Below are 47,797 nucleotides of genomic sequence, written 5' to 3' on the forward strand. Positions count from 1 at the left end.
GTACGGGTGGGGCGGGGGGGGGGGGGGGGGGGGGGGGGGGGGGGGGGGGGGCGGGGGGGGGGGGGGGGGGGGGGCGCGCCCCCCCCCCGCCACCGTCGGCCCCGGGCCGGCCGATCCCGGGCCGGATCTCGATTCAGTCGAACGCGGCGGCGAACATGCCCGGCTGGTAGGAGCCGCCCCGCTGATGCACGATCACGGCGAGGCGATTGGCCGCGTTGATCAGGGCGACCAGCGCGACCAGCGCGGCGACCTGATCGTCGTCGTAGTGCTTGCGCACCTCGGCCCAGGTCTCGTCGGACACGCCCTGGTAGGCGTCGGCGAGCCGGGTGCCCTCCTCGGTGAGCGCCAGCGCGGCCTGCTCGGCCTCGGTGAAGACGGTGGACTCGCGCCAGGCGGCGACCAGGTTGAGCCGGACCGCGCTCTCGCCGGCCGCTGCGGCCTCCTTGGTGTGCATGTCGATGCACCAGCCGCAGCCGTTGATCTGGCTGGCCCGCAGCGACACCAACTCCTGCGTGGCCCTGGGCAGCGGCGACTGCTGGATCACCAGGCCGGCGTTCGCGAACCGCTTGGCGAACTTCCCGGCGACCTCGTTGTCGAACAAGTTGAATCGGGCGTCCATGCTTCCGTCCTTCACTCCTGGAATTCGGTTGGACGAACACGAGATGCCGGCGTGCAGCGCCATGTGACGGCGCGGCCGGGGTGACGACTGCCACAACCGGAGGTGTCACAGAACGGCCCGGTCCGGCATCTAATGGGTGACGCAGTCGCGAGGAACAGGAGCCACCCATGGTGGGTACGCCGCAGACCGCCGCCGACGATCGCCCGGACCCGGCCACCGAGGCGTTCCTCGCCCACCGCAACCTGCTCTTCACCGTCGCGTACGAGATGCTCGGCTCGGCCGCCGACGCGGAGGATGTCCTCCAGGAGACCTGGCTGCGGTGGGCGGGCGTCGACCTGGGCACGGTCCGGGACCGGCGCGCCTACCTGGTCCGCATCACCACCCGCCAGGCACTCGTCCGACTGCGTACGCTCAGCCGCCGCAGGGAGTCCTACGTCGGCCCCTGGCTGCCCGAGCCGCTGCTCACCGCTCCGGACGTCGCCGAGGACGTCGCGCTGGCCGACAGCGTCTCGATGGCGATGCTGCTGGTGCTGGAGACGCTGGCACCAACCGAACGGGCGGTGTTCGTGCTGCGCGAGGTGTTCGACCTCGGTTACGACGAGATCGCCGAAGCCGTCGACAAGAACCCCGCCGCTGTCCGCCAGATCGCCCACCGGGCACGCGCACACGTCGCGGCGCGCCGGCCCCGCCGCGTCGTCTCCGCGGCCGAGACCCGGTACGCGCTCGACGCGTTCCAGCGGGCGGTCGAGACCGGCGACCTGCAGGGCCTGCTCGACATCCTCGCGCCGGACGTGGTCCTGCTCGGCGACGGTGGCGGCATCAAGCAGGCAGTCCCGCGGCCCATCCTCGGAGCCGACAAGGTGGCCCGCCTACTGGCCGGCGGGTGGGGCAAGGTCGCGGGCAGCACGTCGTGGCGGCCGGCACAGGTCAACGGCCACCCGGCGCTGATCGTCCAACTCAAGGGCGAGATGGACACGGTCCTGGCCGTGCGCATCGACGGCGGCCTCATCACCGGAATCTACGCCGTACGCAATCCCGAGAAGCTGTCGCACATGGAACGGGAGACCGTCCTGAGCCGGTGAGCCGGAATTCCCCATCCACCATGGACGCGATTCGATCCCGGTCCAGCTTGATATCGTGCCCCGTGCGTCCTTCCCTCTGGCTGTTCGCCGGTGGCGCGTTGGGTCTTGCGCAATCAGTAAGCGGAGCCCGCATCGTCCTTCGTGACGCGCTTGACGCGGAGGCGATGTACGGCGGCGGAATGGATGTCGTCCTGCTGCTGATGCTGGTGGTTACCTCGGTGACCGGCGCGGCCGTTCTGTTCGCCGCCGGTGGGCTGCTGGTGCGTCATCGGGTCAGGCCCGGCCGCGCCCTGCTTTATCTGTGGACCGGTCCGATCCTCGTCCGGTCGGCATATGGCGGCTTTCTCGTGAGCGCCCCGAACGACGGTGGCCCGTTTCCGGCCTGGGCTGTCGTAACAGAGGTCGTCGCCGGTCCAGCTCTGGTTCTGACGGTGATCGCAGCAACGTGGTTGCTGTCTTGCGGTCCAGCCGCACGCGGCGACTCCACGGCTTGCCAGCCTGGCCTCGGCCCCGGGCCGAGTTGCGCAGGCACGTGGAAGGCCTGATCGGCGAGTACGTGACGCACGTCCGTACCAGTGCGACCCGCAACCGCCCCGCACATCGAGAAGTCGGCATCCGGGCCACGGTGAGCACGGCAGTTCTCACGCGTGGATCTGAGCGAAAGCTCCCTATCTGGTTCACCAACTACGGATCAGATGCCCGGCCGCACCGCCTCGCGCAGGGCGACAGGTGGTCGGTGGGCAGCGCACACCGCGCGCCGCCGGGCAGTGGCCGGTCACAGAAGACCCAATGGCACACGCCCTGCTGGTCCTCGGCTGAGACGGTGACCCCGCCGGGCTCGACGCGGGCGCCGAGCCGGGCAACATGCTCTTGAGATGGCGCAACCGATTCACTAGGTTCGATTGATAGGCGCGATCAGGGACCGTTTCAAATCCGGGAGAGTGACCCCATCGCACACATCGAACTAGGGGTGGACGAGGCCGAGTTCCCGGGCATCCGCGGGCCGCTGAGCTTCCGGCCGGAGACCGGTCAACCGTTGCTGGAATTGGTCGAGGTGCTGCTGCGAGGGCCGCACCCGCTCACGCCCGGCGAACGGGAACTGATAGCCGCGTACGTCTCCGGCCGCAACGAGTGCACCTACTGCTGCTCGGCGCACTCGGCGTACGCGGCGGCGCAGCTCGACGAGGGAATGACCCTGGTCGACCAGGTGCGCGCCGACCTGGACAGCGCACCGGTCTCCGCGAAACTCCGTGCCCTGCTGCGCATCGCCGGGGCCGTCCAGTTCAGTGGGCGTGAGGTCACCCCCGAACTGGTCGAGGCCGCCCGAGTCGAGGGCGCCACCGACCTGGAGATCCACGACACGGTGCTGATCGCGGCGGCCTTCTGCATGTTCAACCGGTACGTCGACGGCCTCGGCACCCGACCGGCGGCTGACCCCGGGTGGTACGCGCAGGCGTCCGAGCGCATCGTCCACGCCGGCTACCGCCGGGTCCTCTGACGCCGAGCCGACCGGCGCCACCGGCCCGAACTGAGCTGGGTTCTGTTCATGCGCCGTCTGCGGGCGGTGATGCCCAGGTCACGCCGACGTCGCTCTCACGGCCGTCCTCGCGCGCCGAGTGGCCGTGAGGCTCATCCGGCGATGGGCCTAGAAGTCCGTGGTGAAGCGCAAGATCGGCATAGGCCGGGCGTGCTGGTCGGGACCACGGCCGGTGTGGTGCCCTATGCTCGGCAGATGGGCGGGGCGGCGGAGCAGATGCGGCAGTTCGGGCACGATGAGGTGCTTTCGCCGCTGGCCGCGATTCCAATCGAGTCGATCGAGCACGGAGAGGTGTTCACCCGCCGCTGGGTCGTTGACCTGGTCCTTGACCTGGCTGGCTACACCGCTGACCGTGACCTCGCCGAACTGGTCGCGATCGAGCCGGCCTGCGGAGGCGGCGCCTTCCTGGCTTCGATGTCAGCCCGAATCAGTTCCTCATGCCGCAAGCACGACCGGCCACTTCTCGACGCGAAGGACGCCCTACGCGCCTTCGACCTGTTGGAACCAAATGTGGCGGCCAGCAGGCGGCTGGTTCGGGACGTTCTGGTCGATGAAGGCTGGCCCCTTGATGAGGCGCGCGAAGTGGCGGCGGCGTGGGTGCGGCAGGGCGACTACCTCCTCGATGCCTACCTCGATGAGAGCGTCGACTTCGTGGTGGGCAACCCGCCGTACGTACGGCTGGAGGATGTGCCGGCCGATCGGATGCTGGCCTACCGCGCCGCGTGTTCCACCATGACCGGCCGGTCCGATCTCTATGTCGGCTTCTACGAGCGTGGACTGCGCTCCCTGAAACCGGGCGGGGTGCTTGCCTTCATCTGTGCCGACCGTTGGATGCGCAACCAGTACGGCCGGCATCTGCGGGAACTCATCGCCACCCACTACAGCGTCGACGTCACCCTGACGATGCATGACGTGGACGCGTTCGAGACGCAGGTTGCCGCATATCCCGCCGTTACCGTGCTGCGCCGCGCCCCGCAGGGCACCGCTGTCGTGGCGGACACCCGGCGGGCCTTCGGGCCACAGGACGCCCCGGACTTGCTCGAGTGGATCGCCAACGCAGAGTCCGAGCCTAGGGCGAACGAGCGGTACGAGATCGCCCGGCTGCCTCACTGGTTCGGTGGGGGAGGATCCTGGCCATCCGGGTCTCCCTCACGGCTCGCCCTGATCGAGACATTGAACGAGCGATTTCCTCCGTTGGAAGACGTAACAACCGGTACCCGGGTCGGCATCGGCGTGGCGACGGGCGCGGACAGCGTCTTCATCACCACGGGCGCAGATGTCGAGCCGCGGCGGCTGCTGCCGCTGTCGATGGTCCGTGATACGACATCCGGCACCCTTTCCTGGTCCGGTCACTACCTCGTCGACCCTTGGGACGCCGACGGGCAACTCGTGGACCTGGACGGCCTCCCACGCCTGCAGGCGTACTACCAGCGGCACGCTGCGGCCCTGAAGCGTCGCCACGTCGCCGGCAAGCGGCCGGCGCACTGGTACCGCACGATCGACAAGGTGGACCACTCCCTGGTCGACCGCCCGAAACTGCTTTTCCCGGACATGAAGACCACCATCCACCCCGTCTTGGACGAGGGTGGCTTCTATCCGCACCACAACCTGTATTACATCGTCTCCGATGCCTGGGACCTTCGTGTCCTAGGTGGACTGTTGCTTTCCCGTGTCGCGCAAGCATTCGTGGAGGCGTACGCCGTTAAGATGCGCGGTGGCACCCTTCGATTCCAAGCCCAGTACCTCCGCCGGATCCGCGTTCCGCGGCCCGAGACGATCCCGGCCGCCGAGCGCGCCGCGCTAGCCGCCGCATTCGACAGGCGGGATACGCAGGCGGCGACGAAGGCTGCCCTACGCGTGTACGGGATTTCGGATCTGGAGGCTTCGATCAATGGACCAACGTGCGTTCGAGGAGGCGGTGCGTAGCTCCTGGGTGGTTCGGGAGTCGCAGGCCGCAAAGAAACTGCTCTCGGGCAGGTCCGACACCGGAGGACGGGGCGCGGTCACCGGCGGTGCCCATCTCGACGCGCTGACCGAACTGCTGGCGAATGTTTTCCGCGACGCCGGATTTCCGTCGGACGACGTGCGTTGTAAGTCCGGAGTCGAGCTGCCCGGCTACTTCCGGCCGACCAAGCAGTGGGACTTGGTGGTGCTTCACGAGGGCGAACTCTTCGCGGCCATCGAGCTGAAGTCCCACGTCGGCCCCTCGTTCGGCAACAACTTCAACAACCGGAACGAAGAGGCGATCGGCAGCGCGGTCGACGTGTGGCATGCCTACGAGCACGGCTTGCTCGGGCCGCTGAGGCCATGGCTAGGTTACGTGCTCCTGCTCGAAGAAGCGGAGGGGTCGACCCGCACGGGGAGGCCCAGAAGCGGCATGTTGCCGGTCGACCCGGTCTTCGCGGACACCTCCTACCTGGATCGGTACGCAATTTTCTGCAAGCGCCTGATGGACGCTGGGCTCTACGACGCCACCTGCCTCGTCACGTCGTCGCGCGAGACGGACGCGCCGATTCGCCAGCCCGATCCGGAAATTGGCTTCGCTGCCTTTGTCGGTGCCATCACCGCCCGCATCGAGCAGGTCACCGTCCCACGCCAGAGACGCAACTAGTCCGTCGTCGGCTTCGCCGACGGTGCTCGTTGAGGCGATGCGGAGGAGACAGCGATGCAGAGTGACACCCATCCGGATTTGCTCCACTATGCCTACCGCGTCACGTGGTCGGCCCAGGACGACGAGTTCGCTGCCACCTGCGCCGGTTCCCGTCCCTCTCGTGGCTCGCCTCCTCCAAGACGGCTGCTCTGCAAGGACACCAAGAGTTATTGCGGGAAGTCATGGCCGACATGCGGGAGCAGGGCGAGCAGGCGCCGTAGCCGAGCCCTGACGCCTCGAGATCAGTCGACCGTGGGGAGCTTCGGGCCGAGGACGTCGTCGGCGTCGACGATCGTGTACGCGTACCCCTGCTCGGCGAGGAAGCGCTGCCGGTGGGCCGCGTACTCGGTGTCGATGGTGTCGCGGGAGACGACCGTGTAGAAGTGCGCCTGTCGCCCGTCGGCCTTGGGCCGCAGGACCCGGCCGAGCCGCTGCGCCTCCTCCTGCCGCGAGCCGAACGTGCCCGACACCTGGATCGCCACGGCCGCCTCGGGCAGGTCGATGGAAAAATTTCCCACTTTCGAAATCACCAGGGTGCGGATCTCGCCGGAGCGGAACGCGTCGAACAGCCGCTCCCGTTCCTTGTTGGTGGTGGAGCCCTGCACGATCGGCGCGTCCAGGTACTCGCCGAGCTGGTGGAGCTGGTCGATGTAGCCGCCGATGACGAGCACCTGGTCGTCCGGGTGCCGGTCGACAAGCGCCTTGACCACGGGCAGCTTGGTGCGGGCGGTGGCCGCCATCCGGTAGCGCTCCTCGGCCTCCGCCGTCGCGTACGACATGCGCTCCGCGTCGGTGAGCGTCACGCGTACCTCGGTGCACTCGGCCGGGGCGATCCAGCCCTGCTGCTCGATGTCCTTCCATGGCGCGTCGTACCGCTTCGGGCCGATCAGGCTGAACACGTCGCCCTCCCGGCCGTCCTCGCGTACCAGAGTCGCCGTGAGGCCCAGCCGGCGACGGGCCTGGAGGTCCGCGGTGAAGCGGAAGATCGGCGCGGGCAGCAGGTGCACCTCGTCGTAGACGACCAGGCCCCAGTCGCGGGCCCCGAACAGGTCCAGGTGGGTGAACGTGCCCTTCTTGCGCGAGGTGAGCACCTGGTACGTGGCGATGGTGACCGGGCGGATCTCCTTGCGCTCGCCCGAGTACTCGCCGATCTCCTCCTCGGTCAGCGACGTGCGCGCGATCAGCTCGCGCTTCCACTGCCGGCCCGCCACCGTGTTCGTGACGAGGATCAGGGTGGTCGCCTTCGCCTCGGCCATCGCCGCCGCCCCGACCAGCGTCTTGCCGGCGCCGCACGGCAGCACCACGACGCCCGACCCGCCGGCCCAGAACGCCTCCACGGCCTCCCGCTGGTACGACCGCAGCGTCCACGGCTTGCGGCCGTCCTTGCCGGCCTCGGCCAGCTCGATCGGGTGCGCCTCGCCGTCGACGTAGCCGGCCAGGTCCTCGGCCGGCCAGCCGAGCTTGAGCAGCGCCTGCTTGAGCCGGCCCCGCTCCGACGGGTGCACCGCGATCGTGTCGTCGTCGAGCTTCGCGCCGAGCATCCCGGCGAGCTTCTTGCTCTTCGCCACCTCGATCAGCACCAGCCGGTCCAGCGCCCGCAGGACGAGGCCGTGCGCCGGGTCGTTGGCGAGCTGGAGGCGGCCGTACCGGTCCATCGTCTCGGCCACGTCGACCAGCAGCCCGTGCGGCACGGGATAGCGGGAGTACTTGATCAGGGAGTCCACCACGCCCTCGGCGTCGTGGCCGGCGGCGCGCGCGTTCCACAGCCCGAGCGGGGTCAGCCGGTAGGTGTGCACGTGCTCCGGGGATCGCTCCAGCTCGGCGAAGGGCGCGATAGCCATCCGGCACGCCTGCGCATCCGGGTGGTCGATCTCCAGCAGCAGGGTCTTGTCCGACTGCACGATCAGGGGTCCACCGCTCACGCCAGTGCCTCTCCTCCACCTCGGGTCGCCGGCTGTCCGGGAGGCGACTGACCCGCCCGGGCCGACCCACCAGTGTTGCACGCAGCCGGGTGACCGCAGAAAAATCTGGTCACCAGGAGCAACCGGAGCGGTACTCGCAACGTCTAGCAAAGGGAACACCTGTCAGGGGAGGCAGCATGAAACACGTCCGGATCAGCAGCCGGCTGCTCGCCCTGGCAGTGGTCACGCTGGTCGGTGCCGGTGCGTGCACGTTCGATCCGCAGGCCGGTGGCGGTGGGGGCGGGGGACCCGTCGCGGCCGGGGCTGCGGAGCGGGTAACGGGGGCGAGCGGCGCGCCCGGGCCGGACCAGCGGGCGCAGCCGACCACGGCGCCGCCGAAGCCCAAGGTCAAGCCGACGCGGAGCACGCCGCAACCGACGCGCCCCACGGTGAGGCCGACGCGCCCCGCGACGAAGCCCACCGCGTCGCCGTCCGTCGCCGGGTGCCCGCAGGGCGAGCACCAGCGCGAGGTGGAGGCGTACCTCGCCCGGCTGGGCGGGTTCGGGCGGGTGACCGTCGACGGCCGGCAGTCCGCCGCCGACTGCGCCGCCATCAGGAAGTTCCAGAAGCGGTACGACATCCGCCCCGCCCACGGCCGCGCCGGGCCCACGACGTACGACGTGGCGAAGCGGCTCGCCACCACCGACACGGCGCGCTGCCGGGCCGGCTCGGGCACCACCTTCTGCATCGACCTGACCCGGCAGACCACCTGGGTCATGCGCAACGGCAAGGTGCTCGTGCAGCCGACCGTCACCCGCACGGGCATGCCCGGCTACCGCACCCCCGCCGGCACGTTCACGATCAACTACCGCAACGTCAAGGAGTGGTCCGACCCGTACGAGGTGTGGCTGCCGTACTGGCAGCACTTCACCCAGGGCATGGGCTTCCACCAGACCACGACCTACCTGCACGAGAAGTCGATCGGTTCGCACGGCTGCGTCAACCTGCTGCCCGGCGACGCCGTCCGCTACTGGGAGCTGGGCAAGGTCGGCAGCAAGGTGGTGCTGGTGGGGCGGCGCCCCGGCACCTGAGCCGCCCGGCCGCCCCACCCGAGGTCGCACAACTCGTCCGATCGGGGTTTTATCCCCTGTCACTCCCGCCACGGCGGTGTCACGCTGGATGCCAGGCGTCGAACCGGACGGGGAGGCTGGAGATGACGGTCGACCGTGAAGTGATACCGGAGCACAGTCCCGCGCCCGACCGGTCGCCCGTCGAGGAGGTCTCCACCGCCACCGTCGTCGCGTACGGGGTGGCGGCGGTGGTGCTCGTCGGCTGGTTCCTCTTCGGCTGGCTGGTGCTCGAACAGGGCTTCGTCGACTCGGTCGGCGAGTCGGCCGGCGCCGGGTTCACGCTGCTCCTGATCGTCTCCGTCGTCGGGACCGTACGCCGCAGCCGGCGCTGACCCGAACCGCTCAGTCCTCCAGCACCGCCGCCGTGATCCGGTGCAGGGCGAACGTGTGCAGCATCTCCGTCCGGTCGTCCTCGGCGCGCAGGTAGCCCGCGCCCATCGAGACCGGCCGGACGAGCCGGGACGCGGTCGCCCCGTGCGCGTCGACGTACCCGACCCAGACCCGCGCCCGGTCCCGGATCGCCTGCTGGAGCACCGCGAGGGCGTCGCTGTGGGACGGCACCGGCGCCGGTCCGGTACGCCCGACCCCGCTCCGGACCACGGCCGGCGCCCGTCGCGCGGCCCGGGCCGCCGCGTCGCCCCGCCGGATCTGCTCCACCACGCCGAGCAGGCGGGGCATGGCCAGCTTCGGTGTGGTCAGCGGGTCGAGCGTCCGGGTCGTCACCGGCACCCGGGCCGGCGCCCGCCGGGTCTTCGGGCGGGCGAGCACCGCCGACCCGCTCGCGTCCTCCGGCACCGGGGCGTACCCGGCGTCGCGCAGCACCATCAGCATCCGACCCACCTGGTACGGCGTCGACAGCACCGTCGGCGCCAGCCGGCGCAACGCCAGCGGCTCCAGCCGCCGGTCGGCGAGCACCTCGGTCAGCAGCGCCTCGTCGTCGCTGCGCACGTACGCCCCGGCGGAGCCGACGCGCAGCCCGCCGTGCTTGCGGGCCACGTCGTCCACCAGATACGTCAGCCCCTGCGGAACGGGGGTGCGGGACCGCCGGCGGAACAGGGTGTGCAGGTCGTCGGCCGAGTAGCCGGCGTCCAGGGCCCGTCGCACGCTGGCCGGGGTGACCCGGTGCACGCTGGCCCCGCCGGCCGACTCGTGCTCCGCCACCACCTCCAACTCGGCGGCCAGCGCCGGGTCGGGCGGGCCGGGCACCACGACGGTCAGGTCCGCCTGCACGAGGAAGTGGTCCACCGGGGCGGGCAGCAGCGCGTCCAGCGCGCGTACGGCGCTGGTCGGGTCGCCGCTCTCGGTGTCCGCCCGCAGCCCGAGCGGGTCGTCGCCGCCCCGCTCGTCGGCGGCGGTCACGTCGGCGAGCAGCAGCCGCCCGTACGAGGTGAGCGCCCCCAGCCCCGTCACGCCCAGCGTGGCCGCCTCGACCAGCACCTCCCGGTGCGCGGCCTCCCGTCCCCGGCTGCGCCGCGGCGCCCGCCAGTCGAGCAGGGCCAGCACCTCCTCGGGGGTGGGCCCGGTGGCCGGCTCCAGGTCGGCGAGGACCTCCAGCACGGCCCGTCGGGCGGCCGGCGCGCCGGCCCGCTCCGCCTCGGCGGAGAGCACCGTGATCGGCCGGTCCCGGTCGTCGCGCTGCCCGACCAGCCCGGCCTGCCGGGTCATGGTCAGCCAGGCCCGGGCGAGCTGCTCCCAGCGCTGCGCGAGCGTCCCCGCCCGCCACACCTCGTACCCGGCGGTGGGCAGGACCTGCTGGTCGGCGCCGTGCCGGGTGGTGGTGGCCCCGGGCAGGTCGACCTCGCCGACCAGCCCGCCCGCGTATGCCGCCTCCAGCAGCAGGGCCGCCGTCGACTCGTCCACCCCGACGCCCTTGGCGAGCCGGCGCAGGTCACGGACGCCCAGGCCGCCCGAGCGCAGCACCGGTGCCGGTTCGGCGGCGAGCTGCTCCAGCAGCGCCTCGGTGTGGCGTACCACCTCCATGGTCTGCCCGGCCCCGGCGGAGTCGGCGGCCTTCGGCTCGCGCGGCGCGGTGGCCACGGGCGGCGGGCTGCTGCGCAGCGGGCCGAGCGGGCCGCTGTCGCGGCGCAGCAGCAGGCCCACCTCGCGGGGCAGTTCGACGGTGCCCGTGGCGCCGGCCCGGCCGCCGGAGACCGGCACCAGCAGGTGGTGGTCAACGAGCCAGCGCACCGGCGAGCCGGTCGGCACGCCGCCGTTCGTCGGGTCCGGGGGCAGGTCGGCCTCCGCACCGAGCGGGGGCGCCTGCAACGCGCCCGCCGGCACGCTGCCGACCGGCGGTCCGGCGGCCAGCCGGTCCAGGATCGCCCGGGCCGAGGGCGGCGCGGCCAGCAGCGTCCGCCGCAGCTTCGCCGGGTCCGCGCAGAGCGCCGCCGCCCGCGGGCCGAGCTCCGCCGCCGGTCGACCCAGGCCCGCCGGGTACGGGGAGACCTCGTCGACGCTCGCCACCACGCGCAGGGCGCTCTCGGGGCCGTACAGCACGAAGAGCGCGCGCAGCCGGTTCACGGCGGCGCGGACGGTGGTGGGGGCGGGCGGCTGCGGCCCGGCGGTCGCCATGGCGAGCACCGCGTCGGTGGAGGTGGTCTGCTCGGCCGCGTCCCGGGTCAGCCGGGCGGCGTCGAGCATCAGCAGGGTGAACTGGTCCAGCGCGTCGAGGGCGCGGGCCACCGAGACCCGCGACTGGGCCCGGGTGGCGAGCGCGGAGACGTCGGCCGGCACGGGCACGACGAGGTCCGGCCGCAACTGGAGGAGGGCGGCGAGCGACTCGTCGGGAAGTGACCGCAGGTGGTCGGCGAGTGAGGTGGTCATCGTCGTTCCACGCTAGCCCGGCAGAGGGTCCTCCCGCCCCTCGGACGTCCGGCTGACCCGGGGTTGGGCGGGTACGTTCTCCCGCATGGCAGCGCTGACGGTCGGCTTCGACCTCGACATGACCCTGGTCGACTCGCGTCCCGGCATCGCCGACACGTTCCGGGCGTTGACGGCCCGCACGGGGGTGCACGTGGACGCGGCGGCCGCCGTGGCGCGGCTCGGCCCGCCGCTGCGTACGGAGATCGCCCGCTGGTTCCCGCCGGAGCAGGTCGACGAGGCCGTCCGGACGTACCGCGAGCTGTATCCGGCGTACGCGATCACACCCACCGTCCCGCTGCCCGGGGCGGTCGCCGCGATCGACGCGGTACGCGAACGCGGCGGACGGGTGCTGGTGGTCACCGCCAAGCAGGGCCGCCTGGCCCGGCTGCACCTCGACCACCTGGGCCTGGTGGTCGACGAGGTGGCCGGCGACCTGTTCGCGGAGGGGAAGGCGACCGCCCTGCGGCAGCACGGCGCGACCCACTACGTCGGCGACCACGTGGCCGACATGGTGGCGGCGGGGGCGGCGGGCGTACCCGGCATCGGGGTCGCCACGGGCCCGTGCACCGCCGACGAGCTGCGCGCGGCCGGGGCGGAGGTGGTGCTGGATGATCTCACCGGATTCCCGGCGGCGCTGGACGGCATGATCCGGCTAGCCTTGGAGCGGTAGACGTCTCAAGCTCAAGCGAAGCAGGGGTTCTCAGGTGCCGACGGGTCGAGTGAAGTGGTTTGACGCGGCCAAGGGATACGGATTTGTCACCAGTGACGAGGGTGGCGACGTGTTCCTTCCCAAGGGCGCGCTACCGACGGGTGTCACCGACCTCAAGGGCGGTCAGCGGATCGACTTCAGCGTGGTGGACAGCCGCCGGGGCGCGCAGGCGATGGGGGTCAAGCTGCTAGACGCCCCGCCGTCGATGGCGGAGCTGCGTCGCCGGCCGGCCGAGGAGCTGCACGGCCTCGTCGAGGACATGATCAAGGTGCTGGAGGCGAAGGTCCAGCCGGACCTTCGCCGGGGTCGCTTCCCCGACCGCAAGACGGCGCAGAAGATCGCTCAGCTGGTCCACGCGGTCGCCAACGAGCTGGAGGTCTGAGGCACCAGCCCGGCGTCGGCGGCCCGGCCGAGCAACGCCTCGACGGCGGCGAATCCCGCGTCCCCCAGGTCGGCGGTGAACTCGTTGACGTAGAGCCCGATGTGGCGGTCCACCACGTCGGGCTCCATCTCCTGGGCGTGGGCCAGCACGTACTCCCGGCTGGCGGCCGGATCGGCCCAGGCCTGGCGTACCGACTCGCGGATCCACCCGGCTGCGGCCTCCGGGTCGACCGCGCCGCGCCGGGCCAGGATGGCACCGAGGGGGATGGGCAGGCCGGTGTCGGCCTCCCACCACTCGCCGAGGTCGACCAGGGCGGTCAGGCCGTGCCGCGGGTAGGTGAACCGGGCCTCGTGGATGACCAGCCCGGCGTCGTACCGTCCGGCCGCGACGCCCGGCATGATCTCGTGGAACGGCACGACCTCGATCCGCGCCGGGGGCCGGTCGGCCGCCCAGAGCCGGAAGAGCAGGTACGCCGTCGTCCGGTCGCCCGGCACCGCCACCGTGGCGCCGCTCAGGTCGGCGCGCCCGGGACCACCGAGCCGGTCGGGCTGGAGCCGCCCGGGCCGGCCGAGGTCGTCGGGCTGGTCGAGCCGGTCGGGCCGGCCGAGGCCGTCGGGCCGGTCGGGGTGGTCGCCGCGGGTCAGCACCAGCGGGCCGCAGCCACGGCCCAGTGCGCCCCCACAGGGCAGCAGGTGGTAGTCGTCCAGCAGCCACGGCAGCGCCGCGTAGCTCACCTTAACCAGGTCGAACGCACCCCGCTCGGCGGCCGTGTTGGTGACGTCCACGTCGGCGTACGTGACGTCGACCGGCGGTGCGCCGGGCACGAGACCGTGTACCAGGGCGTGGAAGACGAACGTGTCGTTGGGGCAGGGCGAAACAGCCAGCGAGAGCGCCACACCCTCACCGTATCCCCGCCCCGGGTGGGTCGCCCGACCGTGGCAGGCTCGGTGTGACCTGGACCCACTGTCGCCGAGCCGACGGCCACCGCGCCAGGTGGGTTCCGCCCGCCCCTCCGCCCGCTCGTCCGCCCGCCCCTGCGCACGGACGGAACGTGCCCTGCGGACGGGAGCGCGTGTGCCGCGTTGCCGGCAGAACTCGTCCGGTAGCCCCTTTCGAGCTGATGTCGTAGACGATTCATCCCCGCCCGCTCGCCCGCGGCGGGTGGCTGTGAACCTCGGGTGTGACGGGACCCAGGCGGCACCCGTCGCGTGGCACGGGCGGCAGGCGGCTCCTGATGTCGTAGACGATTCAGCTCGACAGCGTCGGAGCAGGGTCCTCGTCCCCGGCCGACCGTCCTGGCCGGGCCGGGCCGTCCTGGCCGGGCCGTCCTGGCCGGTCGCCGAGCCGTGCGATGGTCGATCCGTTGATCGTCGACGTTGTCCACAAGTTTGTCCACAGGTGGCGGGTGGGTGTTGAAGACGTCGCGCCGCGCCGGGAAGCATGTTCTCGTGACAGAGCTGACGGAAGCCGTCGACCTTGGCGCAGCCCTGCGGGCCCTACGACGCCGAGCAGACCTGAGCCAGCGCGAACTGGCCGAGCGGTCCGGAGTGCCCCAGGCGACCCTGGCCCGGATCGAGTCGGGCCGGGCCACCGATCCACGGTTTCGCACGGTGGAGCGGCTCGTCCGGGCCGCCGGTGGTGAAGTGCCGATCCGTGTAAGCGGCACCGCCGCAACCGCCGGCACCGCTGGCACTGCTGGCACTGCCGGAGCCGCCGGAGCCGCCGTAACCTTCGGAGCCGCCGATCTGTCGCTGCCGGCGGTGCCGCATGACGCGCTGCGGGACGGAGCAGGGCGGCGCTACCCGGCGCACCTCGACGCCTGGGAGGTCAAGGAGCCGAAGGACTGGCCGGGCGCCTGGTGGGCGAACTGGTACAACCTGCCGCCGGCGCTCTGGCCGTTACCGGTACCGCCGGCCACGTACCAGCGGAATCGTCGATACCGGGATCGGCGCCGACGGGCCGAGGAGGTTCGGCGGACGGTACGGCTGCGGCGGGTGACGGGCGGCGGCCTGCCGGCGACGTCGTGGCGATTCGTGGCCGAGCTGCCGGGCGGCGGGCTGGTCGGTGAGCTGCGGGCACACGAGCGCAGCCCGCACCTGATCGACGGCGACGACCCGAGCGACGAGCGGGAGATCGTGCTCGACGGGGTTCTCGTCGCCGAGGACTGTCGACGGCTCGGCATCGGGCGCCGGTTGGTCGCGATGCTCGCCGCCGAGATGGACCGCGCGGGCATCCGTTCGGCCCACGCGATCGCCGAGGGCGGTGATGTCGACCTGCTGCTCGCCTGCGGATACCAGTTCAAGACGAGCCGGCCGTGGGCGCTGCGGTACGACCATCGGCCCGCGACGGGGAACCGACCGTCAGGGCAGGGCGGGTGAGGTCAGGGCCGTGGCGGCGGTGGTGAGGGCGGCGAGCGCCTCGCGCATGCGCCAGGCGTCGCGGTCGCGGGGGCCGATCGGGTTGGAGACGGTACGCAGCTCGACGAAGGGGACGCCGGCCTGCGCGGCGGCGACGGCCACGCCGTACCCCTCCATGGCCTCGGCGACCGCGTCGGGGTGACGCCGGCGCAGGGCGTCGGTGCTGGCGGCGCTGCCGGTCACCGTGCTGACGGTCAGCACCGCGCCCACCGTGGCCGTCGGCAGCGCGGACCGCAGGGCGGCCAGCAGGCCGGGGTCGGCGGCGAGCGCGATGCCCCCACCGAGCCACTCCGGGGGCATGCCCAGCTCGTCCACCGGGAGGAAGCCCGTCGGCGACTCGGCGCCCAGGTCGGCGGCGACGGACACGGCGCCCAGCACCGTCGCGCCGACCTCCGCCCGGCCGGCGAAGCCGCCCGCCACGCCCGCGCTGACCACGCCGCGGTACGGGCGCCCGGCCGCCTCGGCGAGCACCAGCAGTCGGGCGGTGGTGGCGGCGGCCACGGCGGGGCCGACCCCCACCGGCAGCACCGTCGTCGACGCACCCGTCAGGCCCGCGCGGACCGCCTCGGCCTCGGCGGGCACCGCCGTGACCACCAGCAGGCCCGTCACGGCAGGGGCCCCTGTGGCTCCCGCCGGGTCTCGTCGTCCGCCCCGCCCGGCCCGCCGACGGCCGACGACGGCCGGTAGATGTGGTACCCCGGCGGGGCCAGGGCCGGATCGTCCAGCGGCGAGCCGCCCTGCGCCGGGGCGGGCGAGACGGGCGCCACCCCGGTGTCGGGGCCGCCCCCTGCCTCGGCGCCTGCGCCGGCGCCCGGGTCGGCCGGGTCTTCCCCGTCACCTCCGCCGGTTCCGGTGCGCGCGCCGGCCGTGTCGCCTGTGCCGGTCCGGTCGTTCGTGCCGCTGCCGCTGCCGCTGCCGCTGCCGGTGTTGCTGCCGGGTTCGTCGGCCAGTTCGTCGTCGGCGAGCGGGCGACCGGCCAGCCGCTCGGCGCGCAGGCGGCTCGCCACCACCACGCCTCGGGCGGCGGCCAGCGTGCCGGCCCCGGCGGCGACCGCGATCCCGATCCGGCCGTCGAAGGGTACGAGCCCCAGCCCGCCCCCGGCGACGAACGCGAGCATCAGCACGGTCTCGGAGTGGGCGAACGAGCTGGCCCGCAGCCGCTCCGGGATGCGCTCCTGGATCGAGGCGTCCACGGTGAGCTTGGCGATGCCGCTCATCAGCGCGGTCACCAGGCAGAGCAGGGCGACCATCGGCAGCGAGAACTTCAACGCGGCGAGGATCGCCACCCCACCCACGATGATCATGCCGCTGGACTGGATCGCGACGGGTCGGTGGATGCGCAGGCGGGTGCCGATCGCGGTGGCGAGGAAGGTGCCCACGGCCAGCGCGGCGCCGACGAGGCCCAGCGCACCCTCGTCACCCAGGTCCCGGCCGAAGACGACGGTGGTCAGGTCGCCGGCCTTGATCGCGAAGGCCAGGAAGAGCAGCAGGAACCCGTACAGCCCGCGTAGCGTCGCGGCACCGATCAGGGTGGCGATCACGAGTCGGCCGGCCGGCCGTCCCCGGCCCAGCGGGCGGTCGCCGGTGCGCCGCCAGAGCGCACGCAGCGGCCGGGGCACCCGCTCCGGTGGCTCGGAGTCGGCCTTCGGCGGCAGGCGCAGGGAGATCACCATGCCGACCAGGAAGATGATCGAGGCGACCCGGAGCGGCCACTGCGGCCCGAACCAGAAGGCGGCCAGCCCGATCGGAGCGACCAGGGCGCCGGCCACCGTGCCGTAGACGCTGGCCCGGGCGCCCACCTGGGAGAGCCCCAGCCCCTCCGGCAGCAGCCGTGGGACGGCCGCCGAGCGGGCCACCCCGTACGCGCGGGAGAGCGCCAGCACGCCGAAGGCCGCCGGGTAGAGGCCGAAGCCGTGGATGTAGTCGGAGATCAGCCAGGCCAGGAAGGCGCGGCCGAGCATGGTGGCGGCCAGCGCGTACCGGCGGCCGTGGCGGAAGTGGTCGAGCAGCGGGCCCACCACCGGGGCGAGCATGGCGAACGGCACCATGGTCACCAGCAGGTAGAGGGCGACCTTGCTGCGTGCCTCGCCGAGCGGGACGTTGAAGAAGATCGTCCCGGCGAGGCCGATGGCGATCAGCGTGTCCCCGGCGCAGGAGACCGCGTGCAGGTCGAAGAGGCGGACCATGCCGACCTCGCCCCCGGCGCCCCGGGTGCGGGCCCGGCCCGCCCGCCGGGTCATCCAGCGGCCACTGCTGACCGAGCCACGGAACAGCAGGCGGACGGCCTTGATGCCGGTGCCGACGGTCCGCCCGAGTACGGACCGCCCGGAGCGGGAGAACAGCGGCATGCCCACCATCCTCACCCATTCAGTCCGTCCGTGCCGCACCACTGTCTCAGAACGTCGTCGGCGGGTGCCTGTCGGTCGGCCGTACGCATGGGGAACAATGGTTGGGTGACCAGGCCTGCCTCCGCCCGTGCTGCTCGTCTCGACCAGGTCTGCGCCGCCGCCGTCGAGGTGGCGCGTGACGCCATCACCGAGGTCGACCCCTCGGACATCGGCGACCACCTGCAGGCCGTCGCGGAGGGTGACCGACTCGTCACCCACTACTTCGAGTGCCGGCTCGCCGGCTACCGGGGCTGGCGGTGGGCGGTCACCGTCACCCGCGTGCCGCGCAGTCGGCACGTCACCGTCTGCGAGACGGTGCTGATCCCCGGCACGGACGCGATGCTCGCGCCCGGCTGGCTGCCGTGGCAGGAGCGGCTCAAGCCGGGCGACCTCGGCCCCGGCGATTTGCTGCCCACCCCGGCGGACGACGACCGGCTCCAGCCCGGCTACCTGCTCTCCGACGACCCGGCGGTCGAGGAGACCGCGTGGGAGCTGGGTCTCGGCCGGGCCCGGGTGCTCTCCCGGGAGGGGCGCAGCGAGGCCGCCCAGCGCTGGTACGACGGCGACCACGGCCCGTCCGCCGCGATCTCGGCCGCCGCCCCCGCCGCCGCCCGCTGCGGCACCTGCGGCTTCTACCTGCCGCTCGCCGGCGCCCTGCGGCAGTCCTTCGGGGCCTGCGGCAACTTCTACGCCCCCGACGACGGTCGGGTGGTCAGCGCCGACCACGGCTGCGGGGCGCACTCGGAGACCCTGATCGAGGCCGCCGAGACGCCGGTCGAGGAGATGCCGACGGTCTACGACGACAGCGCGGTCGAGCCCATGGCGGTCAGCCGGGCACCGGGCTCCGTCGAGGCCGCGGAGCCGGCGGAGCCGTACGGCCACCCCTGACGCCATTGGCGCGGCACCGGTCCGGCGGACCGGTGTCGTCGCAGGTCAGCGGCCGGCGCGGCGGCGACGTCGGTTGGCGTCGTGCCGCATCATCACGGCGAGACCGGGGAAACCCCACAGGAAACCGGCCAGGCAGGTCCACAGCCAGTCCTGGTGATCGTGCGCCCTCAGCCAGTCGCGGAAGAAGACCAGCAGCACCAGCCCGGCGATCGCCCAGGCCGCCATCCCGGCGAGGGCGAACGGCACCATCGGCGGGTCGAGCGGCTCGGGCCGCGGGGGCTGCTCCTTCGGCACGCGGCAAGCGTACGCGATCAACTTTTCCTGCTGGCCGGTGATCTGCGACGATGCGCGCGACAACGGAAGATCCACCTGCGAGGACCTGATGGCAGTAGCGCCGCCCGAGAACGGCACACCACCCGACCCAGCGCACCCCCGGAACGGTTTCGACCGGTACTTCGAGATCTCCGCCCGTGGCTCGACGATGAGCCGCGAGGTACGCGGTGGCCTGGCGACCTTCTTCACGATGGCGTACATCGTGGTGCTCAACCCGCTCATCATCGGTGGTGCCGTCGACGGCGACGGCAAGAAGCTCTCCATCGCCGCCCTCGCTGCGGCAACCGCCCTGGTCGCCGGCCTGATGACCATCCTGATGGGCGTGGTCGGCCGGTTCCCGCTGGCGCTCGCCGCCGGCCTCGGCGTCAACGCGCTTGTCGCGTACGAGATCGCCCCGGAGATGACCTGGGCGGACGCGATGGGCCTCGTGGTGATCGAGGGCCTGATCATCGCGGTACTGGTGCTGACCGGCCTGCGTACGGCGGTGTTCCGCTCGGTGCCGACGCAGATGAAGACGGCGATCGGCGTCGGCATCGGCCTCTTCCTGACCATCATCGGCCTGGTCGACGCCGGTTTCGTCCGCCGGGTGCCGGACTCGGAGAACACCACGGTCCCCGTCGGGCTGGGCATCGATGGCAGCCTCGGCAGCTGGCCGATGCTTGTCTTCGTGGTGGGTCTGCTGCTGACCATCGTGCTGATGGTGCGGCGGGTCAAGGGCGCGATCCTCATCGGCATCCTCGGCTCCACCGTGGTGGCGATCGTCGTCGAGGCGTTGTTGAACATCGGGCCGTCCTTCGTCGACGGCAAGCCCAACCCGAAGGGCTGGGCGCTGAACGTCCCCGAGCTGCCGAAGACCTGGGTGGACGTGCCGGACCTGTCGCTGCTCGGCAACTTCAACCTGTTCGACTCGTGGGGCCGGGCCGGCTGGGTCGTCGTCCTGATGTTCGTGTTCACCCTGCTGATCACGGACTTCTTCGACACCATGGGCACGATGGTGGCGGTCGGCCAGGAGGGGAGCATGCTCGACGAGCGGGGCACCCCGCCGCGGGCGAAGGAGATCCTGCTGGTCGACTCGATCGCGGCGGCTGCCGGCGGTGCGGCGAGCACGTCCAGCAACACGTCGTACATCGAGAGTGCCGCCGGTGTGGCGGAGGGCGCCCGTACGGGCGTGGCCAACCTGGTCACCGGCTCGCTGTTCCTGCTGGCGATGTTCCTGGCGCCGCTGGTCGTGGTGGTGCCGTTCGAGGCGGCGTCGACGGCGCTGGTGGTGGTCGGCTTCCTGATGATGACCGCGGTGCGGACGATCGACTGGTCCGACTACGAGATCGCGATCCCGGCGTTCCTGACGATCGTGCTGATGCCCTTCACGTACTCGATCTCCAACGGCATCGGCGCGGGCCTGATCACGTACGTGGTGGTGAAGCTCGCCAAGGGCAAGGCCCGGGAGATCCACCCGCTGCTGTACGGGGTGGCCGCCCTCTTCGTGCTCTACTTCCTGCGTGGGCCGATCGAGTCCGTGGTGCTCTGAACACGCCCTGCTCCGGGCCGGTGACCGAACGGGGTACCCGGCCCGGAGCAGGACAAACTTCTCGTGAGCGTGCTCATATCAGTGGTCATTCGCCTGGCTAATTAGTTAGGCTAACTATCGTGACGGAGCGGACGGTGACGGCGAACCGCGTGCCACCGGCGCAGCTGGCACCGCAGCTGCGTGATGCGATCACCCGGCTGAACCGACGGGTCCGCCAGGCCCGGCCGGTCGGCGACCTCACGGTCACCCAGCTCTCCGCGCTCACCAGCCTCCGGCTGGCGGGTGCGCTGACGCCTCGGGAACTGGCCGACGTGGAACGGGTGCAGCCGCCCACGATGACCAAGATCGTCGCGAAGTTGGAGGAGCGTGGCCTCGTGCAGCGCACCCCCCATCCGACCGACGGCCGGCAGGTCATCCTGGCGGCGACCGAGGGGGGACGGGCCGTGCTCGACCAGTTCGAGCGGGTCCGCGACGAGTGGCTGGCCCGCCGGCTGGCCGAGCTGACCGAAGCCGAGCGGGAAACCCTGCGGCAGGCTGCCGAGATCCTTCAGCAGCTCGCCCGCGCCTGACCCGCGCCTCGTGCCACCGCGCCGTCCGCCGTCGATGACGCGTACGACCGCGAGGAGGCGCACCAAGAGTGCAGGCGAAGCTGAGCACGATGTTCCAGTCCCTACAGGTCCGCAACTACCGGCTCTTCGCATCCGGGCAACTGATCAAGCTGATCGGCGTCTGGATGATGTTCATCGCCCAGGACTGGCTGGTCCTCGAGCTCTCCGACAACTCCGCCACCGCGCTCGGCGTGGTGACCGCGCTCCAGTTCACCCCGGTACTGCTGCTCACCCTGCTCTCCGGGCGGCTCGCCGACCGCTACGACAAGCGGATGCTGCTCTTCGTCGCGAACGCGTTCTGGACCGTACTGGCCCTCGCCATGGCCCTGCTGGTGATCACCGGCCTCGTGCAGCTCTGGCACGTCTTCGCGTTCGCGGCCCTGCTCGGCGTCGCCAACGCCGTGGAGACCCCCGTCCGGCAGGCGTTCGTCTCCGAGCTGGTCGGTACGTCGCTGCTGCCGAACGCGCTCTCGCTCAACGCGGCCGTGTTCAACTCCGCCCGGATCGTCGGGCCGGCCGTCGCCGGCCTGGCCATCGCCGCCTTCGACGTCGGGCCGGTCTTCCTGTTCACCGCGCTCAGCTCGATCGCCCCGCTGGTCACCGTGATCCGGATGCGCCCCGCCGACCTGCACCGGGAGGCGCTGCCCCCGCGCGACGAGCGGGCGTCGGCCAAGGTCGTCGACGGCCTGCGCTACGTCTGGCGGCGGCCCGACCTGCTGCTGCCCATGGCGGTGATGTCGGTGATCGGCATGTCGCTGTTCAACTTCCAGCTCACCCTCGCCGCGCTGGCCAAGACCGTGTTCCAGACCGGCGCCGCCTCGTTCGGGCTGTTCAGCACCGCGCTGGCCGTCGGCGCGCTGGTCGGGGCGCTCGCCGGCACCGGGCGGCGCAGCCGCCCGTCGGTCTGGCTGGTGCTCGGCGCGGGGGTCGGCTGTGCCAGCTTCGGCACGCTGGTGGGGCTCGCCCCCGCGTACTGGATGGTGGTGACGCTGCTGCTGCCGACCGGGTTCTTCATGGTGTACTTCGCCCAGGCGGCCAACCAGCGGGTCCAGCTCGGCACGGACGCCGCCTTCCGCGGCCGGGTGATGGCCCTCTGGGTGCTGGTCTTCCTCGGCACCAACCCGGTCGGTGCGCCGCTCATCGGCTGGGTCGCCGAGACCTACGGGGCGGGCGCCAGCATCTGGAGCGGTGGGCTGATCTCGCTGGCCACCATCCTGATCGCGCTCACCTGGCAGCTGCGCCGCTCCGGCGCCCGGCTGCGCTTCCGCATCCTGCCGATGCCGCGCTTCTACGTCACCTCCGCCGACTGCTGAGCCCGTCGCCCGGGCGGGCCGACCGCTTCCCCGGCCGAGGGGGCGGATGACACGAAAGCGGTAGCGGTAAGGGGGAAAGCGGCTTAGCGTCGATACGTGGAGCTCGGACGCGCGCTGCTGCTGATCCTGGCCATCGTCGCCATGGCCAGCCTGCCGGCGCTGATCGCCCTGGTCTTCTGCGCGGACGAGATCATCGACCGGGTCGCCTGCGGGTACGCCGAGTGGCGTGAGCGCCGGCGGGAGCGGCGCACCATCGCCCGGCTGGACCGGGCCGTCGAGGCCGACGCGCTGACCCGCGACATCGACCTCACCGCCTTCGACCGGCCCGACCGGCGCCCGCTGGAGGAACTCGCCGCCGACCTGCGCCGCCTGCGCAGCCAGGGGGTGGGTTCCGACGGCCGCCAGCCCGTCTGGCACGGCATGGTCCTCCAGGCGTACGACGACCGGCTCCGGCTGGCCTGCCGGGCCCTCGGGCTGGCCGAGCACCTGACCGAGCTGGAGGGCGTCGACCTGGAGCTGGAACGCGTCCGGGTGGAGGGCCTGCTGCACGCCGCCGGGCTGACCCTGCCGGCCGCCCGGGCCGGTCACTGGCAGCGGCACCGCTGAGGGCGGGGCCCGCGTGAGGCTCTTCGTCGCGGTCTACCCGCCGCCCGAGGCGGTCGCGCACCTCGGCGCGCAGGTCGCCCACCTGCGGATCGGCGCGGCGGCCGCCGCCGGGACCAACGTCCGGCTCGCCGACCCGGCCAACGCGCACGTCACCCTCGCCTTCCTCGGCGACGTCGAGGCGGACCGGCTGGTCGCCGTGGAGAGCGCGCTCGGGCTCGCCGCCGAGTGGTCCCGCGACGGCCGCCAGGCCGCGCCCCGGCTCCGGCTGGCCGGCGGCGGGCAGTTCGGGCGGGGCCGGTTCACCGTGCTCTGGGTCGACCTGCGCGGCGAGGTGGAGCCGGTGCTGGTGCTGGCCCGGCTGATCCGCTCCCGGCTGCGGCACGCCCGCCTGCCGCACGACGAGAAGCCGTTCCGCCCGCACCTGACCGTCGCGCGCCCCGGCGACCGGGTGCCCCCGGCCGACGTGGCCGCCGACGTGGCCACCCTCGACGACTACGAGGGCCCGGAGTGGCCGGCCGGCGAGATGGTCCTCGTGCGCAGCCACCCCGGCCCCCGCCCCACCTACGACCGCCTGGCCGCCTGGCCCCTCTGACGCTCCCCGGTCACCAGGCCCAGGCCTCGGGGCCGGGGCCGCCGTTGCCCACGGGCGGGAAGAGCTCGTCCAGGCGGGTGAGGGCGTCCTCGTCGAGGTCGACGGTCAGGGCGCCCAGGGAACGGTCGAGCTGGTCGGTGGTGCGCGGTCCGATGATCGGGGCGGTCACCCCGGGCCGGGACAGCAGCCAGCCGAGAGCCACGTCCGCCGGGTCGTGACCGAGGTCGCCGCAGAGTTTCTCGTACGCCTCGATGGTCGGCCGGTGCTCGGCGAGCGCGTCGGCGGAGCGGCCGCTGGCGCCCCGCGCGGCCCCGCCCTCGGCCATCTTCCGCAGCACTCCGGCGAGCAGCCCGCCGTGCAGCGGCGACCACGGGATGATGCCCAGCCCGTGGTGCTGCGCGGCGGGCACCACCTCCAGCTCGACGTACCGGGTCATGAGGTTGTAGATGCACTGCTCCGAGACCAGGCCGAGGAAGTGGCGCTTTCCCGCCGCCTCCTGCGCCACGGAGATGTGCCAGCCGGCGAAGTTGGACGATCCGACGTAGAGGACCTTGCCTTGGGCGACCAGGGTCTCCATGGCCTGCCAGATTTCCTCCCACGGCGTGCTCCGCGAGACGTGGTGCATCTGGTAGAGGTCGATGGTGTCGGTCTGGAGGCGGCGCAGCGAGTCCTCGCAGGCCCGGACGATGTGCCGGGCGGAGAGGCCCTGCTGGTTGGGCCACTCGCCCATCTTGCCGTAGACCTTGGTGGCCAGCACGACCTTCTCCCGCCGGCCGCCGCCCTGGGCGAACCAGCGCCCGATGATCTGCTCGGTGATCCCCTCGCCGGTCTGCCAGCCGTAGACGTCGGCGGTGTCGAAGAAGTTGATGCCGTGGTCGAGGGCCCGGTCCATGATCGCGAAGCTGTCCGGCTCGGTGGTCTGCGGCCCGAAGTTCATCGTGCCGAGGCAGAGGCGGCTGACCGACAGGCCCGTACGGCCGAGGTTCGTGTACTCCATGAGGCCACCCTGCCACGGCGGCAGTTGGAGCGCCTCGCGTTGACTCCGGCGACCGGGTGGTCGCCGGAGTCAGGCGGTCACGAGGACTCGCGGGCCGCCGGGCCGCTGCCGAAGAGCACGTCGTCCCAGCTCGGCAGGCGCTTGCGCGGCTTGCCACCGGCGTCCGTCGACTCGCCCGCCGCTGCCGCCGGCGCGCCCGTGCGACGGGGCCGGAGCACCGCCAGCGACGGCACGGCCGGCACCTCCTTGGGCGCGTCCGAGTCGTCGTCGAAGGCGGAACCCTGCCCACCGCCGAGCAACGCCGCCGCCCCGCCGCCGACGGGCCGCTGGCGTGGCGCGTCCTGCCCGGCCAGGGCGGCCGGGGTGCGGGGTTCGAGCCCGCGACCCGAGGTCGAGCCGAGCGGGCGGTCGAGCGAGGCGAGCAGGGCGTCCCGCCCGGCCCGGATCGGGTCGCGGCCGGGACGGCTGTGCTCCGCCGCCGCCGGCAGGCCGTGCCCGCCCCGGCTCGGCTCGCCGCGCGACGGGCCGGGCAGCGCGTGGCCGCCCCGCTCCGGCGCCGGCTCCTGGCCGAGGATCGGGGTGGGCCGCTCGGCGCAGAGGTATTGCGCCATGTCGTCGTGCGGGGTGACCGACTGCCGGGTCTTGTCGAGATCCCAGATCGCCTGCGCGGTCGCCTTGCCCGAGGGCCAGGTCGCCACGATCCGCCAGGTGCCGTCGTCGCGGCGCCACGCGTCCCAGGAGATCTTCTCGGTGTCGATCCCGTGCTGGGCCAGCCGGCCGTTGACCACCTCGGCGAGCGGGGTGGGCTTCTCCGCGCCCTTCAGCCGGGTGCGGCGGGCGTGCTGGGCGAGCATGGCCCGCTCCTGGAGCACCGGGCCGGCGTAGCGCAGCACGCGGTCGACCGGCACGCCGGCGATCCGGGCGACGTCCTCGGCGGACTCGCCGGAGCGGATCTTGGCCTGGATGTCCCGTGGGGAGAGTGAGGGGATCGGGTCGGCGGTCGCCGCCGGGGCCACCGCGAGCGGCGGGGCGCCGGGCTCGGCGTGCAACGCGCCGGCGATCCGCTCGTCGATGGGCAGGGCGAGCAGTCGCCCGACCTCGTCGGCGAGCACCAGGGCCTGGCCGTCCTCGGAGAGGGCGACGAAGCGTACTGGGCGCATGGCGTAGCCTCCGTCCCGCTTCGCTGGCCGTCACGCCACGAGCCGGCCACCCGGGCGTCCTCGCACCACCGTACGCGCATCTGTCCGCAGGTGGGGGATGCGACACCCGCATGTCGCGACTGAGCTGCGACGATGATCACGGTCGGTGGCCGCCGACGCGTCCGGCGGCCACCGACCGTGACGGCGATCAGAGTCGCTCGACCACGTAGTCGATCGACGCGGTCAGCGCCTCGACGTCGGCCGGCTCGACGGCCGGGAAGAGCGCGACGCGGAGCTGGTTGCGGCCCAGCTTGCGGTAGGGCTCCGTGTCCACGATGCCGTTGGCGCGCAGCGCCTTGGCGATCGCGGTGGCGTCGACGGACTCGGCGAAGTCGATGGTGGCGACCACGTTGGAGCGCAGCGCCGGGTCGGTGACGAACGGCGTCGCCACCTCGGAGCGCTCCGCCCAGCCGTACACGATCGCGGCGCTCTCGGCCGTGCGCTTGGCCGCCCAGGCCAGCCCGCCCTGGGAGTTCATCCAGTCGGTCTGCTCGGCGGCCAGGAAGATGGTGGCCAGCGCCGGGGTGTTGTAGGTCTGCTCCAGCCGCGAGTTGTCGATCGCGGTGACCAGGTCGAGGAAGGCCGGGATGTAGCGGCCGGACGCCTTGATCTCGCCGGCCCGCTCCAGCGCGGCCGGCGACATCAGGGCCAGCCACAGGCCGCCGTCGGAGCCGAAGCACTTCTGCGGGGCGAAGTAGTAGACGTCGGTCTCGCCGACGTTGACGTCCAGGCCGCCGGCGCCCGAGGTGGCGTCGACCAGCAGCAGCGAGCCGGGGTCGGCGCCGGCCACCCGGCTGATCGGCACCGCGACACCCGTCGAGGTCTCGTTGTGCGGGGTGGCGTAGACGTCCACCCCGGCCTCGGCGGTCAGGGTGGGCGCGGTGCCGGCCTCCGACTTGCGGACGGTGGGCTCGCCGAGGAACGGGGCGTCCTTGACGGACTTGGCGAACTTGGCGCCGAACTCGCCGAAGCTGGCGAACTGCGCCCGGTCGCGGACCAGGCCGAACGTCGCGACCTCCCAGAAGGCCGTGGTGCCGCCGTTGCCCAGCACCACCTCGTAGCCCTCGGGGAGGGAGAAGAAGTCGGCGATGCCGCGGCGCAGCCGGGCCACCTCGTCGCGGACGGTCTTCTGCCGGTGCGAGGTGCCCAGGTAGCTCGTCGCCACCTCGGCGAGGGCGGAGACCGCCGCCGGACGGACCTTGGACGGCCCGCAGCCGAACCTCCCGTCGGCGGGCTTGAGGTCGTCGGGAATCCGGATGGTCGGTGCGTCAGCCACGGTTGTCGAGATCCTTCCGCATGGGCGAGGGCGGGCCCGGTGTTCAGGCGGGCGCGGATCGACGGCGGACGCGCGCTCAGGCGCACGACGCGGCCGGGACCCGGGCCCGGTCCGGCGACACTGCCGGCCCTCATCCTCCCACCCGCGCCGGCCGCGCCGGCCGCTGATCCCACCAGCGACGTTGAGGCGTCCACCACAATCCGTGCCAGCGCTCCGCCCCCGACGTCGCACCCGACCGCACCCGGATGCAAGGAAGGGCCCCTTCCTGCGCACCAGGCGTTGGGAGGGGCCCTTCCTCACATCTCAGACGCCGTGCGGGATGGCGTCCCAGCCCTCGACGTCGCTGGGCTTGCGGGTGCCCGGGCCGACGTAGCGGGCCGACGGGCGGACCAGCCGCTGGAGCTTCTTCTGCTCCAGGATGTGCGCGCTCCAGCCGCCCATCCGGGCGCAGGTGAACATGGAGGTGAACATGTGCGCCGGCACCTCGGCGAAGTCCAGCACCACGGCCGACCAGAACTCGACGTTGGTGGCGAGCACCCGGTCCGGCCGGCGGGCCTGGAGCTCGGCCAGGGCGGCCTTCTCCAGCGCCTCGGCGATCTCGAAGCGCGGCGCGCCCAGCTCCTTGGCGGTGCGGCGGAGCACTCGGGCGCGCGGGTCCTCGGCCCGGTAGACGCGGTGGCCGAAGCCCATCAGCCGCTCGCCCCGGTCGAGGACGCCCTTGACGTAGCCCTCGGCGTCGCCGCTGCGCTCGACCGCCTCCAGCATGCTGAGCACGCGGGAGGGGGCGCCGCCGTGCAGCGGGCCGGAGAGGGCGCCGATGCCGGAGGAGATGCAGGCCGCGGCGTCCGCGCCGGTGGAGGCGACGATCCGGGCGGTGAAGGTGGAGGCGTTCAGGCCGTGCTCGGCGGCCGAGATGAAGTAGGCGTCGACCGCCTTGACGTGCCGCGGGTCCGGCTCGCCCCGCCAGCGCTTCATGAAGCGCTCGACGATGGTGGACGCCTTGTCGATCTCCTTCTGCGGCACGGCCGGCAGGCCCAGGCCGCGCGCCGACTGGGCGACGAAGGAGAGCGCGGTGACCGACACCCGGGCGAGGTCCTCGCGGGCCTGCTCGTCGGAGATGTCGAGCAGCTGGTTGAGACCCCAGTACGGGGCCAGCATCGCGACCGCGGACTGCACGTCCACCCGGATGTCACCGGAGTGCACCGGCACCGGGAACGGCTCCGCCGGCGGCAGACCCGGGCCGAACCGCCCGTCGACCAGCAGCGCCCACACGTTGCCGAAGGAGACCTGGCCGATCAGATCCTCGATGTCGACGCCGCGATAGCGCAGCGCGCCGCCCTCGCGGTCGGGTTCGGCGATCTCGGTCTCGAAGGCTACGACGCCCTCCAGCCCGGGTTTGAAATCGGCCATGTCGCTCTCCTGGATCTGCTCGGTGCGCCCGCCCGGGGCTCCGGTCCCGGCCCAGCCGGGCGAGCGCCTTAGGCGACCCTCAGGGATGTGTTCGTGACATCTTGCCTGCTGGGTAACCGGATTCGCGACCCACTGCGACTGTGCCGCACACGACATCCCCGGTCCGGGCGGCCCGGACCGGGTCGGCGACACTGTGCGGTGCGGGCTGGCCAGCGCCGCAGGCAGCGGGCCGGGTCGACGAGGAGGAGGGGGAACGTGACGGGGGACACAGTCCGGCCGGCGGGTATGCGTAACGAGTACGCCCCGGAGCTGGGCCTTTCCGAGGCGGACCTGGCCGCCGACTGGCACGGCCAGTTCGCCCGCTGGTTCGCCGACGCGGTCGCCGCCGGACTGCCCGAACCGAACGCGATGGTGGTCGGCACCGCCGACGCCGAGGGCCGCCCGAGCGCGCGCACCGTGCTGCTGAAGGGATACGACCCGGAGGGCTTCGTCTTCTTCACCAACTACGGGTCCCGCAAGGGCGCCGAGGCGGCCGTCAACCCGCACGTGAGCCTCGTCTTCCCCTGGTTCCCGCTGCACCGGCAGGTGGTGGTGGCCGGCCGGGTCGAGCGGGTCGACCGGGCGGAGACGGAGGCGTACTTCGCCAGCCGGCCGCGCGGCTCCCAGCTCGGCGCCTGGGCCAGCACCCAGTCCCGGGTGATCCCCGGGCGGGCCGTGCTGGACGAGGCGTACCGGGCGGCGGCGGAGCGGTTCGCCGAGGTCGAGCCGATCCCCGCCCCGCCGTACTGGGGCGGCCTGCGGGTGCGGCCGGAGTCGGTGGAGTTCTGGCAGGGCCGGGTCAGCCGGCTGCACGACCGGCTGCGGTTCCGGCTCACCGGGCCCGGGGAGTGGACCGTCGAGCGGCTGGCGCCGTGACCCAGCTCAAGGACGCGCGGCCGACCGGGCTGCGCCGCTTCGCGATCGACGTGCGCCCGCTGGCCGTGCCGGCGTACCGGCGGATGTGGCTCGGCAACGGCATCGCGATGTTCGGCATCCAGCTCACCGCGGTCGCCGTCCCGGTGGAGATGTACGCGCTGACCGGTAGCTCGCTCTGGGTCGGCCTGATCGGGATCGCGGCGTTCGTACCGCTGCTGGTCTTCGGGCTCTGGGGCGGCGCGGTGGCCGACGCGCACGACCGGCGCAAGGTGCTGCTGGCGACGGCGGCGGTGCTCTGGGCCGCCACGTTCGGCCTGGCGGTGCAGGCGGTGCTCGGGATCGGCAGCCCGCTGCTGCTGCTCGTCCTGGTGGCGGTGCAGTCGATCGCCTTCGCGATCAGCTCGCCCACCCGCAACGCGATCCTGCCCCGGCTGGTGCCGGCGGAGCTGGTGCCGGCGGCGACCACGCTGAACTTCACCACCTACACGGCCGCCTCGGTGTTCGGCCCGCTGGCCGCCGGCCTGATCTTCGCCTGGTGGGGCACCGACCTCGGCCTGCCGATCGCCTACGCGGCCGACGCGGTGCTCTACGCGGTCGCCGTCTGGGCGACGGTGAAGCTGCCGGCCATGCCGCCGGAGCCGGACCCGGACGCGGACCCGGACGCCGCCCCACGGCGGGCCGGGCTGGCCAGCATCGTCGACGGCCTGCGCTACCTGGCCACCACCCCGGTGCTGATGCTCTCCTTCGTCATCGACCTGATCGCCATGGTGCTGGCCATGCCCCGGGCGCTCTTCCCCGAAATCGCCGAGTCCCGCTTCGGCGGCGGCGCGGCCGTCGGCTGGCTCTACAGCGCGATCGCGGCGGGCGCGATGCTCGGCGGGCTGACCTCCGGGTGGATCGGGCGACTGCGCCGGCAGGGGCTGGTGCTGGTGCTGGCGGTGGTCGGCTGGGGGTTGGCGATCGCGGCGGCCGGCCTCGCCGGCCAGCTCTGGCTGATGGTGCTGCTGCTCGCGGTGGCCGGGGCGGCCGACCTGGTCAGCGCCGTGCTGCGGCAGTCGATGCTGCTGGTCTACGCGCCGGACCGGATGCGCGGGCGGCTGATGGGCGTCAACACGGTGGTCATCGCCGGCGGCCCGCGCCTGGGCGACCTGCGGGCCGGTGCGGTGGCGGCCGGGTTCGGCGGCGGCGTCGCCTGGGTCGGCGGCGGCCTGCTCTCGGCTGCGCTCGCGGTGCTGCTCGCGGTGGCCTTCCCGGTGCTGCTGCGCTACCGGGCGGCGGACCCGCCCGGCGGTGACAAGGCGTGACGGGGCGGGTCGGGGCGAGCGACGGCGGGGCGGGAACCGTTAGGGTCGCCCGCATGGACACCCCCGACCAGCGTCCGCCCTCGGGCGCGCAGTGGACCATTTCCGCCGCCGGCCACGAGGCCGTCATCGTGGAGGTGGGCGGTGGGGTCCGGACATACCGGCACGACGGGACCGACCACCTCGACGGGTACGCCGCCGACGAGCTCTGTCCCGGCTGCGCGGGGCAGGTGCTGGCCCCCTGGCCGAACCGGATCCGCGACGGGCGCTACACCTTCGGCGAGCGGTCGTTGCAGCTCACCCTCAGCGAGCCGGACCGGGGCGTGGCCATCCACGGGCTGGTCAACTGGGTGCCGTGGCGGCTGGTGGAGCAGTCGTCCGACGCGGTGACCGTCGGCTACGACCTGCCGCCGCAGCCGGGCTACCCGTGGCCGCTGCGGCTGCGTACCCGGTGGAGCGTCGGCCCGGACGGGTTGCGCGCGGAGCACGAGGCGACGAACCTCGGCGCCGAGCCCGCGCCGTTCGGCTTCGCGGTGCACCCGTACCTGCGGGTGCCCGGGGTGGCGGTGGACGACCTGTCGATGCGGCTGCCGGCCCGCACGCGGTTGCAGGTGGACGGCCGGCTGCTGCCGATCGGGGGCACCCCGGTCGCCGGCACCGAGTACGACTGGACCAGCCCCCGCCGGATCGGCGGCGCCCGGCTCGACCTCTGCTTCGGCGACGTGATCCGCGACGACGACGGCGGTTCGGTGGTCAGCCTGGCTGCCCCGGACGGCACGGCGGGCGTACGGATCTGGGCGGACCGGGAGTTCGGCTGGTGGCAGGTGTTCACCGGCGACGCCCTGCCCGGCGAGCGGCGGCGCCGTTCCGTGGCGGTGGAGCCGATGACCTGCCCGCCGGACGCGTTCCGTTCGGGCCGGGACGTGATCACCCTGAAGCCGGGAGCGACCTGGCGGGGTGCCTGGGGCGTACGGCCCGGGGCCTGAGCGGGGGAGCGCATGGAGTTCGGCGAGGTGGTCCGGCGACGCCGGATGGTGCGCAACTACGACCCGGACCGTCCCGTCCCGCCCGACGTGGTGGAGCGGCTGCTCGACCACGCGGTCCGCGCGCCGTCGGCCGGCTTCGCCCAGGGCTGGGGTTTCCTGGTGCTGGAGGCGCCGGAGGACCGGGAGCGGTTCTGGGCGGCGACCACCCCGGGCGGCGGCGGCCGGGAGCGGTGGCTGGCGGGGATGCGCCGGGCCCCGCTGATCGTCGTCCCGCACGCGAACCGGTCGGCCTACCTGGAGCGCTACGCGGAACCGGACAAGGGCTGGGCGGACCGCTCGACCGAGCGCTGGCCGGTGCCCTACTGGTACGTGGACACCGGCTTCGCCGCCCTGCTGATGCTGCTGACCGCCGTGGACGAGGGGCTGGGGGCGTGCTTCTTCGGCATCCCCGCGCAGCGCCTCGACGCCTACCGGGAGGCGTTCGGGGTGCCGGCGGAGTACGAGCCCGTCGGCGCCGTCACGGTGGGTTATCGCGCGCCTGACCACCGGTCACCGTCGCTGCGCCGGGGGCGTCGTCCGGTGGGCGAGGTGGTCCGGCGGGGGCGCTGGAGCTGACCGGCGCCGGATGTGCCGTCGGGTGTTTCGTCCGGTGGCGAACCGGACGGCGGGTGGTGAAACTGACATCGGGGAGCAGAACGCCGTGTGGTGCAGCCCGCTACGCTGGCACGGTCATCGGTGCCGCGGGTCGCGGTGCCGCGCCGCGACCCGACCCGGTGTCGTGGGTCGGCCCGGCGAGGGGGAGGGGAGCGTGCCGTCGTGATCTTCAGAGCGGTCCGGGACGGGCGTCCCTACCCGGAGCACAACCTGACGCTCAAGCAGTGGGCGGAGATCCCGCCGAGGCCGCTGCGCCTGGACCAGTTGATCACCACCAAGCGTGAGCTCGCGCTGGACAAGCTCCTCGCCGAGGACTCCACCTTCTACGGCGACCTCTTCCCGCACGTCGTGCAGTGGAACGGCGGGCTCTACCTGGAGGACGGGCTGCACCGCGCCCTGCGGGCGGCGCTCCAGCAGCGCAACCAGATCCACGCCCGGGTGCTCGTCCTCTCCGGCCCGATCGAGTAAGCGCGACCCGTCGGCCGTCCGACCCGTACTGACCTGCGGTTCTGTCGGATCGACGAGACGACGCGCCCTTCGACGAGCGGCTGTCGCACGGGAGCCGTACCGTCATCTCCAGACGACGTGTCTGACGAGGACGGTGAGGGCCATGGCCCGCGACGGTGACATCAACGAGCCCACGACGGAGTTCCCCGGTTATCCGACCGGCGAGGCGCTCAAGGAGCGGTCGGCTGTCACAACCGAGCCGGATCCGGGTGCGCCACCGCCACCGGCGGGCGGGGCCGCGCGCGGCCTGCTCTGGGTGCTCGGCGCGGCGGCGCTGGCGGTGGTGCTGCTGCTCGGTGTGCAGGCCACCGGCCTGCTGCCGGACTTCCGTAACCCGTTCGCCAAGGAACAGACCGACCGCAGCCAGCCGCCGCTGCTCAAGTCGATCCAGGATCTCAGCCGCTACGTCGCGGCCGAGGGCAACTTCCAGGTGGTCGTCGATCTCCAGAACGACCGGCGCAACGTGCCCGACTGGCTGCTCAGCCAGCGCACCCTCTTCGTCGGGGCGGGCAGCGTGGAGGCGTACGTCGACTTCGCCAAGATCTCCGAGGGCGCGGTGGTGGAGTCGGCCGACGGCAAGTCGGTGGAGATCAGGCTGCCGGCGCCGCAGCTCGGCAAGACCAACCTCGACCTGGAGAAGAGCTACGTCTTCGCCGAGGAGCGCGGGCTGCTCAACCGGGTCGGCGAGCTGGTGAAGGGCGACCCCAACCGCCAGCAGCAGGTCTACCAGCTCGCCGAGGAGCGGATCACCACCGCCGCCCGCGACAGCGGCCTGACCCAGCGGGCCGAGGAGAACACCCGCAAGATGCTGGAGGGGCTGCTGCGCTCCCTCGGCTACGAGAAGGTGACGGTCACCTACACCGCCCCCTGACGACGGGGCCCACGATGCGACGGCGCCCGCCCCGGTCGACGGGACGGGCGCCTCGTGCTCACCCCCGCCTCGGGCGGGGGCGGGTGGCTCAGTAGCGGGCGGCGGCGTGGCGGTCCTCGTTCGGCATCAGGACCCAGAGCACCAGGTAGACGACCACCTGGGTGCCGGGCAGCAGCAGCGACAGCAGGAACAGCAGCCGGATGAAGCCGGCCGACCTGCCGAAACGCTGGGCCAGGCCGGCACAGACGCCGGCGATCATGCGCCCCTGACGGGGGCGGACCAGTTTGCGACTCATCGTCGTACTCCCACTCTGCGGCGTTCGCCGCCTCTGCCCTCAACGGTAGGAAGGGGTGGCCACCGCGCCCTCGGTCCGGAGGAGGATCGGCGGTGCCCGTACCCGTAGGTGGTTACCCGGGAACCGGCCCCGCGACGCCCCCGGGACCGCCGGGCGTGCCGACCGGTCGCGGCTGGCGGCAGGGGCTGAGCTGGGCGGGTAGGCTCGCCGGTCGGGCACCCACACCCCCCGGGTGCCGGACGGCCGCCCCGACCGGGCCGGCCACGACCGTGCCGGAGACCCACGAGGTACGACGGCGAGGAAGTGCAGCCATGATCAGCGTTTTCGACCTCTTCAGTGTCGGCATCGGGCCGTCCAGCTCCCACACGGTGGGGCCGATGCGGGCCGCGCGTACCTTCGTCGCGGGCCTGAAGGCCGACGGGTTACTGACCGGCACGGTCCGGGTTCAGGCGGAACTCTTCGGCTCGCTGGGCGCGACCGGGCACGGCCACGGCAGCGACCGGGCGGTGCTGCTCGGGCTGGCCGGCGAGGCCCCGGAGACGGTCGACACCGACACGGTCGACGCGCGGGTCGCCCGGATCCGTGGCGGGCGCCGGTTGGGCCTGCTCGACGCGCACGAGATCGACTTCGACCCGGATCGGGACCTGGTGCTGCACCGGCGCCGGTCGCTGCCGTACCACCCGAACGGGATGACGTTCGTCGCGTACGACGACCGGGGTGCGGAGCTGCGGGTCAGGACGTACTACTCGGTCGGTGGTGGTTTCGTGGTGGACGAGGCGGCGGCGGGGGCGGACCGGATCAAGCCCGACGCCACGCGGGTGCGGCATCCGTTTCTCACCGGCGCGCAGTTGCTCGGCGTGACCGCGTCGACGGGGCTGTCGATCAGCGAGGTGATGCTCGCCAACGAGCTCTCCTGGCGCGGCGAGGGCGAGGTACGCGCCGGCCTGCTGGAGATCTGGCGGGTGATGCGGGAGTGCGTCGAGCGGGGCTGCTCGCGTGACGGGGTGCTGCCCGGCGGGCTGAAGGTCCGCCGCCGCGCGGCCGAACTGCGCCGCAGCCTGGAGACGGAGTCCGACCCCGCCGACCCGCTGCGGGCGATGGACTGGGTGACCCTCTTCGCCCTCGCCGTCAACGAGGAGAACGCCGCCGGCGGCCGGGTCGTCACCGCGCCGACCAACGGGGCGGCCGGCATCATCCCGGCGGTGCTGCACTACTACACCCGGTTCTCCCCGGGCGCCTGCGAGGAGGGGGTGGTGCGGTTCCTGCTGGCGGCGGGCGCGATCGGCGTGCTGTTCAAGGAGAACGCCTCGATCTCCGGCGCCGAGGTGGGCTGCCAGGGCGAGGTGGGCTCGGCCTGCTCGATGGCCGCCGCCGGGCTGGCCGAGGCGCTGGGCGGCACCCCCGAGCAGGTGGAGAACGCCGCCGAGATCGGCATGGAGCACAACCTGGGCCTGACCTGCGACCCGGTCGGTGGTCTGGTGCAGATCCCCTGCATCGAGCGGAACGCGGTGGCTAGCATCAAGGCGATCACGGCCGCCCGGCTGGCGCTGCGCGGCGACGGGGTGCACCACGTCTCGCTGGACAAGGTCATCAAGACCATGCGCGAGACCGGCGCGGACATGAAGGTGAAGTACAAGGAGACGGCGCGCGGCGGACTGGCCGTCAACGTGATCGAGTGCTGAGGGGGCGTTCGTTCATCGACTGCTAGCCTGTCGTCCGTCCGGTGAGGCGGGAGGCGGCGGTGACCTCTGGCGTCGCGGCGTTGTGGTCGCACCGCACCTCGCTGCGCATCCTCGTCCGGCGCGACCTCGCCGTGAAGTACCAGCAGTCCGTGCTCGGATATTTTTGGTCGCTGATCGAGCCCCTCGGCCTGGGCGCCATCTACTGGTTCGTCTTCGGGGTCCTCTACTCCCGGGACACCAACCGCCACCTCGGCGACGCGGCCGACTCGTACCCGCTGTTCCTGCTCACCGGGATCTTCGCGTGGATGTGGACCAGCTCGGCGCTGAGCGAGGCGACCAACGCGCTGACCGGCCAGGCCCGGCTGATCACGACGATGAACGTGCCGCGGCAGGTCTTCCCGATCGGCCGGGTCACCGGCCGCTTCGCCGAGTACGCCGCCGGCCTGCCGATCCTGCTCGCCGTCGCCGTCGGGTACGCCGCGTCCGGCCGGGTCGAGCCGGGCTGGTCGCTGCTGGCCCTGCCGCTCGCGGTGGCGGTGCAGGCCGTCCTGCTGGTCGGGCTGGCGCTGCTGCTCTCGGCGGTCAACGTGCTGATGCGCGACGTCGAGCGCTTCATGCGGCTGGTCGTCCGGGTGCTCTTCTACGCCACCCCGATCATCTACCCGCTGAGCCTCGTACGCGACGCCGACCTGCCGGGCTGGCTGAAGGTCGCCTACGAGCTGAACCCGCTGGTCGGCATCTTCCAGCTGCACCACTCGGTCTGGTACCCGGACGAGTTCCCGGACGCCCGGCTGCTCGCCACCTCCGTCGGCGTCAGCCTGCTGGTGCTGGCCGCCGGCTGGTGGTCGTTCCGCCGGCTCGAACCCGCAGTGCTCAAGGAACTGTAGGGATGGCCGATCCGATCATCGAGGCGGAAGGGCTCGGCATCCGGTTCGTCCGCAACCGGCGGCGGCAGTTGCGGCTGCGCGAGCTGTTCATCCACCGGGGGCGGCGCGGCGCCGACGACGGCCGGTTCTGGCCGCTGCGGGACGTGTCGTTCTCGGTCCGGGCCGGGGAGACCGTCGGCGTGGTCGGGCGCAACGGCACCGGCAAGAGCACGCTGCTGCGGCTGATCGCCGGCGTGCTCATCCCCGACGAGGGCCGGATCCGGGTGCGCGGGGACGTCGCGCCGCTGCTGGAGCTCTCCGCCGGGTTCTCCAACGACCTGACCGGGCGGGAGAACCTCTACCTGGTCGGCGGCCTGCACGGGCTCCCGTCGGGCTACCTGCGGCGGCACTTCGACGACATCGTCTCGTTCGCTGGCGAGCAGGTGGAGCGGGCCGTCGACACGTCGGTGCGGCACTACTCGTCCGGCATGAAGGTCCGGCTCGGCTTCGCCATCATCTCGCACCTGCCGCACCCGATCCTGCTCATGGACGAGGTGACCGCGGTCGGGGACGAGGAGTTCCGCAAGAAGTGTTATGCGACGATCGACCGTCTGCTCGGGGAGGGGCGCACTCTGGTGCTGGTGTCACACAACGAAAAGGACCTGACCCGGTTCTGCCGTCGGGGGTTGTACCTCGACGGGGGCCGGGTGGGCGTCGACGGCACGATCGCCGAGGCGCTGCACGCGTACCACGTAGCGGTTCCGCGGTGACGCTCGCGATCGTGCTCGCCGCCGACGCACCGGCCGCGAGCCTGCCGACCCGCTCGGGCGAACACCTCGCCGACCGGCTGGCCGACCAGCTCCGCCGCGCCGGGGCGCACGAGGTGCGCCACGCCGCCGGACTGGACGAGCTGGCCGACCTCGTCGACGCGGCCGCGCAGCCGGTGCTCGTCACCGGCGCCGACCTGGTCGCGCACACCGCCGTACTGCGGCACCTGGCCACCAGCCCCGTCGGGCCGACGGTCGCGTTGGTGCTCACCGACCCGCCCGGCGACGGCCACACGGCCGTGCGCGAGGAGCGCGGCCAGGTGGTCGGGGCCGGACCGGCGCAGGCGCTGGACGGCGAAGCCACCGGCGTGTTCGGTGGCGCGCTGCGGGTCGGCGTCGACGACCTGCCGTCGCTCGCCGCCGCCGCGCGCGCGGCCGCCGCCGGGGTGGTGCCCGTCGGCGCGCCGTCGGCCGCCGTGCCGCCGCCGGCCGGGCCCGCCGTGGACCGGCTCTTCGCCGGCCTCGCCGGGCTCGGTGTGCTGACCTTCGCCCAGCGGGTACGCCTGCTCGTGGCGCACCGGGTGGGCGACCCGGCGGGGCTGGCCGCCGCGGAGGCGGCCGTGGCCGCCGTCGACGAGGACCGGGCCGAGCTGAAGCTCTCGGTGAAGGAGCGGGACGACTTCTTCACCACCTTCTTCGTCAGCACCTGGTCGCCGTACGTGACGAAGGCGTCGGCGAAGCTCGGGCTCGGCCCGACCGCCGTCACGATGATCTCGGTGGCCTTCGCGGTGGCCGCCGCCGTGCTCTTCGGTACGGGCGGCCGGCTGGCGCTGGTCGCCGGGGCGGTGCTGCTCTACCTCGGCTTCGTGCTGGACTGCGTGGACGGCCAGGTCGCCCGCTACACCCGGCACTTCAGCGCGTGGGGCGGCTGGCTGGACACGATGGCCGACCGGGCGAAGGAGTACGTGGTCTACGCCGGCCTCGGCTACGGGGCCACCCAGGCCGGCTTCCGGTACGGCTGGGCGCTGGCGATCGCCGCGATCACCCTCCAGACCGTCCGGCACATGACGGACACCTGGTACGGCGTGCTGCACGACGAGGCGGCGCGCCGACCGAAGGCGGTCGGCACCGCCGGCGGCGGCATCGGCGACAAGCTGAACGCCGCCTCCAACCGGGTGCAGGCCGACACGGGGTCGGTGTCGTACTGGCTGAAGCGGACGGTGGTCTTCCCGATCGGGGAGCGGTGGGCGCTGATCGCGATCACCGTGGCGCTGTTCGGCCCGCTGGTCAGCCTGTACGCGGTGCTGGCCTGGGGGGTGCTGGCCTTCGCGTACACCGGGGCGCTGCGTACGCTGCGGGCCCGCTGGATGCGGGTGCCGGTGCTGGACACGGTCGACGCCACCCTGCACCGCGACGACGGGCCGCTGGCCCGGCTCCTGCCGGCGCTCCGGCCGGTGGGCCCGCTGGCGCTGGCGGTCGTCGCGGCGCTGGGCCCGGCGGCGCTGCTGGTGGCGGCGCTGCTGACCCGCGACGGGGCGGAGGTCCCGTGGTGGGCGGTGCCGGTCGCGCTGCTGGTGCTGCTGGTCGCCGGCCTCGGCGCGGGCGCGACGCACGCCGGGCCGCTGGACTGGCTGGTGCCGGCCGCGCTGCGGGCGGGCGAGTTCCTGTTCGCCATCGCGGTCGGGGTGGTCGGCGACGTGCCGCCGTGGCTGATCTTCGGGTACGTCTTCGTGCTGACCCTGCACCACTATGACCTGACCGCCCGGCTGGAGAAGCGGCAGTCCGCCCCGCCCCTGCACGGCGGCACGCTGGGCTGGGACGGCCGGTCGGTGCTGCTGGCCCTGGCGGCGATCGTCGGTTTTGCGGGTATCGGGATGGCTACACTCGGTACGTACCTTCTCGTGGTTTTCGTGGGGAGTGTCGCCCTCGCCTGGGTCGTCCTGCCCGCCCGCGCCGCGCGGGCGTCGGTGGGCCTGGTCGGCGCGGGAGGTCGCTCGCCGGGCTGACGACAGGGGCCGGCCGATGACACTGATCAGCTTCGTCGTGCCGGCCTACCGGGTGCAGGGCTACCTGCGCGAATGCCTCGACTCCATCCTCGGGCAGCCCGTCACCGACATCGAGGTGATCGGCGTCGACGACTGCTCGCCCGACGACAGCGGCGAGATCCTCACCGAGTACGCGGCCCGCGACCCGCGGATGCGCGCCGTCCGGCTGACGGAGAACGTGGGGCTCGGTCCGGCCCGCAACATCGGGCTGGACCGGGCCGCCGGCGAGTACGTCTGGTTCGTCGACGGCGACGACTGGCTCGCCCCCGAGTGCCTCACCGAGGTGGTCGCCCGCCTCCGCGCCACCCGCCCCGACGTGCTCCTCGTCGACCACGTCCGGACGCACTGGAACGACGCCACCAGCCGCAGCGCGATGGCGGAGGTGTTCCCGGAGCCGCCCGGCGAGGAGACCTTCCGGCTGCGGGACCGGCCCGAGACGCTGCGGCTGCTGCACACCGCCTGGAACCGGCTGGTCCGCCGGCAGTTCCTGATCGAGGAGGGGCTGCGCTTCGCCCCCGGCTGGTACGAGGACGTCTCGTTCAGCTATCCCGTGCTGATGGCCGCCGAGCGGATCGGCGTGCTGGACCGGGTCTGCGTCAACTACCGGCAGCGCCGCACCGGGGCGATCACCAGGACCAGGGGCGAGCGGCACTTCGAGGTCTTCGACCAGTGGCACCGGGTGTTCCGGCTGATGGACGCCTGGGGGCCGGCGGTCGACGACCTGCGCCCCGCGCTGTTCGAGCGGATGATCTGGCACTACCTGAGCGTGCTCGGCAACGGGGAGCGGATCGACCCCGAGCTGCGGCCGGCCTTCTTCGCCCAGATCACCGCCGATCACGCGCGCTGGCTGCCCCCCGGCGGCTATCCGGCCCCGGCGGGCGCGGAGGGGCTCAAGCACCGGCTGGTGGCCGCCGGGCGCTGGCGTACCTTCAGCGCGCTGCGCACCGCCTACCGCGCGCGGGACGCCGCCGGGCGTACCGCGCGGAGCGCCAAGCGGCGGGTCGCGCCCCCGGCCCGGCGCGCGGCACGGCTGGCCCGGGACGCCCTGCTGCGGGAGTACTACCGGGCCGAACTGCGCCGGCCGGTCGATGAGACGCTGGCCGTCTACGCGGCCTACTGGTACCGGGGGTACTCGGACAACCCGGCCGCGATCTTCGAGGCGGCCCGGCGGCTGGCGCCGCAGGTGCGCGGGGTGTGGATCGTCCGGCGGGACCGCGTGCACACCGTGCCCGAGGGCGTCGCGTACGTGGTCGCCGGGACGCCCGCGTACTACCGGGCGCTGGCCCGGGCGCGGTGGCTGGTCAACAACGTCAACTTCCCGGACCACGTCCGCAAGCGGCCGGGCACGGTGCACGTGCAGACCCACCACGGGACGCCGGTGAAGGTGATGGGCCTGGACCAGCAGCGCTACCCGGTCGGCGCGGTCGGGATGGACTTCGCCGGGCTGCTGCGCCGGGTGGACCGGTGGGACTACAGCGTCAGCGCGAACAGCTTCTCCACCCAGATGTGGGAGCGCGCGTACCCGGCCGCGTACACCACGTTGGAGGTCGGCTACCCGCGCAACGACCGGCTGGTCACCGCGACCGCCGGGGAGGTGCGCCGGCTGCGTGCCGAACTCGGCCTCGGGCCCGGCGAACGGGTCGTCCTGTACGCCCCGACGCACCGGGAGCACCTGCCCGGCTACCGGCCGCCGTTCGACCCGGAGCGGCTGCTCGACGTGCTCGGCCCGGCCGGTCGGCTGCTGATCCGCAGCCACTACTTCCACGACCGGGAGCTACGCGCCCGGCGCCCCGCCGACCGGGACCGGGTACGCGACGTCAGCGGCCATCCGCGCGTGGAGGACCTCTACCTCGTCGCGGACGTGCTGGTCACGGACTACTCCTCGGCGATGTTCGACTACGCCGTGCTCGACCGGCCGATCGTCGTCTACGCCCCCGACTGGGAGGCGTACCGGCTGGCCCGGGGCGTCTACTTCGACGTGACGGCGGAGCCGCCGGGCGCGGTGGCCACCAGCTTCGCCGACCTGCTCGACCTGTTCCGCGCCGGCGGGGTCGACTCGGCGGCGGCGCGTACGGCCCGGCAGCGGTTCCGGGCCCGGTTCTGCGCGCTCGACGACGGCCACGCCGCCGAGCGGGTGGTCCGCCGGGTCTTCCTCGGCGAACCCGCCACCGTCAACCGGCCGGCGTGCGGAGTCGACGCGCTGGCCCCGGCGTCGCAGGCGGGAGGCGGACCCCGCTGACGCTGGCTCGTCCCGCCGGGTGGGCGTCACAGGGCCGTCACAAGCCGAACATGGCACGTTTACCCGATGTGCGAACCGCATGATCCTCGTCACAGTCATTCGGGATTCGGTCGACGAGGTGGGGGGAGGGCACGGTGACAACCGTCGCACTCAAGGATGTCACGAAGGTGTTCCGGGACGGCACCCTCGCCGTCGACAGCGTCAATCTCGACGTCAACGACGGCGAGTTCATGGTGCTGCTCGGCCCGTCGGGCTGCGGGAAGTCCACGGTGCTGCGGATGGTGGCCGGGCTGGAGGAACCGACGTCGGGCGCGGTGATGCTCGACGGCGAGCTGGCCAACGACCTGCCGCCGCGCGACCGGAAGATCGCCATGGTCTTCCAGGACTTCGCGCTCTACCCGCACATGACCGTCGGCGACAACATCGCCTTCCCGCTCAAGCTGGCCGGGTTGGAGCCCGAGCCGCGCGGCGAGCGGGTCACCGACGTGGCCAGCGCGCTCGGCATCGGCGACGTACTCGGCCGCAAGCCCAGCCAGCTCTCCGGCGGGCAGCGCCAGCGGGTCGCGATGGGCCGGGCGATCGTGCGCCGTCCGGGCCTGTTCCTGATGGACGAGCCGCTGTCGAACCTCGACAGCGGGCTCCGGGCCGAACTGCGCGCCGAGATCTCCGGCCTGACCCGCGAGCTGGGCGTCACCACCATCTACGTCACGCACGACCAGGCCGAGGCGCTGACCATGGCCGACCGGGTCGCCATCATGCGCAAGGGCGTGCTCCAGGACGTCGGCACCCCCACCCAGGTCTACGGTCGCCCGGCCACCCTCTACGTGGCCGCGTTCCTCGGCAGCCCGCGGATGAACCTGCTGGAGGCCTCCGTCTACGTCCACCTCGACCGCTACGTCACCCTCACCCTCGGCGACCAGGCGCTCCACCTGCCGTGGGACGACATCCGCAGCCGGGCGGTCGCGCACTACCACGGCGAGCGGATCGTGGTCGGGATGCGGGCCGAGGCGCTCACCCCGGTCGCGCCGGACACCCAGGGCGCCGTGTTGCACGGCCGCATCCGCTACCTGGAGCACCACGGGCACGAGTCGCTCGCCTTCCTCGACATCGGGGCCACCGCGATCGTGGTGGACGAGATGGGCACCCGGACCGAGGAGGCACCCACCGGCCAGCGTGGCCTGCGCCGCTTCGGGCAGGTGATGCAGCGGCTGACCGGGCGCGCCGCCGAGGAGGAGCCCGCCCCGGTCGCCGCCACCCGCACCAGCGTGCTCAACGACCCGGGCCGGCACCACCGGCGCCCCGCCGAGCTCGCGGTCCGGCTCGCGCCGTACCCGGGGATCGCCGCCGGGCACCCCCTGGCCGTCTCCGTACGCATGGACGCGCTGCACTTCTTCGACGAGCGCGGCGACCGGATCGACGTGGGCTGGCGCTGACGGGGGCGGCCCTTGCCGACGAAGTTACCGGCTAGTAACGTCGGGTCATGACCATCGACTCGCGCCAGGTGGCGGCCGGCATGCTGGAGGCTGTGCCGTTCGCCCGTACGCTCGGCATCGAATTCGTCGAAGTGGCCCCCGAGGCCGAGGGCGGGGTACGGGTGACCGTCCGGCTGCCCGACTCGCCGGCCACCCACAACCACGTCGGCGGCCCGCACGCCGGGGCCATGTTCACCCTCGGCGAGACCGCCTCCGGCGCGGTCGTGCTGGCCGCGTTCGGGCAGCTGCTCGACCGGGCCACGCCGCTGGCGGTGCGGGCCGAGATCGCGTACCAGAAGCTCGCCATGGGCCCCGTCCTGGCCACCGCGCGCCTCGACCGGCCGGTCGCCGAGGTGGTCGCGGAGCTGGAGTCCGGCCGCCGGCCGGAGTTCCCGGTCCAGGTGGAGATCGCTACCGAGGAGGGCAAGCCGACCGGCGGGATGACAGTGGTCTGGACGCTGCGCCCGAACTGAGCCGCGCGGCAAGCGGACCGAAAGCGGTTTACGGGCGCGGAGGTCTGGATAGATTCGTACCGTGCTGGGCCTGCCTGCTCACGTGACCGCCTGTCTCTTCGATCTGGACGGTGTGCTGACGCAGACCGCCAGGGTGCACAACGCCGCGTGGACGGAGACGTTCGACGCCTTCCTGCGCCGTCACGCCGCCGCCACCGGCGCGGAGTTCCGCCCCTTCGACCCCGGGCCGGACTACAACCGCTACGTCGACGGCCGGCCGCGCGCCGACGGGGTACGCACCTTCCTCGCCTCCCGGGGCATCGTGCTGCCCGAGGGATCGCCCGACGACCCGCCGGACGCCGACACCGTCAACGGGGTCGGCAACAGCAAGAACGTGCTGCTGCTGGAGCGGCTGCGCACCCACGGCGTGGACGTCTACCCCGGCTCCGTCGCGTACCTGGAGGCGGCGCGCGCCGCCGGACTGCGCCGGGCGGTCGTCACGGCCAGCGCGAACGGCCGGGAGGTGGTCGCCGCCGCCGGGCTGGAACCGCTGCTGGAGGCGCGCGTGGACGGGCTCGTCGCCCGCGCCGAGGGGCTGCGCGGCAAGCCCGAGCCGGACACGTTCCTGGCCGGCGCGAGGCTGCTCGGGGTCGACCCGCGCAACGCCGTCGTCTTCGAGGACGCCCTCGCCGGGGTCGCCGCCGGCCGCGCCGGCGGGTTCGGGTACGTGATCGGGGTGGACCGGGTCGGCCAGGCCGCCGAGCTGCTGGCCCACGGCGCCGACGTCGTGGTCACCGACCTCGCCGACCTGCTCGACCCCGGGCAGACCACGTGATCCGGGAACGGGCCTATCCGGTCGAGCCGTGGCACGTCCGGGAGATACGGCTGGACATGGACGTCCTGGCCCAGTCGGAGTCGGTCTTCGCCCTCTCGAACGGGCACGTCGGGCTGCGCGGCAACCTCGACGAGGGGGAGCCCCACGGCCTGCCCGGCACGTACCTCAACTCCTTCTACGAGCTGCGCCCACTGCCGTACGCGGAGGCCGGCTTCGGGTTCCCCGAGTCCGGCCAGACGATCGTCAACGTGACCAACGGCAAGCTGATCCGGCTGCTGGTCGACGACGAGCCGCTCGACGTCCGCTACGGCGAACTCCTCGCCCACGAACGGGTCCTCGACCTGCGCGCCGGCACCCTGCACCGGGAGCTGCACTGGCGTTCCCCGGCCGGCCGCGAGATCAAGGTCCGCAGCACCCGGCTGGTCTCGTTCACCCAGCGCGCCGTCGCCGCGATCAACTACGAGGTGGAGGCGGTGGACGGCCCGCTGCGGCTGATCCTCCAGTCGGAACTCGTGGCGAACGAGACGCTGCCCCCGCAGAGCAGGGACCCACGCGTCGCGGCCGTGCTGGAGTCGCCGTTGCAGGCCGAGGAGGAACTCACCACCGCCGACGGCGGGCTGCTGATCCACCGGACCAAGGTCTCCGGGCTGCGGGTGGCCGCCGCCATGGAGCACGAGGTGTACGCCCCGGGGCGCACGACCAGCCAGTCCGAGGGGTACGAGGACTGGGTGCGTACCACCATCGGGTGCGTGCTCCAGCCCGGCGAGACGCTGCGCGTGGTGAAGTACCTCGCGTACGGCTGGTCGAGCCGCCGGTCGCTGCCGGCGATGCGCGACCAGGTGGAGGCCGCCCTGACGGGGGCGCGGCTCGACGGCTGGGACGGGCTGCTCCGCGAACAGGGCGAATACCTGGAGCAGTTCTGGGACGCCGCCGACGTGGTGGTGGAGGGCGACCCGGAGATCCAGCAGGCCGTCCGGTTCGGCATGTTCCACGTCCTCCAGGCCGGCGCCCGGGCGGAGCGGCGGCCCATCTCCGCGAAGGGCCTGACAGGCCCGGGGTACGACGGGCACGCGTTCTGGGACACCGAGATGTTCGTCCTGCCGGTGCTCACGTACACCCACCCGACCGCCGTGCGGGACGCGCTGCACTGGCGGCACGCCACCCTGGCCGCCGCGCGCGAGCGGGCCCGGACGCTGAACCTGGAGGGGGCGGCGTTCCCCTGGCGCACCATCGAGGGGCCGGAGTCGTCGGGATACTGGCCGGCCGGCACCGCCGCCTTCCACATCGCGGCCGGCGTCGCCGACGCCCTGCGCCGCTACGTGCAGGTCACCCAGGACACCGACCTGGAACGCGAGATCGGGCTCGAACTTCTGGTGGAGACCGCCCGGCTGTGGCGGTCGCTGGGTCACCACGACCGGCACGGCCAGTTCCACATCGACGGGGTCACCGGCCCCGACGAGTACACGGCGGTGAAGAACGACAACATCTACACCAACCTGATGGCGCAGCGGAACCTGATCAGCGCGGCCGACGCGGTCATGCGCTACCGGGACGAGGCGTTCCACCTCGGCGTGACCGACGAGGAGGCGGCAGCCTGGCGGGACGCGGCGGCGTCCATGCACATCCCGTACGACGAGGAGATCGACGTCCACGAGCAGGTGGAGGGCTTCACCCGGCTCCAGGAGTGGGACTTCGTGCACACGCCGCCGGAGAAGTACCCGCTGCTGCTGCACTACCCGTACTTCGACCTCTACCGCAAGCAGGTCGTCAAGCAGGCGGACCTGGTCCTGGCCATGCACTGGCGGGGCGACGCGTTCACGCCGGAGCAGAAGCTGCGCAACTTCCTCTACTACGAGCGGCGTACGGTGCGCGACTCCTCGCTGTCGGCGTGCACCCAGGCGGTGCTGGCCGCCGAGGTGGGCCACCCCGAACTGGCGCACGTCTACCTGCGCGAGGCCGCGCTGATGGACCTGCACGACCTCAACGAGAACACCCGCGACGGGGTGCACATGGCCTCGCTCGCCGGCGCGTGGATCGCCCTGGTGGGCGGGTTCGGCGGGCTGCGCGACCACGACGGCAACCTCTCCTTCGCGCCGCGGCTGTCGAGCCGGCTCGGGCGGCTGGAGTTCTCCCTCCAGTGGCGCGGGATGCGGCTGCGGGTCGACGTCCGGCCGCACCAGACCACGTACGCGCTGCGCCACGGTGACCCGGGAGACATGCTGGAGTTGCGGCACCACGGTGAGCTGGTCCAGGTCACCTGCGGGAAGCCGGTGACGATGCCGATCCCTGCGGCGGAGGTGTCGGGGCCCGTCCCGGAGCAGGCCCCCGGCCGGGCTCCCCTGCTCCGCCTGCCCGAGAACGAGCCGTGACCGACCGCCGGCCCGCCGTCGACGACGGCGGGCCGGCGGCGTAGGACCCGTCACGGGCGGCCGGCGGCATCTTCCGGCGCGGCTGCCCCGTGTCGGGCGGCCCGCGTCGGTCAGCGTGGTGCCGGTCGCCCGGCGGCTTCGGTCAGAGCGGCTTGCCCTGTGACGGGCGGTCCGCCGCGTCGCGGGGCGCCATCGCCCGCGGGTCGTCGGCCGTGCGCGCCTGGGCGGCGTCGTCCGCCCAGTCCCGGCCGCGTTCGGTGTCCTGTTCCCGCCGGTCCCGGTCGGTGGTCTGCTGCCGGGTCTCCCGCTGCTGCTGGGCCATGGCGATCCTCGCGATCCGTCGGGGCGCGGTTGCGCCGGTACGGTCTGCGGTCACCCGACGCCTACCCGGGCCCCTCGGCGGCAAACGCCGGGGGCGCCGGGGCCGCTTGCCGGCGCCGGGGACGGGTATGCGGCCGGAACGGGGACGACCGAGGACGTACGGAGGCGAGATGGACGTGCGCAGCAGCGCGGTGGCGATCCCGGCGGGGGACGCCGAACTTCCGGCCGACCTGCTGGTCCCGGCGGAGCCGGCCGGCGTGGTGCTCTTCGCACACGGCAGCGGCAGTTCCCGGCACAGCCCGCGCAACACGGCCGTGGCGCACGTGCTCAACCGCAGTGCCCTCGGCACCGTGCTGGTCGACCTGCTGACGCCGGCGGAGGACCAGGTGGACGCCCGTACCGCCGAGCTGCGCTTCGACATCCCCCTGCTCGCCCGTCGGCTCGCGGCGATCGTGGACTGGCTGGCGGCGGAGCGACCCCTCGGCGCCGTGCCGATCGGGCTGTTCGGGGCCAGCACCGGGGCCGGGGGCCCCCCCGGGGGGGGGGGGGGCCCCCCCCCCCCCCCCCGGGCGGGGGGGGGGCCGGGGGGGCCGGGCCCCCCCGGCCGCGGCCCCCCCCCGCCCCGGGGGGCGCCCCCCCCGCCGGGGGGGGGGGGGCCCCCGGGCGGGGGGGGGGGCCCCCGCCGGGGGGGGGGCGCGGGGGGGCGGCGCCCCGGGGGGGGGCCCGCGCGCGCGCGGGGGGGGGGGGGGCGCGCGCCGCGGGGGGGGGGGGCCGGCGCGGGGGTCGGCGGTGCT

Annotated in this window: 44 protein-coding genes and 3 pseudogenes; 32 read left to right on the forward strand and 15 right to left on the reverse strand. The window is 73.2% G+C overall.

Annotated features, from left to right (window positions below; translation table 11 throughout):
* Positions 1-133: 133 nt before the first annotated feature.
* Positions 134-619, reverse strand: coding sequence for a carboxymuconolactone decarboxylase family protein (locus tag ACGFNF_RS17210; protein WP_357576785.1), 486 nt, complete (start codon positions 617-619; stop codon positions 134-136).
* 167 nt (positions 620-786) lie between these two features.
* On the opposite strand from ACGFNF_RS17210, the gene ACGFNF_RS17215 reads away from it, so the two are divergent.
* Both ACGFNF_RS17215 and ACGFNF_RS17220 read left to right on the forward strand, forming a co-directional pair.
* On the forward strand, positions 787-1,701 hold the full coding sequence (locus ACGFNF_RS17215) for an RNA polymerase sigma-70 factor (protein ID WP_357576786.1): 915 nt from the start codon (positions 787-789) through the stop codon (positions 1,699-1,701).
* A gap of 62 nt (positions 1,702-1,763) precedes the next feature.
* On the forward strand, positions 1,764-2,246 hold the full coding sequence (locus ACGFNF_RS17220) for a hypothetical protein (protein WP_393168891.1): 483 nt from the start codon (positions 1,764-1,766) through the stop codon (positions 2,244-2,246).
* 139 nt (positions 2,247-2,385) lie between these two features.
* Here ACGFNF_RS17220 and ACGFNF_RS17225 read toward each other — a convergent pair whose 3' ends face one another.
* Positions 2,386-2,604, reverse strand: a complete 219-nt coding sequence (locus ACGFNF_RS17225; RefSeq protein ID WP_393168979.1) for a hypothetical protein — start codon at positions 2,602-2,604, stop codon at positions 2,386-2,388.
* 46 nt (positions 2,605-2,650) lie between these two features.
* On the opposite strand from ACGFNF_RS17225, the gene ACGFNF_RS17230 reads away from it, so the two are divergent.
* From ACGFNF_RS17230 to ACGFNF_RS17240, 3 genes are all read left to right on the forward strand, one after another.
* Positions 2,651-3,199 (forward strand): carboxymuconolactone decarboxylase family protein, encoded by a 549-nt coding sequence (locus ACGFNF_RS17230; RefSeq protein WP_357576828.1) that lies wholly within the window; start codon positions 2,651-2,653, stop codon positions 3,197-3,199.
* Positions 3,200-3,388: 189 nt separating this feature from the next.
* Complete coding sequence (locus ACGFNF_RS17235; protein ID WP_357576788.1) at positions 3,389-5,164, forward strand: Eco57I restriction-modification methylase domain-containing protein; 1,776 nt, start codon at positions 3,389-3,391, stop codon at positions 5,162-5,164.
* Entirely contained in the window at positions 5,130-5,849 is a 720-nt protein-coding gene (locus tag ACGFNF_RS17240) for a PaeR7I family type II restriction endonuclease (protein ID WP_357576789.1), read from the forward strand. The genes ACGFNF_RS17235 and ACGFNF_RS17240 overlap by 35 nt, the downstream gene beginning before the upstream one ends.
* Positions 5,850-6,130: 281 nt before the next feature.
* Here ACGFNF_RS17240 and ACGFNF_RS17245 read toward each other — a convergent pair whose 3' ends face one another.
* Positions 6,131-7,810, reverse strand: a complete 1,680-nt coding sequence (locus ACGFNF_RS17245) for a DNA repair helicase XPB (RefSeq protein ID WP_393168894.1) — start codon at positions 7,808-7,810, stop codon at positions 6,131-6,133.
* Between the two features lie 176 nt (positions 7,811-7,986).
* On the opposite strand from ACGFNF_RS17245, the gene ACGFNF_RS17250 reads away from it, so the two are divergent.
* Positions 7,987-8,880 (forward strand): L,D-transpeptidase family protein, encoded by an 894-nt coding sequence (locus ACGFNF_RS17250; RefSeq protein WP_393168896.1) that lies wholly within the window; start codon positions 7,987-7,989, stop codon positions 8,878-8,880.
* 122 nt (positions 8,881-9,002) lie between these two features.
* On the forward strand, positions 9,003-9,251 hold the full coding sequence (locus tag ACGFNF_RS17255) for a hypothetical protein (RefSeq protein ID WP_151457787.1): 249 nt from the start codon (positions 9,003-9,005) through the stop codon (positions 9,249-9,251).
* A gap of 10 nt (positions 9,252-9,261) precedes the next feature.
* Here the strand turns inward: ACGFNF_RS17255 and ACGFNF_RS17260 are convergent, their stop codons facing one another.
* On the reverse strand, positions 9,262-11,742 hold the full coding sequence (locus tag ACGFNF_RS17260) for a helicase-associated domain-containing protein (RefSeq protein WP_393168898.1): 2,481 nt from the start codon (positions 11,740-11,742) through the stop codon (positions 9,262-9,264).
* 85 nt (positions 11,743-11,827) lie between these two features.
* Between ACGFNF_RS17260 and ACGFNF_RS17265 the strand changes: the two genes are divergently transcribed.
* Both ACGFNF_RS17265 and ACGFNF_RS17270 read left to right on the forward strand, forming a co-directional pair.
* Positions 11,828-12,451 (forward strand): HAD family hydrolase, encoded by a 624-nt coding sequence (locus ACGFNF_RS17265; RefSeq protein ID WP_393168900.1) that lies wholly within the window; start codon positions 11,828-11,830, stop codon positions 12,449-12,451.
* 34 nt (positions 12,452-12,485) lie between these two features.
* On the forward strand, positions 12,486-12,872 hold the full coding sequence (locus tag ACGFNF_RS17270) for a cold-shock protein (RefSeq protein ID WP_132231948.1): 387 nt from the start codon (positions 12,486-12,488) through the stop codon (positions 12,870-12,872).
* Here ACGFNF_RS17270 and ACGFNF_RS17275 read toward each other — a convergent pair.
* Positions 12,833-14,314 carry a 1,4-dihydroxy-6-naphthoate synthase gene (locus ACGFNF_RS17275; protein WP_393168904.1) on the reverse strand — a complete coding sequence of 494 codons (1,482 nt, stop codon included), beginning with the start codon at positions 14,312-14,314 and terminating at the stop codon, positions 12,833-12,835. The genes ACGFNF_RS17270 and ACGFNF_RS17275 overlap by 40 nt on opposite strands.
* A 6-nt stretch (positions 14,315-14,320) precedes the next feature.
* Here ACGFNF_RS17275 and ACGFNF_RS17280 point away from each other — a divergent pair, with 6 nt between their 5' ends.
* Positions 14,321-15,250 carry a GNAT family N-acetyltransferase gene (locus tag ACGFNF_RS17280; RefSeq protein WP_393168910.1) on the forward strand — a complete coding sequence of 310 codons (930 nt, stop codon included), beginning with the start codon at positions 14,321-14,323 and terminating at the stop codon, positions 15,248-15,250.
* On the opposite strand, the gene ACGFNF_RS17285 is transcribed toward ACGFNF_RS17280, so the two are convergent.
* From ACGFNF_RS17285 to ACGFNF_RS17295, 3 genes and pseudogenes are all read right to left on the reverse strand, one after another.
* Complete coding sequence (locus ACGFNF_RS17285; RefSeq protein ID WP_393168913.1) at positions 15,233-15,898, reverse strand: futalosine hydrolase; 666 nt, start codon at positions 15,896-15,898, stop codon at positions 15,233-15,235. The genes ACGFNF_RS17280 and ACGFNF_RS17285 overlap by 18 nt on opposite strands.
* A pseudogene (locus ACGFNF_RS17290) lies at positions 15,895-16,125 on the reverse strand (hypothetical protein); the annotation flags it as partial. The gene ACGFNF_RS17285 and the pseudogene ACGFNF_RS17290, both read right to left, overlap by 4 nt.
* A gap of 105 nt (positions 16,126-16,230) precedes the next feature.
* Positions 16,231-17,637: pseudogene (locus tag ACGFNF_RS17295) on the reverse strand (MFS transporter); the annotation flags it as partial.
* 87 nt (positions 17,638-17,724) lie between these two features.
* Here ACGFNF_RS17295 and ACGFNF_RS17300 point away from each other — a divergent pair.
* Positions 17,725-18,564, forward strand: a complete 840-nt coding sequence (locus ACGFNF_RS17300) for a DUF3027 domain-containing protein (RefSeq protein WP_151454151.1) — start codon at positions 17,725-17,727, stop codon at positions 18,562-18,564.
* A 45-nt stretch (positions 18,565-18,609) separates the two neighbouring features.
* Here ACGFNF_RS17300 and ACGFNF_RS17305 read toward each other — a convergent pair whose 3' ends face one another.
* Entirely contained in the window at positions 18,610-18,858 is a 249-nt protein-coding gene (locus ACGFNF_RS17305) for a DUF2530 domain-containing protein (protein ID WP_393168916.1), read from the reverse strand.
* An 88-nt stretch (positions 18,859-18,946) separates the two neighbouring features.
* Between ACGFNF_RS17305 and ACGFNF_RS17310 the strand changes: the two genes are divergently transcribed.
* The 5 genes from ACGFNF_RS17310 (at position 18,947) to thpR (ending at position 23,544) form a co-directional block, all read left to right on the forward strand.
* On the forward strand, positions 18,947-20,425 hold the full coding sequence (locus ACGFNF_RS17310; protein WP_393168981.1) for an NCS2 family permease: 1,479 nt from the start codon (positions 18,947-18,949) through the stop codon (positions 20,423-20,425).
* A gap of 119 nt (positions 20,426-20,544) precedes the next feature.
* Positions 20,545-20,994, forward strand: a complete 450-nt coding sequence (locus ACGFNF_RS17315) for a MarR family transcriptional regulator (protein WP_357576799.1) — start codon at positions 20,545-20,547, stop codon at positions 20,992-20,994.
* Between the two features lie 68 nt (positions 20,995-21,062).
* Positions 21,063-22,346: an MFS transporter gene (locus ACGFNF_RS17320; protein WP_393168919.1), complete on the forward strand. Its 1,284-nt coding sequence runs from the start codon at positions 21,063-21,065 to the stop codon at positions 22,344-22,346.
* A 96-nt stretch (positions 22,347-22,442) separates the two neighbouring features.
* On the forward strand, positions 22,443-22,952 hold the full coding sequence (locus tag ACGFNF_RS17325) for a hypothetical protein (RefSeq protein WP_393168922.1): 510 nt from the start codon (positions 22,443-22,445) through the stop codon (positions 22,950-22,952).
* A gap of 13 nt (positions 22,953-22,965) precedes the next feature.
* Positions 22,966-23,544, forward strand: a complete 579-nt coding sequence (thpR, locus tag ACGFNF_RS17330; protein WP_393168924.1) for an RNA 2',3'-cyclic phosphodiesterase — start codon at positions 22,966-22,968, stop codon at positions 23,542-23,544.
* 10 nt (positions 23,545-23,554) lie between these two features.
* Here the strand turns inward: thpR and ACGFNF_RS17335 are convergent, their stop codons facing one another.
* The 4 genes from ACGFNF_RS17335 to ACGFNF_RS17350 form a co-directional block, all read right to left on the reverse strand.
* A complete protein-coding gene (locus tag ACGFNF_RS17335; RefSeq protein ID WP_357576802.1) occupies positions 23,555-24,541 on the reverse strand; it encodes an aldo/keto reductase in 987 nt (328 codons plus the stop codon).
* A 77-nt stretch (positions 24,542-24,618) separates the two neighbouring features.
* The gene (gene sepH / locus ACGFNF_RS17340) at positions 24,619-25,701 is read right to left on the reverse strand and encodes a septation protein SepH (RefSeq protein ID WP_357576803.1); all 1,083 of its coding nucleotides are present in this window, start codon (positions 25,699-25,701) and stop codon (positions 24,619-24,621) included.
* 187 nt (positions 25,702-25,888) lie between these two features.
* Entirely contained in the window at positions 25,889-27,016 is a 1,128-nt protein-coding gene (gene serC, locus ACGFNF_RS17345) for a phosphoserine transaminase (protein ID WP_151454143.1), read from the reverse strand.
* Positions 27,017-27,319: 303 nt separating this feature from the next.
* Positions 27,320-28,426: a citrate synthase 2 gene (locus ACGFNF_RS17350; protein WP_089002315.1), complete on the reverse strand. Its 1,107-nt coding sequence runs from the start codon at positions 28,424-28,426 to the stop codon at positions 27,320-27,322.
* A 285-nt stretch (positions 28,427-28,711) separates the two neighbouring features.
* Here ACGFNF_RS17350 and pdxH point away from each other — a divergent pair, with 285 nt between their 5' ends.
* The 6 genes from pdxH to ACGFNF_RS17380 all read left to right on the forward strand — a co-directional run bounded on the left by pdxH (position 28,712) and on the right by ACGFNF_RS17380 (position 33,660).
* Entirely contained in the window at positions 28,712-29,341 is a 630-nt protein-coding gene (gene pdxH, locus ACGFNF_RS17355) for a pyridoxamine 5'-phosphate oxidase (RefSeq protein ID WP_357576829.1), read from the forward strand.
* Positions 29,338-30,645 carry an MFS transporter gene (locus ACGFNF_RS17360; RefSeq protein ID WP_393168927.1) on the forward strand — a complete coding sequence of 436 codons (1,308 nt, stop codon included), beginning with the start codon at positions 29,338-29,340 and terminating at the stop codon, positions 30,643-30,645. The genes pdxH and ACGFNF_RS17360 overlap by 4 nt, the downstream gene beginning before the upstream one ends.
* 53 nt (positions 30,646-30,698) lie before the next feature.
* A complete protein-coding gene (locus ACGFNF_RS17365; protein ID WP_393168929.1) occupies positions 30,699-31,628 on the forward strand; it encodes an aldose 1-epimerase family protein in 930 nt (309 codons plus the stop codon).
* A 12-nt stretch (positions 31,629-31,640) separates the two neighbouring features.
* Entirely contained in the window at positions 31,641-32,243 is a 603-nt protein-coding gene (locus tag ACGFNF_RS17370) for a nitroreductase family protein (RefSeq protein ID WP_393168931.1), read from the forward strand.
* Positions 32,244-32,444: 201 nt separating this feature from the next.
* On the forward strand, positions 32,445-32,750 hold the full coding sequence (locus tag ACGFNF_RS17375; protein ID WP_089002310.1) for a type II toxin-antitoxin system VapB family antitoxin: 306 nt from the start codon (positions 32,445-32,447) through the stop codon (positions 32,748-32,750).
* A gap of 142 nt (positions 32,751-32,892) precedes the next feature.
* Positions 32,893-33,660: a DUF4230 domain-containing protein gene (locus tag ACGFNF_RS17380; RefSeq protein WP_393168933.1), complete on the forward strand. Its 768-nt coding sequence runs from the start codon at positions 32,893-32,895 to the stop codon at positions 33,658-33,660.
* 88 nt (positions 33,661-33,748) lie between these two features.
* Here ACGFNF_RS17380 and ACGFNF_RS17385 read toward each other — a convergent pair whose 3' ends face one another.
* Entirely contained in the window at positions 33,749-33,955 is a 207-nt protein-coding gene (locus ACGFNF_RS17385; protein WP_393168935.1) for a PspC domain-containing protein, read from the reverse strand.
* A 311-nt stretch (positions 33,956-34,266) separates the two neighbouring features.
* Here ACGFNF_RS17385 and ACGFNF_RS17390 point away from each other — a divergent pair, with 311 nt between their 5' ends.
* The 9 genes from ACGFNF_RS17390 (at position 34,267) to ACGFNF_RS17430 (ending at position 46,682) form a co-directional block, all read left to right on the forward strand.
* Complete coding sequence (locus ACGFNF_RS17390; RefSeq protein WP_393168937.1) at positions 34,267-35,637, forward strand: L-serine ammonia-lyase; 1,371 nt, start codon at positions 34,267-34,269, stop codon at positions 35,635-35,637.
* Positions 35,638-35,696: 59 nt separating this feature from the next.
* Positions 35,697-36,524: an ABC transporter permease gene (locus ACGFNF_RS17395; protein ID WP_393168939.1), complete on the forward strand. Its 828-nt coding sequence runs from the start codon at positions 35,697-35,699 to the stop codon at positions 36,522-36,524.
* A 2-nt stretch (positions 36,525-36,526) separates the two neighbouring features.
* Complete coding sequence (locus tag ACGFNF_RS17400) at positions 36,527-37,273, forward strand: ABC transporter ATP-binding protein (protein ID WP_357576810.1); 747 nt, start codon at positions 36,527-36,529, stop codon at positions 37,271-37,273.
* Positions 37,270-39,276: a DUF5941 domain-containing protein gene (locus ACGFNF_RS17405; RefSeq protein WP_393168941.1), complete on the forward strand. Its 2,007-nt coding sequence runs from the start codon at positions 37,270-37,272 to the stop codon at positions 39,274-39,276. Before ACGFNF_RS17400 ends, ACGFNF_RS17405 begins: the two co-directional genes overlap by 4 nt.
* Before the next feature lie 16 nt (positions 39,277-39,292).
* The gene (locus ACGFNF_RS17410; RefSeq protein ID WP_393168943.1) at positions 39,293-41,554 is read left to right on the forward strand and encodes a CDP-glycerol glycerophosphotransferase family protein; all 2,262 of its coding nucleotides are present in this window, start codon (positions 39,293-39,295) and stop codon (positions 41,552-41,554) included.
* Between the two features lie 134 nt (positions 41,555-41,688).
* On the forward strand, positions 41,689-42,987 hold the full coding sequence (locus ACGFNF_RS17415) for an ABC transporter ATP-binding protein (protein WP_357576812.1): 1,299 nt from the start codon (positions 41,689-41,691) through the stop codon (positions 42,985-42,987).
* Between the two features lie 47 nt (positions 42,988-43,034).
* Positions 43,035-43,499 carry a DUF4442 domain-containing protein gene (locus ACGFNF_RS17420; RefSeq protein ID WP_393168945.1) on the forward strand — a complete coding sequence of 155 codons (465 nt, stop codon included), beginning with the start codon at positions 43,035-43,037 and terminating at the stop codon, positions 43,497-43,499.
* 61 nt (positions 43,500-43,560) lie between these two features.
* Positions 43,561-44,313 carry a beta-phosphoglucomutase family hydrolase gene (locus ACGFNF_RS17425; RefSeq protein ID WP_357576813.1) on the forward strand — a complete coding sequence of 251 codons (753 nt, stop codon included), beginning with the start codon at positions 43,561-43,563 and terminating at the stop codon, positions 44,311-44,313.
* Positions 44,310-46,682 carry a glycoside hydrolase family 65 protein gene (locus ACGFNF_RS17430; protein ID WP_393168948.1) on the forward strand — a complete coding sequence of 791 codons (2,373 nt, stop codon included), beginning with the start codon at positions 44,310-44,312 and terminating at the stop codon, positions 46,680-46,682. Before ACGFNF_RS17425 ends, ACGFNF_RS17430 begins: the two co-directional genes overlap by 4 nt.
* Positions 46,683-46,824: 142 nt before the next feature.
* On the opposite strand, the gene ACGFNF_RS17435 is transcribed toward ACGFNF_RS17430, so the two are convergent.
* Positions 46,825-47,004 carry a hypothetical protein gene (locus tag ACGFNF_RS17435; RefSeq protein ID WP_393168950.1) on the reverse strand — a complete coding sequence of 60 codons (180 nt, stop codon included), beginning with the start codon at positions 47,002-47,004 and terminating at the stop codon, positions 46,825-46,827.
* 169 nt (positions 47,005-47,173) lie between these two features.
* Here ACGFNF_RS17435 and ACGFNF_RS17440 point away from each other — a divergent pair.
* Positions 47,174-47,593, forward strand: a pseudogene (locus tag ACGFNF_RS17440) (hydrolase); the annotation flags it as partial.
* Positions 47,594-47,797 lie beyond the last annotated feature (204 nt).

The organism is Micromonospora sp. NPDC048868 (assembly GCF_043198195.1).
Lineage (GTDB): Bacteria > Actinomycetota > Actinomycetes > Mycobacteriales > Micromonosporaceae > Micromonospora > Micromonospora reichwaldensis.

What these genes read in the sequence shown, in the direction of transcription:
- ACGFNF_RS17210 (WP_357576785.1), bottom strand. Translation starts at nt 619, where the DNA reads ATGGACGCCCGATTCAACTTGTTCGACAACGAGGTCGCCGGGAAGTTC.
- ACGFNF_RS17215 (WP_357576786.1), top strand. Translation starts at nt 787, where the DNA reads ATGGTGGGTACGCCGCAGACCGCCGCCGACGATCGCCCGGACCCGGCC.
- ACGFNF_RS17240 (WP_357576789.1), top strand. Translation starts at nt 5,130, where the DNA reads ATGGACCAACGTGCGTTCGAGGAGGCGGTGCGTAGCTCCTGGGTGGTT.
- ACGFNF_RS17250 (WP_393168896.1), top strand. Translation starts at nt 7,987, where the DNA reads ATGAAACACGTCCGGATCAGCAGCCGGCTGCTCGCCCTGGCAGTGGTC.
- ACGFNF_RS17255 (WP_151457787.1), top strand. Translation starts at nt 9,003, where the DNA reads ATGACGGTCGACCGTGAAGTGATACCGGAGCACAGTCCCGCGCCCGAC.
- ACGFNF_RS17260 (WP_393168898.1), bottom strand. Translation starts at nt 11,742, where the DNA reads ATGACCACCTCACTCGCCGACCACCTGCGGTCACTTCCCGACGAGTCG.
- ACGFNF_RS17265 (WP_393168900.1), top strand. Translation starts at nt 11,828, where the DNA reads ATGGCAGCGCTGACGGTCGGCTTCGACCTCGACATGACCCTGGTCGAC.
- ACGFNF_RS17275 (WP_393168904.1), bottom strand. Translation starts at nt 14,314, where the DNA reads ATGCTTCCCGGCGCGGCGCGACGTCTTCAACACCCACCCGCCACCTGT.
- ACGFNF_RS17300 (WP_151454151.1), top strand. Translation starts at nt 17,725, where the DNA reads ATGGGGAACAATGGTTGGGTGACCAGGCCTGCCTCCGCCCGTGCTGCT.
- ACGFNF_RS17310 (WP_393168981.1), top strand. Translation starts at nt 18,947, where the DNA reads ATGGCAGTAGCGCCGCCCGAGAACGGCACACCACCCGACCCAGCGCAC.
- ACGFNF_RS17335 (WP_357576802.1), bottom strand. Translation starts at nt 24,541, where the DNA reads ATGGAGTACACGAACCTCGGCCGTACGGGCCTGTCGGTCAGCCGCCTC.
- sepH (WP_357576803.1), bottom strand. Translation starts at nt 25,701, where the DNA reads ATGCGCCCAGTACGCTTCGTCGCCCTCTCCGAGGACGGCCAGGCCCTG.
- ACGFNF_RS17350 (WP_089002315.1), bottom strand. Translation starts at nt 28,426, where the DNA reads ATGGCCGATTTCAAACCCGGGCTGGAGGGCGTCGTAGCCTTCGAGACC.
- pdxH (WP_357576829.1), top strand. Translation starts at nt 28,712, where the DNA reads ATGCGTAACGAGTACGCCCCGGAGCTGGGCCTTTCCGAGGCGGACCTG.
- ACGFNF_RS17365 (WP_393168929.1), top strand. Translation starts at nt 30,699, where the DNA reads ATGGACACCCCCGACCAGCGTCCGCCCTCGGGCGCGCAGTGGACCATT.
- ACGFNF_RS17370 (WP_393168931.1), top strand. Translation starts at nt 31,641, where the DNA reads ATGGAGTTCGGCGAGGTGGTCCGGCGACGCCGGATGGTGCGCAACTAC.
- ACGFNF_RS17380 (WP_393168933.1), top strand. Translation starts at nt 32,893, where the DNA reads ATGGCCCGCGACGGTGACATCAACGAGCCCACGACGGAGTTCCCCGGT.
- ACGFNF_RS17385 (WP_393168935.1), bottom strand. Translation starts at nt 33,955, where the DNA reads ATGAGTCGCAAACTGGTCCGCCCCCGTCAGGGGCGCATGATCGCCGGC.
- ACGFNF_RS17390 (WP_393168937.1), top strand. Translation starts at nt 34,267, where the DNA reads ATGATCAGCGTTTTCGACCTCTTCAGTGTCGGCATCGGGCCGTCCAGC.
- ACGFNF_RS17400 (WP_357576810.1), top strand. Translation starts at nt 36,527, where the DNA reads ATGGCCGATCCGATCATCGAGGCGGAAGGGCTCGGCATCCGGTTCGTC.
- ACGFNF_RS17410 (WP_393168943.1), top strand. Translation starts at nt 39,293, where the DNA reads ATGACACTGATCAGCTTCGTCGTGCCGGCCTACCGGGTGCAGGGCTAC.
- ACGFNF_RS17420 (WP_393168945.1), top strand. Translation starts at nt 43,035, where the DNA reads ATGACCATCGACTCGCGCCAGGTGGCGGCCGGCATGCTGGAGGCTGTG.
- ACGFNF_RS17435 (WP_393168950.1), bottom strand. Translation starts at nt 47,004, where the DNA reads ATGGCCCAGCAGCAGCGGGAGACCCGGCAGCAGACCACCGACCGGGAC.